Annotated in this window: 46 protein-coding genes, 2 tRNA genes and 1 pseudogene (1 of these 49 running past the window's edge); 29 read left to right on the top strand and 20 right to left on the bottom strand. The window is 72.4% G+C overall.

Annotated elements, in window-relative coordinates; genetic code table 11:
- Both A3IG_RS0112160 and A3IG_RS29480 read right to left on the bottom strand, forming a co-directional pair.
- Positions 1–842, bottom strand: the 5' portion of a protein-coding gene (locus tag A3IG_RS0112160; RefSeq protein ID WP_018383841.1) for a phosphotransferase enzyme family protein. 217 nt of this gene lie to the left of the window's left edge; only the first 842 of its 1,059 coding nucleotides appear in the window; it begins with the start codon at positions 840–842; its stop codon lies off the left edge, out of view.
- Between the two features lie 134 nt (positions 843–976).
- Positions 977–1,672 (bottom strand): LuxR C-terminal-related transcriptional regulator, encoded by a 696-nt coding sequence (locus tag A3IG_RS29480; RefSeq protein WP_078500358.1) that lies wholly within the window; start codon positions 1,670–1,672, stop codon positions 977–979.
- 335 nt (positions 1,673–2,007) lie between these two features.
- Between A3IG_RS29480 and pdhA the strand changes: the two genes are divergently transcribed.
- From pdhA to A3IG_RS0112130, 5 genes are all read left to right on the top strand, one after another.
- Positions 2,008–3,210, top strand: coding sequence for a pyruvate dehydrogenase (acetyl-transferring) E1 component subunit alpha (pdhA, locus tag A3IG_RS0112150; RefSeq protein WP_018383839.1), 1,203 nt, complete (start codon positions 2,008–2,010; stop codon positions 3,208–3,210).
- 2 nt (positions 3,211–3,212) lie between these two features.
- On the top strand, positions 3,213–4,187 hold the full coding sequence (locus tag A3IG_RS0112145) for an alpha-ketoacid dehydrogenase subunit beta (protein WP_018383838.1): 975 nt from the start codon (positions 3,213–3,215) through the stop codon (positions 4,185–4,187).
- A 19-nt stretch (positions 4,188–4,206) separates the two neighbouring features.
- On the top strand, positions 4,207–5,724 hold the full coding sequence (locus A3IG_RS0112140; RefSeq protein ID WP_018383837.1) for a dihydrolipoamide acetyltransferase family protein: 1,518 nt from the start codon (positions 4,207–4,209) through the stop codon (positions 5,722–5,724).
- Positions 5,725–5,881: 157 nt separating this feature from the next.
- Complete coding sequence (locus A3IG_RS0112135; RefSeq protein ID WP_078500352.1) at positions 5,882–6,571, top strand: GntR family transcriptional regulator; 690 nt, start codon at positions 5,882–5,884, stop codon at positions 6,569–6,571.
- The gene (locus A3IG_RS0112130; RefSeq protein WP_051087467.1) at positions 6,568–7,932 is read left to right on the top strand and encodes an MFS transporter; all 1,365 of its coding nucleotides are present in this window, start codon (positions 6,568–6,570) and stop codon (positions 7,930–7,932) included. The genes A3IG_RS0112135 and A3IG_RS0112130 overlap by 4 nt, the downstream gene beginning before the upstream one ends.
- A 350-nt stretch (positions 7,933–8,282) precedes the next feature.
- Here the strand turns inward: A3IG_RS0112130 and A3IG_RS0112125 are convergent, their stop codons facing one another.
- Positions 8,283–9,101, bottom strand: coding sequence for a maleylpyruvate isomerase family mycothiol-dependent enzyme (locus tag A3IG_RS0112125; protein ID WP_026220185.1), 819 nt, complete (start codon positions 9,099–9,101; stop codon positions 8,283–8,285).
- Positions 9,102–9,232: 131 nt separating this feature from the next.
- Between A3IG_RS0112125 and A3IG_RS0112120 the strand changes: the two genes are divergently transcribed.
- Positions 9,233–10,051: a carbon-nitrogen family hydrolase gene (locus A3IG_RS0112120; protein ID WP_018383833.1), complete on the top strand. Its 819-nt coding sequence runs from the start codon at positions 9,233–9,235 to the stop codon at positions 10,049–10,051.
- 22 nt (positions 10,052–10,073) lie between these two features.
- Here the strand turns inward: A3IG_RS0112120 and A3IG_RS0112115 are convergent, their stop codons facing one another.
- Positions 10,074–11,354: a M18 family aminopeptidase gene (locus A3IG_RS0112115; RefSeq protein WP_018383832.1), complete on the bottom strand. Its 1,281-nt coding sequence runs from the start codon at positions 11,352–11,354 to the stop codon at positions 10,074–10,076.
- 182 nt (positions 11,355–11,536) lie between these two features.
- Positions 11,537–13,363 carry an acyl-CoA dehydrogenase gene (locus A3IG_RS0112110; protein ID WP_018383831.1) on the bottom strand — a complete coding sequence of 609 codons (1,827 nt, stop codon included), beginning with the start codon at positions 13,361–13,363 and terminating at the stop codon, positions 11,537–11,539.
- A 162-nt stretch (positions 13,364–13,525) separates the two neighbouring features.
- Between A3IG_RS0112110 and A3IG_RS0112105 the strand changes: the two genes are divergently transcribed.
- The 3 genes from A3IG_RS0112105 to A3IG_RS0112095 all read left to right on the top strand — a co-directional run bounded on the left by A3IG_RS0112105 (position 13,526) and on the right by A3IG_RS0112095 (position 15,793).
- Positions 13,526–13,990: an SseB family protein gene (locus tag A3IG_RS0112105; RefSeq protein WP_018383830.1), complete on the top strand. Its 465-nt coding sequence runs from the start codon at positions 13,526–13,528 to the stop codon at positions 13,988–13,990.
- A gap of 110 nt (positions 13,991–14,100) precedes the next feature.
- Positions 14,101–15,066: a pirin family protein gene (locus A3IG_RS0112100; protein WP_018383829.1), complete on the top strand. Its 966-nt coding sequence runs from the start codon at positions 14,101–14,103 to the stop codon at positions 15,064–15,066.
- Between the two features lie 490 nt (positions 15,067–15,556).
- On the top strand, positions 15,557–15,793 hold the full coding sequence (locus A3IG_RS0112095) for a DUF397 domain-containing protein (protein WP_018383828.1): 237 nt from the start codon (positions 15,557–15,559) through the stop codon (positions 15,791–15,793).
- A gap of 496 nt (positions 15,794–16,289) precedes the next feature.
- On the opposite strand, the gene A3IG_RS29475 is transcribed toward A3IG_RS0112095, so the two are convergent.
- Positions 16,290–16,808 carry an ATP-binding protein gene (locus A3IG_RS29475; protein ID WP_018383827.1) on the bottom strand — a complete coding sequence of 173 codons (519 nt, stop codon included), beginning with the start codon at positions 16,806–16,808 and terminating at the stop codon, positions 16,290–16,292.
- Positions 16,809–17,039: 231 nt separating this feature from the next.
- Here A3IG_RS29475 and A3IG_RS0112085 point away from each other — a divergent pair, with 231 nt between their 5' ends.
- The 7 genes from A3IG_RS0112085 (at position 17,040) to fxsT (ending at position 29,369) form a co-directional block, all read left to right on the top strand.
- A complete protein-coding gene (locus tag A3IG_RS0112085) occupies positions 17,040–17,906 on the top strand; it encodes a helix-turn-helix domain-containing protein (RefSeq protein ID WP_018383826.1) in 867 nt (288 codons plus the stop codon).
- A gap of 207 nt (positions 17,907–18,113) precedes the next feature.
- Entirely contained in the window at positions 18,114–18,980 is an 867-nt protein-coding gene (locus A3IG_RS0112080; RefSeq protein WP_040911309.1) for a helix-turn-helix domain-containing protein, read from the top strand.
- 166 nt (positions 18,981–19,146) lie between these two features.
- Positions 19,147–20,604, top strand: coding sequence for an aldehyde dehydrogenase family protein (locus tag A3IG_RS0112075; RefSeq protein ID WP_026220184.1), 1,458 nt, complete (start codon positions 19,147–19,149; stop codon positions 20,602–20,604).
- 13 nt (positions 20,605–20,617) lie between these two features.
- Complete coding sequence (locus A3IG_RS0112070) at positions 20,618–21,952, top strand: alpha/beta fold hydrolase (RefSeq protein WP_018383823.1); 1,335 nt, start codon at positions 20,618–20,620, stop codon at positions 21,950–21,952.
- 195 nt (positions 21,953–22,147) lie between these two features.
- A complete protein-coding gene (locus A3IG_RS0112065; RefSeq protein WP_236719254.1) occupies positions 22,148–23,632 on the top strand; it encodes a VMAP-C domain-containing protein in 1,485 nt (494 codons plus the stop codon).
- Positions 23,629–24,792 (top strand): AAA family ATPase, encoded by a 1,164-nt coding sequence (locus A3IG_RS0112060; protein WP_018383821.1) that lies wholly within the window; start codon positions 23,629–23,631, stop codon positions 24,790–24,792. The genes A3IG_RS0112065 and A3IG_RS0112060 overlap by 4 nt, the downstream gene beginning before the upstream one ends.
- The gene (gene fxsT, locus A3IG_RS0112055) at positions 24,789–29,369 is read left to right on the top strand and encodes an FxSxx-COOH system tetratricopeptide repeat protein (RefSeq protein ID WP_018383820.1); all 4,581 of its coding nucleotides are present in this window, start codon (positions 24,789–24,791) and stop codon (positions 29,367–29,369) included. The genes A3IG_RS0112060 and fxsT overlap by 4 nt, the downstream gene beginning before the upstream one ends.
- Before the next feature lie 102 nt (positions 29,370–29,471).
- Here the strand turns inward: fxsT and A3IG_RS29470 are convergent, their stop codons facing one another.
- The gene (locus A3IG_RS29470; protein ID WP_158676909.1) at positions 29,472–31,343 is read right to left on the bottom strand and encodes an HEXXH motif domain-containing protein; all 1,872 of its coding nucleotides are present in this window, start codon (positions 31,341–31,343) and stop codon (positions 29,472–29,474) included.
- A gap of 380 nt (positions 31,344–31,723) precedes the next feature.
- Complete coding sequence (locus A3IG_RS34200; protein ID WP_018383818.1) at positions 31,724–32,845, bottom strand: effector-associated domain 2-containing protein; 1,122 nt, start codon at positions 32,843–32,845, stop codon at positions 31,724–31,726.
- Positions 32,846–32,926: 81 nt separating this feature from the next.
- Here A3IG_RS34200 and A3IG_RS34195 point away from each other — a divergent pair, with 81 nt between their 5' ends.
- From A3IG_RS34195 to A3IG_RS0112010, 5 genes and pseudogenes are all read left to right on the top strand, one after another.
- Entirely contained in the window at positions 32,927–34,966 is a 2,040-nt protein-coding gene (locus A3IG_RS34195) for a hypothetical protein (RefSeq protein ID WP_158676908.1), read from the top strand.
- Between the two features lie 30 nt (positions 34,967–34,996).
- Entirely contained in the window at positions 34,997–35,920 is a 924-nt protein-coding gene (locus tag A3IG_RS0112025; RefSeq protein ID WP_026220183.1) for a ribokinase, read from the top strand.
- Positions 35,921–36,073: 153 nt separating this feature from the next.
- Complete coding sequence (locus tag A3IG_RS0112020) at positions 36,074–36,910, top strand: DUF1906 domain-containing protein (protein WP_040911308.1); 837 nt, start codon at positions 36,074–36,076, stop codon at positions 36,908–36,910.
- Between the two features lie 146 nt (positions 36,911–37,056).
- Positions 37,057–37,584, top strand: a pseudogene (locus A3IG_RS0112015) (SigE family RNA polymerase sigma factor); the annotation flags it as partial.
- A gap of 346 nt (positions 37,585–37,930) precedes the next feature.
- Positions 37,931–39,637, top strand: a complete 1,707-nt coding sequence (locus A3IG_RS0112010) for a long-chain fatty acid--CoA ligase (protein ID WP_018383813.1) — start codon at positions 37,931–37,933, stop codon at positions 39,635–39,637.
- Between the two features lie 60 nt (positions 39,638–39,697).
- Here A3IG_RS0112010 and A3IG_RS0112005 read toward each other — a convergent pair whose 3' ends face one another.
- On the bottom strand, positions 39,698–43,078 hold the full coding sequence (locus A3IG_RS0112005; protein ID WP_018383812.1) for a response regulator: 3,381 nt from the start codon (positions 43,076–43,078) through the stop codon (positions 39,698–39,700).
- Positions 43,079–43,334: 256 nt separating this feature from the next.
- Here A3IG_RS0112005 and A3IG_RS0112000 point away from each other — a divergent pair.
- The 3 genes from A3IG_RS0112000 (at position 43,335) to A3IG_RS31865 (ending at position 44,282) form a co-directional block, all read left to right on the top strand.
- Positions 43,335–43,425 (top strand) — tRNA-Ser (locus A3IG_RS0112000).
- 239 nt (positions 43,426–43,664) lie between these two features.
- Positions 43,665–43,737, top strand: a tRNA-Arg gene (locus tag A3IG_RS0111995).
- 164 nt (positions 43,738–43,901) lie between these two features.
- Positions 43,902–44,282: a GntR family transcriptional regulator gene (locus A3IG_RS31865; RefSeq protein WP_018383811.1), complete on the top strand. Its 381-nt coding sequence runs from the start codon at positions 43,902–43,904 to the stop codon at positions 44,280–44,282.
- A gap of 51 nt (positions 44,283–44,333) precedes the next feature.
- Here A3IG_RS31865 and A3IG_RS34190 read toward each other — a convergent pair whose 3' ends face one another.
- Both A3IG_RS34190 and A3IG_RS0111980 read right to left on the bottom strand, forming a co-directional pair.
- The gene (locus A3IG_RS34190; protein WP_026220181.1) at positions 44,334–45,146 is read right to left on the bottom strand and encodes a hypothetical protein; all 813 of its coding nucleotides are present in this window, start codon (positions 45,144–45,146) and stop codon (positions 44,334–44,336) included.
- Between the two features lie 327 nt (positions 45,147–45,473).
- Positions 45,474–46,109 (bottom strand): RNA polymerase sigma factor, encoded by a 636-nt coding sequence (locus A3IG_RS0111980; RefSeq protein WP_018383810.1) that lies wholly within the window; start codon positions 46,107–46,109, stop codon positions 45,474–45,476.
- A 253-nt stretch (positions 46,110–46,362) separates the two neighbouring features.
- On the opposite strand from A3IG_RS0111980, the gene A3IG_RS0111975 reads away from it, so the two are divergent.
- Entirely contained in the window at positions 46,363–47,115 is a 753-nt protein-coding gene (locus A3IG_RS0111975) for a TetR/AcrR family transcriptional regulator C-terminal domain-containing protein (protein WP_026220180.1), read from the top strand.
- A gap of 84 nt (positions 47,116–47,199) precedes the next feature.
- On the opposite strand, the gene A3IG_RS0111970 is transcribed toward A3IG_RS0111975, so the two are convergent.
- The 3 genes from A3IG_RS0111970 to A3IG_RS0111960 form a co-directional block, all read right to left on the bottom strand.
- Positions 47,200–47,676 (bottom strand): PPOX class F420-dependent oxidoreductase, encoded by a 477-nt coding sequence (locus tag A3IG_RS0111970; protein WP_018383808.1) that lies wholly within the window; start codon positions 47,674–47,676, stop codon positions 47,200–47,202.
- A gap of 5 nt (positions 47,677–47,681) precedes the next feature.
- A complete protein-coding gene (locus tag A3IG_RS0111965) occupies positions 47,682–49,403 on the bottom strand; it encodes an MDR family MFS transporter (protein WP_018383807.1) in 1,722 nt (573 codons plus the stop codon).
- A gap of 461 nt (positions 49,404–49,864) precedes the next feature.
- A complete protein-coding gene (locus A3IG_RS0111960) occupies positions 49,865–50,800 on the bottom strand; it encodes an aldo/keto reductase (RefSeq protein ID WP_018383806.1) in 936 nt (311 codons plus the stop codon).
- A 68-nt stretch (positions 50,801–50,868) separates the two neighbouring features.
- Here A3IG_RS0111960 and A3IG_RS34550 point away from each other — a divergent pair, with 68 nt between their 5' ends.
- Positions 50,869–51,045 carry a hypothetical protein gene (locus A3IG_RS34550; RefSeq protein WP_018383805.1) on the top strand — a complete coding sequence of 59 codons (177 nt, stop codon included), beginning with the start codon at positions 50,869–50,871 and terminating at the stop codon, positions 51,043–51,045.
- Between the two features lie 224 nt (positions 51,046–51,269).
- On the opposite strand, the gene A3IG_RS0111950 is transcribed toward A3IG_RS34550, so the two are convergent.
- The 4 genes from A3IG_RS0111950 to A3IG_RS0111935 form a co-directional block, all read right to left on the bottom strand.
- On the bottom strand, positions 51,270–52,097 hold the full coding sequence (locus tag A3IG_RS0111950; protein ID WP_018383804.1) for an RNA polymerase sigma factor SigF: 828 nt from the start codon (positions 52,095–52,097) through the stop codon (positions 51,270–51,272).
- Positions 52,098–52,268: 171 nt separating this feature from the next.
- Positions 52,269–53,291, bottom strand: a complete 1,023-nt coding sequence (locus tag A3IG_RS29450) for an RNA polymerase sigma factor SigF (RefSeq protein WP_018383803.1) — start codon at positions 53,289–53,291, stop codon at positions 52,269–52,271.
- A 265-nt stretch (positions 53,292–53,556) separates the two neighbouring features.
- On the bottom strand, positions 53,557–53,721 hold the full coding sequence (locus tag A3IG_RS34545; protein WP_018383802.1) for a hypothetical protein: 165 nt from the start codon (positions 53,719–53,721) through the stop codon (positions 53,557–53,559).
- Between the two features lie 346 nt (positions 53,722–54,067).
- Positions 54,068–54,271, bottom strand: coding sequence for a hypothetical protein (locus A3IG_RS0111935; protein WP_018383801.1), 204 nt, complete (start codon positions 54,269–54,271; stop codon positions 54,068–54,070).
- Between the two features lie 197 nt (positions 54,272–54,468).
- Between A3IG_RS0111935 and A3IG_RS0111930 the strand changes: the two genes are divergently transcribed.
- Positions 54,469–54,732, top strand: a complete 264-nt coding sequence (locus A3IG_RS0111930) for a GntR family transcriptional regulator (RefSeq protein ID WP_407701022.1) — start codon at positions 54,469–54,471, stop codon at positions 54,730–54,732.
- 149 nt (positions 54,733–54,881) lie between these two features.
- Here A3IG_RS0111930 and A3IG_RS0111925 read toward each other — a convergent pair whose 3' ends face one another.
- Together A3IG_RS0111925 and A3IG_RS0111920 are read right to left on the bottom strand one after the other, a co-directional pair.
- Positions 54,882–55,595 carry an HAD family hydrolase gene (locus A3IG_RS0111925; protein WP_026220179.1) on the bottom strand — a complete coding sequence of 238 codons (714 nt, stop codon included), beginning with the start codon at positions 55,593–55,595 and terminating at the stop codon, positions 54,882–54,884.
- Positions 55,592–56,434, bottom strand: coding sequence for a GntR family transcriptional regulator (locus tag A3IG_RS0111920; protein ID WP_018383798.1), 843 nt, complete (start codon positions 56,432–56,434; stop codon positions 55,592–55,594). The genes A3IG_RS0111925 and A3IG_RS0111920 overlap by 4 nt, the downstream gene beginning before the upstream one ends.
- Before the next feature lie 605 nt (positions 56,435–57,039).
- On the opposite strand from A3IG_RS0111920, the gene A3IG_RS35710 reads away from it, so the two are divergent.
- Both A3IG_RS35710 and A3IG_RS34185 read left to right on the top strand, forming a co-directional pair.
- The gene (locus tag A3IG_RS35710) at positions 57,040–57,165 is read left to right on the top strand and encodes a hypothetical protein (protein ID WP_018383797.1); all 126 of its coding nucleotides are present in this window, start codon (positions 57,040–57,042) and stop codon (positions 57,163–57,165) included.
- Between the two features lie 104 nt (positions 57,166–57,269).
- On the top strand, positions 57,270–57,671 hold a 402-nt coding region (locus A3IG_RS34185), incomplete at its 3' end, for a hypothetical protein (RefSeq protein ID WP_158676907.1).

Below are 57,671 nucleotides of genomic sequence, written 5' to 3'. Positions count from 1 at the left end.
TAACGGCGCACCTTGGCCAGGTCGAGTTCGCCCTCGCTGGGTTCTGACTCCAGGAAGAAGATGGCCGCGGCGCGCACCGCCTCCTCGGCCCGCGGCTGCTCGGCGAGCCGGTCCCAGTCCAGGATCGCCACCGGCTCCGAGCCGCGGTAGAGCAGGTTCAGGGGGTGGAAGTCGCCGTGCACCCAGCCCACCTCCGGCTGGGAGCCGTCCCTGGGGCGTCGGTGCGCCAGTCGGTCGAGCAGCGCCCTGCGCTCCAGCAGCCTCCGCTCGGCGAGGTCGTCGAAGGCGTCCCGGGGGGACTGCCTGCGGACCAGTTCGAGCAGCTCGCCGATGAGGGCGTCGGTGTCGTCGGGGTCCGCGGCGGCGTACCTGGAGGTCCGGGGCCGGCCCGGCACGGGCGGTTCGGGGTCACTCGTTCCGGTGTCCTGGACCTCGGCGAGCGAGGTGTGCACCAGGCCGAGCAGGGCTCCGAGCCGGGCGGCCTGGTCCGCGCTGAGCTCCGTGCCGTTCCGGTGGCGCCCGTGCACCCACGGGTAGAGGCCGAAGCGGCGCTCCTCGAAGACCGCGACGGTGCGTCCCCGCTCGTCGGCGAGCGGGGGGGCGACGGGCACGCCGAGCTCGTCCAGCCGGACGGTGGCCTGGTGCTGGTGGGCGATGGATGCCTCGTCGGCGTCCAGGTAGTGCTTGAGGAAGAACTCGCCGCTGGTCGTGCACAGCCGGTAACCCCGGTTCAGCAGACCCTCGGCCACCGGTTGGCAGGAGAGCGGGGCGCCGGCGCCGTACCGACGCAGCAGGGCGTCGAGCAGACTCCGTGTCGGCGCCGTTGCCTGACAGTGAGTCACGGGCAGATGCTAGTTCACGCGGGGGCGCACAACCGGCGCACTCTGCCATGGAGGAGTGCGCCCCGTCCGGCTCCCCCACCGGTCCCGGTGTCCGTGCCCGCCCGGGCCGCCCGGCAAGGGGGCGCCAGCGGAGGTCAGGGCACGTCGGACCCGTCGGTGGGGGAGTGCGGGAGATTCATCCGGGCGGCATAGACCGCGGCCTGGGTGCGCCGGGCCATCCCCAGCTTGGCGAGGAGCCCGGACACGTAGTTCTTCACCGTCTTCTCGGCCAGGCCGAGACGCTCGCCGATCTCCCGGTTGGACAGGCCGTCGCCGAGCAGGACCAGGATGCGGCGCTCACGTTCGGTCAACCCCGGCGGTCGTCCCCCGCCGTCCCCGGCCGGCGCCCCGGAGTCCCGCGGGCACAGCCGCCGGACGGCGTGCGCGGTCCACGCCGCGTCCAGCAGCCACTCCCCCGCCGCCACCCGGCGCACCGCGTCCAGCAGGTCCGCGTCCCGGATTCCCCGGAGCACACAGCCGACCGCCCCCGCCCGGATCGCCTCCAGCAGGGCCTCGTCGTCGAGGTAGGGAGCGAGCACCAGACAGGCCACCTCCGGCCGGGCGAGCCGGACCCCGCGGCAGACCTCGGCCCCGCTGACGTCCGGCGGGGACATGGTGAGGACGGCGACGTCCGGGCGGACCAGGGGGATGCGGGCCAGGGCCGCGGACCCGGTGGTGGCCTCGCCGACGACCTCGATCCCCGCCGCACCGGCGAACAGCCGGTGGAGGCCCCGGCGTACCACTTCTTGATCTTCTAGTAGGAAAACAGTGATGCGCCCGTTTTCTCCCACCGGCACAGAATCGCACACGATCGCCGGTCGAAGGCTCTTACGCAGGTCGGCCGCTCGGGATACCGTGCCGTTGTCCCGGTGGCCGCACCACGGCGACACATCCTCGGATTCCCTAGTAAACGGGGGTGAACGGAGCCCTTCGCGCCTCTGCGCGCCCCATGGGTAACGTTCGTCGTGCAGGCTCGTCACCGGGACGCGCTGTCACACCCGGAGCCTCCCTCCGCCAGCCATCAGGTGGAGGGGTCAGCCGCACCCACCCCGTGCGGACTCGGCGGCACCGGGCGAACCGGCAGGCCGTCGGAGACCCCGGGGGCCGGACAGACCGAGGAGTGAACGTGACCGTCGAAAGCACGGCGGGGGCCCGTAAGGCGCCAGGTGCCGCCAAGAAGGCCGCCGCCCGCGGCAGCACCAAGACCAGCGGCAGCACCAAGACCAGGGGAGCGCGCGCTGCCCGCAACGCTCCGGCGAAGCCGGAGATCGTCCAGTTGCTGACGCCCGAGGGCAAGCGCGTCTCGCACCCGGAGTACTCGATCGACCTGACCTCCGACGAGCTGCGCGGACTGTACCGGGACATGGTCCTGACCAGGCGTTTCGACGGTGAGGCCGCGGCCCTGCAACGCCAGGGCGAGCTGGGCCTGTGGGCGTCCCTGCTCGGCCAGGAGGCCGCACAGATCGGGTCGGGTCGAGCGCTGCGCGACGACGACTACGTGTTCCCGACGTACCGGGAGCACGGGGTGGCCTGGTGCCGCGGTGTCGACCCGCTGAACCTGTGCGGGATGTTCCGGGGGGTGAACCACGGCGGCTGGGACCCCAACCAGAACAACTTCCACCTCTACACCATCGTCATCGGCTCCCAGACCCTGCACGCCACCGGCTACGCCATGGGGGTGCAGAAGGACGGAGCGGACTCCGCGGTCATCGCCTATTTCGGTGACGGCGCCTCCAGCCAGGGAGACGTCAACGAGGCGTTCACCTTCGCCGCCGTCTACAACGCGCCGGTGATCTTCTTCTGCCAGAACAACCAGTGGGCGATCTCCGAGCCGACCGACCGGCAGACCAGGGTCCCGCTGTACCAGCGGGCCGGCGGCTTCGGCTTCCCCGGGGTGCGGGTGGACGGCAACGACGTGCTCGCCGTGATGGCCGTCACCCGTGCGGCCCTGGAGCACGTGCGCTCCGGCAACGGCCCGATGCTGATCGAGGCGTTCACCTACCGGATGGGCGCCCACACCACCTCGGACGACCCCACCCGCTACCGCCACGACAGTGACCTGGCGGCCTGGCGGCTCAAGGACCCGATCACCCGGTTGCGTACCCACCTCACCGATCTCGACGCGGCCGACCAGGCGTTCTTCGACGCCGTGGAGAAGGAGAGCGACGCCTTGGCCAAGCGCGTCAGGGAGGGCGTGCGCAGCATGCCGGACCCGGGCGCCATGGAGATGTTCGAGCACATCTACGCCGACGGCCATGCGCTCGTCGACGAGGAGCGTGCCGCGTTCGCCGAGTACCAGTCCTCGTTCGTCGACTCCGAGGGGCACTGACCATGACCGCCATGCCCATTGTCAAGGCCATCAACGCCTCGCTGCGCACCGCCCTGGAGAACGACCCCAAGGTCGTGATCATGGGTGAGGACGTCGGCAAGCTCGGCGGGGTCTTCCGGGTCACCGACGGTTTGCAGAAGGACTTCGGGGACGACCGGGTGATCGACACCCCGCTCGCCGAGTCCGGGATCATCGGCACCGCCATCGGCCTCGCGCTGCGCGGCTACCGCCCGGTCGCCGAGATCCAGTTCGACGGCTTCATCTTCCCCGCCTTCGACCAGATCGTCACCCAGCTCGCCAAGATGCACGCCCGTTCCCTGGGCAAGGTGAAGCTGCCCGTGGTGGTGCGGGTTCCCTACGGCGGCGGCATCGGCGCCGTCGAACACCACAGCGAGTCCCCCGAGGCGTACTTCGCCCACACCGCGGGACTGAAGGTGGTCACCCCGGCCAACTCCGCGGACGCCTACTGGATGCTCCAGCAGGCGATCCAGAGCGACGACCCGGTGCTCTTCTTCGAGCCCAAGGCCAGGTACTACGACAAGGGTGAGGTCAACGCCGACGCCATCCCGGACCCGCTGCACGCGGCCCGGGTGGTGGCCGAGGGCAGTGACCTGACCATCGCCACCTACGGGCCGCTGGTCAAGGTGGCGCTGGAGGCGGCGACCGCCGCGGCCGAGGACGGGCACAGCGTCGAGGTCGTTGACCTGCGCTCGCTGTCCCCGCTCGACTTCGACACCCTCCAGGCGTCGGTGGAGCGGACCGGGCGCCTGGTGGTGGCGCACGAGGCTCCGGTGTTCCTCGGCCTCGGTGCCGAGATCGCGGCCCGGATCACCGAGCGCTGCTTCTACCACCTCCAGTCACCGGTGCTCCGGGTGGGCGGTTTCCACGCGCCCTACCCGCCGTCCCGGCTGGAGGACGAGTACCTGCCCGACCTGGACCGGGTACTGGACGCCGTCGACCGCGCGTTGGCGTACTGATCGTGGATCGAGGAGAGTTGTGACCGTGACCGCACAGCGCTTCCGCGAGTTCAAGATGCCCGATGTGGGAGAAGGACTCACCGAGGCCGAGATCCTCAAGTGGTACGTCGCCCCGGGCGACACCGTGACCGACGGACAGGTCGTCTGCGAGGTGGAGACGGCCAAGGCCGCCGTCGAGCTGCCGATCCCGTTCGACGGGGTGGTGCACGAGGTGCGCTTCCCCGAGGGGACGACGGTGGACGTCGGCCAGGTGATCATCGCCGTGGACACCATGCCGGGCTCCGGCGGGGCGGACCAGCCCCCCGCGGCCGAGCCCGCCCCCGCGTCCGCGGGGCAGGTGGAGCCGGCCGCTGAGGCGGAGCCGGAGCAGCGCCCGCAGCGGCAGGCGGTGCTGGTCGGCTACGGCCCCAGGACCGGGACCGCCAAGCGCCGCCAGCGCAAGCCCCAGGTACCGTCGGCCGCCCCGTCCGCCAACGGTGCGTCGGCCTCCGTGCCGGCCCCAGCCCCGGCAGCCGTGCCGGCCCCGGCCCCCGCCCCGGCGTCCGTGCCCGCCCCGGCGTCCGGGCCCGCCCCGGCGTCCGCGCCGGGCCCCAAGCCGCTGGCCAAGCCGCCGGTGCGCAAGCTGGCCAAGGACCTCGGGGTGGACCTCGCGACGGTCCGCCCGACCGGCCCCGGTGGCATCGTCACCCGGGAGGACGTGCACGCCGCCGTGGCGGCGACCGCCGAACCCGCCGCCGGGGCGGTGACCCCGGCCGCGACCGCCCCGACGGACGTGGCCCCGACCGGTGCCACCCCGACCGGCCCGGAGACGGCCGCCGGCGCACCGGGGTGGGCGGCCAGGGAGACCCGGGTGCCGATCAAGGGCGTGCGCAAGGCCACGGCCCAGGCGATGGTCGCCAGCGCCTTCACCGCGCCGCACGTCACCGAGTTCGTCACGGTGGACGTCACCCGCACCATGAAGCTGGTCCGCGAGCTCAAGGAGGACCCGGACCTGTCGGGTCTGCGGATCAACCCGCTGCTGCTGGTGGCCAAGGCCTTCCTGATCGCCATCCGGCGTCATCCGGAGGTCAACGCGGCCTGGGACGAGGCGGCACAGGAGATCGTGCACAAGTCCTACGTCAACCTGGGCATCGCCGCGGCCACCCCGCGCGGACTGATCGTGCCCAACATCAAGGACGCCGGGGCCAAGACGCTGCCGGAGCTGGCGTCGGCACTGGCCGAGCTGGTCAGCACCGCGCGGGACGGTCGGACCGCCCCCGCGGACATGCAGGGCGGAACGGTGACCATCACCAACGTCGGCGTCTTCGGGGTGGACACCGGCACGCCCATCCTCAACCCCGGCGAGTCGGCGATCCTGGCGTTCGGTCAGATCCGGAAGCAGCCGTGGGTGCACAAGGGCAAGGTGGTTCCGCGTGACGTGACCACACTGGCGCTCTCCTTCGACCACCGCCTGGTGGACGGGGAACTGGGTTCCAAGGTCCTCGCGGACGTGGCCGCGGTCCTGGAGCGGCCCAGGCGCCTCACCACCTGGGGCTGACCCCCACTCAGGACGACCCCGTGCGGAACCCTCCGCGCGGGGTCGTTCGGCGTTCCGGCGCCGGCACGGCCGCCCGGAAGCGGCCCGCGGACCGCACCCGTCCGGGATGCGGACGGCGGTGGGCAGGCGCCCCTGTTGTATCTATGATGCATCCATCATGACGACCCCCGCCGCCTCCCGCACCGCTACCCAACCGTTGACCCCCGCGGTGGCCAGGCCCAAGGCCCCCGCCGCTGAACGCGTCTACCTCCACGTCAAGAAGGCCGTGCTCGACCGCACCTACGAGGGCGGCACCCTGCTCACCGAGGGGGACCTGGCCGAGGCGGTCGGCGTCTCCAGGACACCGGTCCGCGAGGCGCTGCTGCGGCTGGAGGCGGAGGGGCTGCTCAAGCTCTACCCGAAGAAGGGCGCCCTGGTCACGACCGTCTCCGCCCAGGAGATCGCCGATGTGGTGGAGACCAGACTGCTCGTCGAGGAACACGCGGTGCGCAAGGTCGTGCCCGCGCCCGCCCGGCTCCTGGACCGTCTGGAGGGACTGCTCCACGAACAGCGGGACCGGGCCGGGGCCGGGGACCTCGCCGGGTTCGCCGTGGCCGACCGGGCGTTCCACGCGGCCATCGTGCGGGCCGCGGGCAACCGCATCCTGGAGCAGCTCTACGACCAGTTGCGGGACCGTCAGCTCCGGATGGGCGTCGCGGTGATGCACGCCGAACCGGACCGGGTGAGCCGCAGCCTGGAGGAGCACACCGAGATCCTGGGCTCGCTGCGGGACGGGGACGCCGTGACCGCGGCCGAGCAGGTGCGCCGGCACGTGAGCCGGGTGCGGACCCTGGTGGCCCGACCATGAGCGGCTCAGCCGCGCGGGGCTCGGCGGTGGGCGGTCACCTGGCCCCCGGCGAGCCACCGGGCGGGCGGCAGGCCACGGTCATGTGGGGCATCGGCGTCATGGTCTACGTCATCGCCGTGGTGCACCGCAGCAGTCTGGGCATCGCCGGGATGGACGCCGCCGAGCGGTTCGGGGTCGGCGCCTCGGCGCTGTCCACGTTCTCCATCCTGCAGGTGCTGGTCTACGCGGCGATGCAGATACCCGTCGGGCTCCTGGTGGACCGGTTCGGTGCCAAGCGGATGCTCAGCCTGGGGATCGTGCTGTTCACCGCGGGGCAGCTCGGGTTCGCCCTGTCCACCGGGTACGGGCCCGCGCTGGCCTCCCGGGCGGTGCTGGGCTGCGGTGACGCCATGACCTTCGTCAGCGTGCTGCGGCTCGGCGCGCTGTGGTTCCCCGCGCGCAGGGGCCCGCTGATAGCCCAGTTCGCCGCGCTCTTCGGCATGGCCGGCAACCTGGTCAGCACCCTGCTGCTCACCCGGCTGCTGGACTCGGCCGGCTGGACCCGCACCTTCGTGGGCACCGCGCTCGGCGGCGCGGTGGCGCTGGTGCTGGTGCTGGCCCTGCTCCGGGACCGGCCCCACGGCTCGGGGGCCAGACCCGCCCACGGCCGCGGTGCCGGCGCCCTGCGACAGCAGATCGCCGCCGCCTGGCGGGAGCCGGGCACCAGGCTCGGGATGTGGACGCACTTCACCACGCAGTTCCCGGCGATGGTCTTCCTGCTGCTGTGGGGGATGCCCTTCCTGGTGGAGGCCCAGGGTCTCGGGCGGGACACGGCGGGTGCCCTGCTGACCCTGCTGGTCATCTCCAACATGGTGCTGGGCATGGTCTTCGGCCAGGTGATCGCCCGGCACCACCGGGCAAGACTGCCGCTGGTCCTGGGGGTGATCGCGGCCACCGCGCTGGCCTGGGCCGCGGTGCTGGCCTGGCCCGCGGACCACGTTCCCATGTGGCTGTTGGTGGTGCACGCCGTGGTGCTCGGCGCCTGCGGGCCGGCCTCCCTGGTGGGCTTCGACTTCGCCCGCCCGGCCAATCCCCCGCAGCGGCTGGGCACCGCCTCCGGGATCGTCAACATGGGCGGCTTCGTCGCGACCATGCTCGCGCTGCTGACCGTGGGGCTGCTGCTCGACGTGGTGGACGGCGGCTCCGCCGGCGGTGCGCACTCGGCCCACGGGTACCGGATCGCGTTCTGCTCGCTGTTCGTCCTCCAGGCACTGGGAGCCAGCCAGATCCTGCGGCTGCGCGGTCGCGCGGCCCGGCTGGAACGGGAACGGATAGCCGCGAGCCGGGTCGAGGTCGTCCATGTCCCGGCCGCGGCCAACTGAGCCGCTCCGTACGCTCCCCGGCGTGCCCGGGGGCCGTCCCCCCGCGGGACACCGCTGTCGTCGGCGGGCCGGGAACCGCGCCGGGCGCCGGTGACGTCCCACCAGTGTGTCGCACACCCCTGTTCACCAGGACCGCACGTCCGTCGCGGGCCCGCGTGCGCCACGCGTCCACCGTGCCCGCGGCAGAGGGTGACGCGGGCTGGTCGCAGGTGGCCCTCCGGGGTCGCCGTGCCGAGGGCCCGTGGGCAACGACCGCTGGGAACGAGGGGGCGCCGACACCCGGGGCGGACCCGGCCAGCGGAAGCCGCGGCGCGCCCGGCGCCGGGCGTCCCGCGGCCACCACGTCCCGCTCAGGGGGTGACCGCCATCGCCGCCATGATCGCCTGGCCGAGCTGTTGGTCGCCCTCCACCTTCACCTGCGCCGCCCCGGGGCGGACCCGCCCGCACTGGAGCTGGAAGTACGTCTCCCAGTCCATGCTCAGGGTCACCGCCGGACCGAGCGAGACCCGGCCGTCCACCGAGCCCCAGCCCTTGGCGTCCACCCGGACCGTGCGCATGAACTCGATCGCCCCGTGGACGTCGAAGACGACCGCGGAGTTCGGGGCCGCGCCCGCGTCCTTCGCCACCACCTTGGGCAGCGTGGTCACCAGCCACTCCCGGGTGATCTGCCCGCCGGGGGAGTCCAGGTTGCCGGGCCGTCCCAGAGCGCGGCGCACGTCCTGCTCGTGCACCCACACGTCGATCGCCCGCAGCGTCAGCAACCGCTCCAGGGTGACCTCCCGGCCCATGGGCCCCCGGACCGTCGCCTCGGGACCGCGCGTCTCGTTCCTGAGCTGGCGGCTGCGCCGGATGATGGTGTACTCCAGTTCGGCTGTCATCTCCGGCCCGGTGTGGCAACGGCGTACGTCCACCGGGACCTCCGTGTACCGCGACCGCTCGTCCACCACATGGCGCAGGTCACGGGGGAGGGTGTGGATGGGGCGGGGGTCACCGAGCAGCTCACACTCGACGCCGATCACATGCGAGACGATGTCACGCACCGACCAGCCGGGGCACGAGGTGGCACGGTTCCACTCCCCCTCCGACAGGGGGGCGCACAGCTCGGATATCGCTTCGATGGAGTGGGTCCAGGCATCGACATAGGGCTGAAGATTCTGATGGACGGTCACGTGACCCCTCGGACGGTTCGGAGCGCGCTGGTGTCTGGCTTAAGTTACGCTGCCCCCGAGTACGGTGGCAGTGCTTTCGAGTGACGATCGTAGGGCCGAACGCGGGGCCCGGACTCCTGGGTGGTGGTACCGTGCGCGCCTCACTGTTGCAGATCGCCGTGGAACCGGACGAGTCGGTGGAAGACCGGCGGGAGCGGGCCGCAGCCCTGGTGCGTGCCGAGTCCGACGCGGACCTGGTGGTGCTGCCCGAGCTGTGGACGGCGGGCGCGTTCGCCTACTCCGCGTGGTCCGACGCGGCGGAGCCGGTGGACGGTCCCACGGCCGGGGCGATGGCCGCGGCGGCCCGGGACGCCGGGGTGTGGTTGCACGCGGGCAGCATCGTGGAGCGCGCGCCGGCGGGCAGTGACCCCCTGGAGGGGGAGGGCCGGCTCTACAACACCTCACTTCTCTTCGACCCCAGCGGCACCCTGCGCCACACCTACCGCAAGATCCACCGCTTTGGCTTCGACACCGGTGAGGCGGTGGCCATGGGCGCGGGCCAGCGGATCGTCGCCGCGGACACCCCGCTGGGCACCCTGGGCCTGGCCACCTGCTACGACCTGCGCTTCCCCGAGCAGTTCCGGTTGCTGGTGGACGCCGGCGCCGAGGTGCTCGTGGTGCCCGCGGGATGGCCGGCCGGGCGCAGGGAGCACTGGCGGCTGCTGGTCAGGGCCCGCGCCGTGGAGTGCCAGGCATACGTCCTGGCCTGCTGCGACGCCGGTGAGAACGGGGGAGTTGAGCAGGCCGGGCACAGCATGGTGGTCGATCCCTGGGGCGAGGTGCTGGCGGAGGCCGGCGCGGGCGAGGAGGTCCTGCGGGTGGAGGTGGACCCGACCCGGGTGGCGCGGGTGCGGGCCGACTTCCCGGTGCTGCGGGACCGGGTGCTCGGGCTTCCGGAGCCCCGGCGGTAGCCGCCGGGGCGTCCGGGCGACCTCACCCCTGGAGGAACGCCAGGATGGTGCTCGCCATGAGGAACGGGTCGTCAGCCCCGCACAGCTCCCGGGTGGAGTGCATCGACAGCGCGGCCACCCCCACGTCCACCGTGCCGATGCCCAGCCGGGCCGAGGTGATCGGCCCGATGGTGGTGCCGCAGGGCACCGTGTTGTTGGAGACGAACGACTGCCAGGGCACCCCGGCCCGCTCGCAGGCGTCCACGAACACCGCCCGGCCGGCGGCGTCGGTGGCGTAGCGCTGGTTGACGTTGACCTTCAGCATCGGTCCGCCGTTGGCGATCGGGTGGTGGCCCGGCTCGTGGCGTTCCGCGTAGTTGGGGTGGACCGAGTGACCCATGTCGCAGGACATGCAGAACGACCCGGCCAGGGCACGGGCCCGGTCCTCCAGCGAGCCGCCGCGCGCCGCCACCGAGCGTTCCAACACCGTGCCGAGCAGGGGTCCCTGGGCGCCGGTGTCCGACTGGCTGCCGTTCTCCTCGTGGTCGAACGCGGCCAGGACCGGCACGTACCGCGGGTCGGTTCCGGCCACCCGGGCCAGCGCGGCGGCGCCGGCGTGCACCGAGAGCAGGTTGTCCAGGCGGGGCGCGGCCAACAGTTCGCCGTCCCGGCCCAGGTAGGCGGGTGGCTGCACGTCGTGCAGCATCAGGTCCCAGCCGACGACCCGGTCGGCAGGGACCCCGGCCTCCGCGGCGACGAAGTCGATCAGGGCGCCCTCCCGCACCGGGCCCAGGCCCCAGACCGGGGTGAGGTGGCGCTGCTTGTCCAGTGTCAGGGCCTCGTTGACGCCGCGGTCGAGGTGGATGGCGAGCTGGGGAACCCGCAGCAGCGGGCGGTTGACCAGCACGTCCCGGGTCTCACCGCCGCGCAGCACGAGCCGTCCGGAAAGCCCGAGGTCACGGTCGAGCCAGGTGTTGAGGAGCGGACCGCCGTAGATCTCCACGGCCACCTGCCGCCAGCCCGCGGACCCGGTGTCGGGCAGCGGCTTGACCCGCAGGTTGGGGGAGTCGGTGTGCGCGCCGACCACCCGGAACGGGGTGGCGGGCGCGGCGCCGTCCGGCACGTACCAGGCGATCAGCGCCCCCCGGCGCAGCACGTAGCGCCCCCCGGCACCGCCGTCCCAGGCGTCCGTCTCCTCGACCCGCCGGAATCCCGCCTCCTCCAGCCGGGCGGCGGCGTTCGCCACCGCGTGGTACGGGGAGGGGCTCGCCTCGACGAAGGCGATCAGGTCGTCGGTGTGTCGGCGGTCGAATGCCGTGGGCATGGCTGCTCCTGCTCCCCGTGGGCGGGCCGGTCGTGAATGGCTGGAAACCAATCTAGGGGCCGGCTTCCCACGGGTGTGCCCCAACAGCGCGGGTCCCCGCACCGGAGGCAGCGGTGCGGGGACCCGTGGGCCCTGGTCGTGGCCAGGGCACCCGCCCGGGATCGTCCCGGCCGGGTGTTCGGTCAGAACGCCTCTTCCGGCAGCTCCATCAGGGAGTTGTCCACCGCTTCGGCCATGGCGCGCTGGGTGCTGACCAGGGGCAGCACGTTGCGGGCGAAGAACTGGGCGGCGGCGACCTTGCCGGTGTAGAAGGCCTTGTCCCTGCCCGAGGCCGTGGGCAGTTTCTCCAGCGCGACGGCCGCCTGGCGCAGCAGCAGGTAGCCGACGACCACGTCACCACTGGTCATCAGCAGGCGGGTGGTGTTCTGCCCCACGCGGTAGATGTTCGTCACGTCCTGCTCGGTGGCGGTGAGGTGGTTGATCATGACGCCGACCATCGCCTCGAGGTCCACCGCGGCCTGGGCGAGCAGGCCCCGTTCCGCGGCGATCTCTTCTCCGCCCGCGGCGTCGCCGAGGAACGCCTTGATCTCGTCGGAGAGCGCGGTGAGCGCCTGGCCCTGGTCCCGGACGATCTTCCGGAAGAAGAAGTCCTGTCCCTGGATCGCCGTGGTGCCCTCGTAGAGGGTGTCGATCTTGGCGTCCCGGATGTACTGCTCGATCGGGTACTCCTGCAGGTACCCGGAGCCGCCGAGGGTCTGCAACGACTGGGCGAGCAACTCGTAGGACCGCTCCGAGCCGTAGCCCTTGACGATCGGCAGCAGCAGGTCGTTGAGGCGCCGCGGGGCGGAGGCGTCCTCGCCCGCGGCCTCCTTGACCTGGATCTCGTCCTGCACCGAGGCGGTGTAGAGGACCAGCGCCCGCATGCCCTCGGCGTAGGCCTTCTGAGCCATCAGTGAACGGCGGACGTCGGGGTGGTGGGTGATGGTGACCCGCGGGGCGTTCTTGTCGCCGAACTGCGCCAGGTCCGCGCCCTGCACCCGCTCCTTGGCGTAGGCGAGGGCGTTGAGGTAACCGGTGGACAGGGTGGCGATGGCCTTGGTGCCCACCATCATCCGGGCGTACTCGATGACCTTGAACATCTGGCGGATGCCGTCGTGCTTCTCGCCCAGCAGCCAGCCCTTGGCCGGGTGGTTGGCGCCGAAGGTCAGCTCACAGGTGTTGGAGACCTTCAGGCCCATCTTCTTCTCGATGTTGGTGGCGTGGACCCCGTTGCGCTCGCCGAGCTCGCCGGTGTCCCAGTCGAAGTCGTACTTGGGCACCACGAACAGGGAGAGCCCCTTGGTGCCGGGGCCGTGTCCCTCGGGGCGGGCCAGCACGAAGTGGATGATGTTCTCCGCGAGGTCGTGCTCACCGGAGGTGATGAAGCGCTTGACGCCCTCGATGTGCCAGGTGCCGTCGTCCTGGAGGGTGGCCCTGGCGCGTCCGGCGCCCACGTCCGACCCGGCGTCGGGTTCGGTCAGCACCATGGTGGAGCCCCACCGCTTGTCCACCATCCGCTGGGCGATCTTGATCTGCTCCTCGGTGCCCTCCTCGGTGAGGATGGCGGCGAACGCGGGCCCCGAGGCGTACATGTACAGGGCGGGGTTGGCACCCAGGACCATCTCCGCGTTGGCCCACTTCAACGAGTTGGGAACCGCGGTGCCCCCCAGCTCCTCGGGGATGCCCAGGCGCCACCACTCGGCGTCCATGTAGGCGTGGTACGTCTTCTTGAAGGTCTCGGGCAGCGAGGCGGTACCGGTCTGCGGGTCGAACACCGGGGGGTTGCGGTCGGCGTCGGTGAACGACTCGGCGAGCTCGTTGGTGGCCAGGCGCTCGACCTCGCCGAGGATGGTCCGCGCCGTTTCCACGTCCATCTCGGCGAACGGACCGGTGCCGTAGAGCTTCTCGCGGCCCAGCACCTCGAAGAGGTTGAACTCCAGGTCGCGGAGATGTGACTTGTAGTGGCCCATAACAACGACTCTCCGTTTCCCAGGGCGGTCATCACGACGGTGCAGTCGGTATCAGCAATGATGCTACCCGCGAGTAACCAAAACAACCAGTCGCCACCGGTCCATGACGGAGCTCACCCGCACGGTCACCGCCCCGTTCGCCGACTCGTTACGCTGTACCGCGTGTACGGCTACGAGCAGAACGCCAGCGGCGGCGGGAACGCGGACTACCAGTCGGCGCCCGCGGCCCAGGGCGCCTATCCGGACCAGCCCCTGTACCCGGAGCCGTCCAGCCCGTCGCTCGCGGACGCGGTGCGCGCCTTCACCACCGGGTCGATGTCGGCCGAGGACTTCCAGTCGATCTTCGCTTCGTCCCGGGTGTACTGCCCGCGCGGCGAGCGCCCCGGCTTCCTGGCCCTGCACAACACCCAGCAACCGGTGATCCCGATGTTCAGCACGCTCAAGGAGCTGCGCAGGTACGCGGGCAAGGAGTCCAAGTACTTCGTGATCACGGGCGCCGAGGTGCTCGACCTGCTGCCCACCGGATACGGCTTCGTGCTGGACCTGGAGGGCGACCACCGGATGGTCTTCGACGCCAAGGCCGTGGAGCAGATGGTGGACTTCACCATGCGCCGGATGTACGGCTGACCGACCCGGGAATGAACCCCTCCCTCCCAGTGTTCTGCCATACAAGTTGAACATTGAACTAGCCCGGGATGTGCGAGCGCACAGCGCGGGTGGGACACGAGGAGGCTGGCATGCCCGCCGTGACTGTGGAGAACGTGTTGAGCCTGCCCCGGGTGGGCGGCGTTCCGGCTGGCGCTGCGCGCCCGGTGCTCGGGGTGCGGACCGCGCCCAGCGCCCTGGAGGGAGAGGGGTTCCCGGTGCGTCGCGCCTTCTACGGCATCGACTACCGGCACCTGGACCCGTTCATCATGATGGACCAGATGGGCGAGGTGGAGTACGCCCCGGGCGAGCCGGTCGGGACGCCGTGGCACCCGCACCGCGGCTTCGAGACGGTGACCTACCTCCTGGACGGGGAGATGGAGCACCGCGACTCCACCGGCGGCGGCGGACTGCTCGGCGGTGGTGACACCCAGTGGATGACCGCGGGCGGTGGCATCCTGCACATCGAGACCCCGCCGGAGGCGCTGGTGATGAGCGGTGGCCTCTTCCACGGCATCCAGCTCTGGGTCAACCTGCCCAGCGAGCAGAAGATGATCGCCCCCCGGTACCAGGACATCGCCGGCGGGCAGGTGACGCTGCTCACCACCCAGGACGGAGGTGCCCTGCTGCGGGTGATCGCCGGCGAACTGGACGGGCACCGCGGTCCCGGGTCCACCCAGACCCCGATCACGTTGATCCACGCCACGGTCAGCCCGGGTGCCCGGATCACCCTTCCCTGGCGGGAGGACTTCAACGCCCTGGGCTACGCGCTCGCCGGGAGCGGTACCGCGGGCGCGGAGGGCAGGCCGTTCCGGATGGGGCAGTCCGTGGTCTTCGGTGCGGGAGGGGCGCTCACCATCCAGGCCGACCAGCAGCAGGAGTCGCGCACCCGGGACTTCGAGGTGCTGCTGCTCGGCGGGCGGCCGATCCGGGAGCCGATGGCCCAGTACGGACCGTTCGTCATGAACACCCACGCCGAACTCGCGCAGGCCTTCGAGGATTTCCGAGCGGGCCGGCTGGGGCAGATCCCGGCTGAACATATCCAGCCCAACGAGTAAATTCGGCCAAACTTGCCGTTCTGTGTCGCCGCCGCCCGGTTCACCGCCGGGCGGCGGCGCTGTTTTTCGGCTCTTCTCGGGTGCTGATTTCCCCCCGGTTGGGTGGGGGGTCCGTGATTCACGGGTGAGACATCCCGGTTTGCCGGTTCCTGTGACGGGTGGTTACCCAGGGCGCCGGCGGTTGAACGGTCGGCGATGACCATGGCGGGATCGTTGCTGTTCATGTTCGTGACTGGCCGTCCAGCCAGCCGTCCGCGAGTCGGGCGGCCCCCCGCTCCACCTGTTGTGGCGGCGACCGTTTGTGACGGCTGCTGTTGAGTGAGGTGATCGCTCGTTATCAGACGTGGGCAATCGGGATTTTCATCGAAAATTCGATTACTCCAGGTGAAGAGCTGTGCACGCGTGGATGCACATGCGCATGCACGTGCACGTGGGTATCATCGGCCGTGGTGATGCAGAAACACCACCGCACTGGCCCAGGAGAGATTTCATGCGCCACACGTACAACGGCATGGCCGCCACGGAACTCAGGGGGGCCGTCTGGCAGAAGAGCCTCAGGAGCAACTCGCAGGGAAATTGTGTGGAGTTGGCAAAGCTTCCTGGGGGTGATGTGGCGGTACGCAATTCCCGCCACCCTGACGGACCGGCCCTCATCTACACCCGTGCCGAGATCGAGGCACTGATTCTCGGAGTGAAGGACGGCGAGTTCGACGGCCTCATCCAGTAGCAGTACTGGACTCTGGTTTCCCGCGGCGGACCAGGCGCAGGCCAGGGACGTCGTGTGGACCACGGGCGCGGCCAGTGCCGCGCCCGACCCGTGTCCGGTCGCCCCATCCGGCCGGTGTCCTGGCCACCGGCCGAGCGCGTGCCGGGCACCGTGGTGAAAGTCAGTTCGTGACGACGGGCGTTTGCCGGGCGCATGGTGCGGACCGGCGGGGCCGGTGAGTGCCGGCTTTTGCCAGTGGCCCCGCGGGGGGCCTTTGTTGCCGACGGGATTCTCGGGCCGTCCGGGCGGTGGCCGGGGCACCGGTCACGTCCCGGGGCGGGGCCACCGCGGCAGCAGGGTGGGCAAAGGGCTCCCTGACGGTCGGGGAAGCTGGCATTGCTTCCCCGGGCGGACGCGAAAGTGGGGCGCCGGTCGGGAACGCGCGGTCGGCGGCGCGGAGAAACGCGTCCCCCGGGTCCTGGCGGGGGCCCGGGGGACGGGTGGCCACTCCCCCGTCTCACATGGCGATCGGCCGGCGCGCCGCGGAGTAGCCCTCGTTCGGCGACTGGAACAGAGCCCAGACGATCTTTCCGGTTCCGGCGAGCGGGTGCCAGCCCCAGGTGTCGCTGAACGAGTCCACCAGGTGCAGCCCGCGACCCGACTCGGAGACGAAGTCAGGCTCCTTCGACACCGGTCCCTCACTGCTGGGATCGCGCACCACACACAGCACCCGCGAGGCGCGGCGCACCAGACAGAGCTGTATCGGGAAGTCCCAGTGGAAGGAGTCCGCCGATGACAGCCCGTGCCGCAGGGCGTTGGTGACGAGCTCCGACGCCACCAGTGCCACCGAGTCGAACAGCTCGGCGAGGTTCCACCGGCGCAGCGTGGTGAGCGCGAAGTCGCGAGCGTCCTTGACTGCTTCGAACCGGGGAGGGAGCGGGTACTCGCACGAGACCGCACGGGATGTCGTGAGCTCCTCGGACGCGAGCAGCTCTTCCCATAAGGGCTCGAGTACGACTGAGCCACTAGTCCCCATGTGCGGCACCCCGTGTGATCGCAAGTGATCGTGCAAGTGCACGTGCACCATCCTCCACAATGCCTCCTGCCGATGCAAGGGCGGATTCCCGTGCAGGTTCGCATTGGCATATGCACGTGCAAAATCCTGTGCAACCGCACTCCGAAAACGCCCCGTCGCGTACTCCTCGCAGCCTTGGGGTGGCAGACTGTGCGTGGTCACACCGGTAGGAGAGGGAGGAGGAGGACCAGGATGAGTGCGATCCAGCCGGGCGGGGGCTCCATGGTGCGCCGCATCCTTCTCGGCTCTCAACTGCGCAGACTCCGTGAATCCAAGGGCATCACCCGCGAGGACGCGGGCTACTCCATCCGCGGGTCCGAGTCGAAGATCAGTCGGATGGAGCTCGGTCGAGTCAGCTTCAAGGAGCGCGATGTCGCCGATCTGCTCACGCTCTACGGCGTCACCGACGAGACCGAGCGCGCGGCCCTGCTGGGACTGGCCCGCGAGGCCAACGCCGCCGGGTGGTGGCACTCCTACAGCGACCTGCTGCCGAGCTGGTTCCAGACCTACGTCGGTCTCGAGGAGGCCGCCTCCCTCATCCGCACCTACGAGGTGCAGTTCGTGCCCGGCCTGCTGCAGACCGAGGACTACGCGCGGACGGTCATCCAGTTCGGCCAGCCGTCAACCCCGCCGGAAGTGGTGGAGCGCCGGGTGGCACTGCGGATGCAGCGGCAGAAGCTGTTGGTGTCCGAGCGCGCCCCCAAGCTCTGGGCGGTGATCGACGAGGCCGCGCTGCGCCGCACCTTCGGTGGGCGCGAGGTGATGCGCGGACAGATCGAGCGGCTGATCGAGGCCGCGGACCAACCCGGAGTCACCATCCAGGTGATGCCGTTCCACTTCGGGGGCCACTCCGCCGAGGGAGGCGCGTTCAGCATCCTGCGCTTCCCCGAGCAGGACCTGCCCGACGTCGTCTACCTCGAGCAACTGACCAGTGCGCTGTACCTGGACAAGCGGGAGGACGTGGACCAGTACAGCCAGGCCATGGAACGGCTGTGCGTGGACAGCCTCCAGCCCGACCACGCCGTCAAGCTCCTCCACAGGATCGCCAAGGAACTGTAGGTCGAGCGCCGTTCCACCGGAGGGTGCGGTCATCACCGTGCGCCCCCGTGGTCCACCGCCGCACACCCACCACTCCCATGACCCGGTCCGGCCGTGTTCCCCTCGGGACGCGTGCCGGGCACCAACCGTTTTTCCCCTCGCACACCCTGTGCACAGATTGCGGGAACAAGTGGCAGACTTCGCAACGGCAATCGGCGGAGGTCCACGATGAGCGCATGGCAGCCAAGCCGCAGCTCCACGGTGCGCCGCATCATGCTGGGCTCCCAACTGCGCAGACTCCGTGAGTCCCACGGCATCACCCGTGAGGCGGCCGGCTACTTCATCCGGGCCTCCGAGTCGAAGATCAGCCGCATGGAGCTGGGGCGGGTGAGCTTCAAGGAGCGGGACGTCTCCGACCTGCTGACCCTCTACGGGGTCACCGACGAGACCGAGCGCGCGGCCCTGTTGCGGCTGGCCCGCGACGCCAGCTCCGCCGGGTGGTGGCACTCCTACGCCGACGTGCTGCCGGTGTGGTTCCAGACGTACGTCGGGCTGGAAGAGGCCACCTCACAGATCCGGACCTATGAGCTGCAGTACGTGCCCGGCCTGCTCCAGTGCGAGGAGTACGCCCGCGCGGTGGTCTCCCTCGGGCAGCCGACCGCGCCGGAACAGGAGGTGGAGCGCCGGGTCGCGCTGCGGATGAAGCGGCAGGAACTGCTGGTCTGCGAGGGCGCCCCGCGGTACCTCGCCGTGCTGGACGAGGCCGCGCTGCGCCGCCCGTTCGGCGGGGTCGAGGTGATGCGGGCCCAGTTCGCCCGTCTGCTCGAGCTCGCCGAGCGGCCCAACGTGACCATTCAGGTCATGCCGTTCGCGTTCGGGGGTCACGCCGGGGAGAGCGGGGCCTTCACCATCCTCGGCTTCGCCGAACCGGACCTGCCGGACGTGGTCTACCTCGAGCAGCTCACCGGGGCGCTCTACCTGGACAAGCCCGAGGAGGTCGGCCAGTACGCGCGGGCCATGGACCGGCTGGTCGCGGACAGCGAGCCCCCGGAGCGGAGCGTCGCCCTCCTGCGCACTATGCTCGAACGGACCTGATCCACAAGTAGCCTGAGACCACGTCAGGTCGATCCTCCGGATTCAGCGGATCGCTGGGGCGGCAGACCCGCCTCGGCCGACCGCCGCCGGCGGGTCCGGACTGCACCACCGCTCATGCACCACGTGTCATGTGTCCGCGCGGGGGACTGACGGGAAGGTTACTCCCATGCCCAACTTGTCGGAATTAGCCTGCCAGTACATCGACGGTCAGTGGCGAGCCGGTAGCGGGTCGTGGGACATCGTGGACTTCAACCCGTACAACGGGGCGAAGCTCGCCGAGATCCGGGTGGCCACCGTGCAGGACGTGGACCAGGCGTACCGCGCGGCGGAACGCGCCCAGCGCGCCTGGGCCCGGACCAGCCCCTACACCCGCCGCCTGGTCTTCGAGCGGGCCCTGGCCCTCCTGGCCGAACGGGAACAGGAGATCACCGGGACCATCATCGACGAGCTCGGCGGCACCCACGTCAAGGCGGCGTTCGAGATCTCCCTCACCAAGGACGTGCTGCGGGAGGCGATGCAGGTCGCGCTGCACGCCGAGGGGCGCATCCTGCCCTCGCCGGTGGACGGCAAGGAGAACCGCCTGTACCGGCTGCCGGTGGGCGTCGTCGGGGTGATCAGCCCGTTCAACTTCCCGCTGCTGCTGTCGATGAAGTCGGTCGCCCCGGCACTGGCGCTCGGCAACGGCGTGGTGCTCAAGCCGCACCAGGACACGCCCATCGTCGGCGGCACCCTCATCGCGCGGCTGCTCACCGACGCCGGGCTGCCTCCCGGTCTGCTCAACGTCGTCGTCACCGACATCGCCGAGATCGACGACGCCCTGCTGGAACACCCCGTCCCCGAGGTCATCTCGTTCACCGGCTCCGACCGGGTGGGCCGGCACGTGGCCCAGGTCGTCGCGGCGCACCTCAAACGCTCGGTGCTCGAGCTCGGCGGCAACAGCGCGCTGGTCGTGCTGGACGACGCCGACCTCGACTACGCCGTGGACGCAGCCGTGTTCAGCCGTTTCGCGCACTCCGGCCAGGTCTGCATGGCCGCCAACCGGCTGCTGGTGGACCGCTCGGTGCGGCAGGAGTTCACCGAGCGGTTCGTGGCCAGGGTCCGGACGCTGCGGGTCGGGGACCCCCGGGACCCCGGGACCCACCTGGGCCCCCTGATCAACGCCATCCAGGCCGAGCGGATCACCGCGGAGGTGGACCAGGCGGTGGCGATGGGCGCCACGGTGCTGCTGCGCGGCAGGACGGAGGGCACCATGGTGGACCCCGTCGTGCTCACCGACGTCCCGGCCGGTGCCCCGCTCCTACGCCGGGAGGTCTTCGGGCCGGTGGCCGTGATCATCCCGTTCGACGGGGAGGACGAGGCGGTGGAACTCGCCAACGACACCCCGTTCGGACTCAGCGGAGCGGTGCACACCCGGGACGTCGAGCGCGGGGTGCGGGTGGCCCAGCGGATCGAGACCGGGATGGTCCACGTCAACGACGCCACCATCCACGACGAGCCGATCGTGCCGTTCGGAGGGGAGAAGTCCTCCGGTGTCGGCCGGCTGAACGGCGAGTCTACCGTGGAGGCCTTCACCACGCTGAAATGGATATCCGTCCAGCACGGTCGCAGCGTCTTCCCGTTCTGAGCCGGGACCAGCCATGGCTGCGACTGGGGCGACGATCCTGCTGGTGCACGGAACCGGCGTGCGCGAACCCGGGTACACCGCGACGCTGGGCGCGGTGCGGTCCGGGTTCGCCGCGGTCCGTCCCGACGTCCGCGTCGAACCCTGCGCGTGGGGCGAGGTCCTCGGCTCGCACCTGCGGGCGGCCGGGGCCTCGATACCGGGGCTCCCGCCCGGTGCGCCGTCGGGTCCGGCGCGCTGGCCGCGCCGGGAGCGGGACGACGAGAGGGCCCGCTGGGCACTGCTGTACGCAGACCCCTGGGCCGAACTGGACCTGTTCGTGCTGTCGGCACGGCCGGACCGGGCGTCGGGTCCGGCCCGGGCCGGTGAGGCGCTGCGGGCCCGCGCCGCCGCCCTCGGGCGGGACATCGCGGTCCGCGCGGCCTGGGCGGCGGCCGGGTTGAACGAGGTCCTGCTCGCCGGGCCGGCCGGCCCGCCGCAGGGCGCGGCAGGCGAGCCGTGCGGCGGGTCGAGCGGCGGGGCCGGGGGGCTGGACTCCGCCGTGGCCGCCCTGCTCGACTCCGAGGCGTTCTCCCGGGCGCTGGGGGCCGCGAACGTGGCGGCGGCGGACGGGCTGCCCCGACTGGTGGCCCGGGCGCTGACCGCCTGGGGCCTGGCCCGGGTCCCCGGCGGGCCCGACACGGTCCCCCGGGAGACCCGGGAGGCCGTGGTGGACGCGTTGGTGGACGGCCTCGGCGGCGAACCCCGGGGTCTGGGCGGCGCGGTGTCCGCGGCGCTGAGCCTGTCCTCCCGCATCCGGGACCGCCGTCTGGCGTCGCGTCTTGTGACCGCCCGCCGGGGCGCCCTGACCGGACTCACCCTGGGGTTCGCCGGGGACGTGCTCAGCTACCTGGTGCGCGGCCGGGCGGTGCGCGCCTACGTCGCCGACCGGCTGCGGGAACTCCCCCGCCCGGTGGTGCTGCTCGGCCACAGCCTCGGCGGAGTCGTCGCGTTCGACCTGCTGGCGTCCGGGGTACTCGGGCCGGATGGCGGACCGGACGGTTCCGCGCCCTCCGTACCCCCGGTGGACCTGCTGGTGACCGTCGGCTCCCAGGCGCCGCTGCTGTACGAGCTCGACGCCCTGCCCTCGCGCCCGTTCGGCGCCGGGCTGCCCGCCGGGTTCCCCCCGTGGATCAACATCTACGACCCCCGTGACCTGCTGTCCTTCCTGGCCTCCGGGGTCTTCGGGGACCAGGTCAGGGACATCGCGGTGGACAACGGCCATCCGGTCTGGGCGGCCCACACGTCGTACTTCGCCAACCCCGAGGTGTACCGACTGCTGGCGCGAGCCATTCCCGAGTACCGCACGTGATAAAGACCTGATACGAAGACCCTGTAACGGTGCTGTTCGACAAGGGAGTTGGGCACTTACGCTGATCACTCCCGAGCGGATCGGCGCCACCGCGTACCCGTCGCGACCCGGTGGTCCGACGTACGCGGTGCAAGGGGGCGAAGGCATGTGCCAAGGCGGTTCTTAGACCCTGCTCGGCGAAGGGTCCTGGGGGACATGGTGGGGGTACTGGAGGAGTCGATGGCGCTGGCCGACCCACGGGGTCGGCAGCAGTGGCGCGGTGAGCTCGTTGACGCCGTGGACGGCCTGGAGCTCGTCGAACTCCCCACGGCACGGCAGGAGTTCCACCAGGCCGTGCGGCGGTGCGCCGACCTCGACCAGGGCCTGGCCACCCTGGTGGAGATCACCGAGTTCCTCGCGGAGGCGGTGGCCCACCGACTGCGTCCTTTGCTGGACACCTGGGAGGCCCTCGAGCTGTACGGAGGGCGGGACTGGACGGCGTTGCACCGCGCCCTCGACTTCCACCTGCCCGGGCTGTCCGTGCTCGTCGCCGACGTCACCCTCGGCCGGGTGCGGCTGCCCGCGTCGTCCGTCACCGCCTGGGACGCCTTCGTCCACCTGTCGGTGCACAACGCCCCGCCGGGTGGCCTGCCCCCCGGCATGGCGTTCCTCGAGCACCTGCTCCACCAGCCCGAGGCCGCCTCCGCGGTGGGCGAGATCCGAGCCTGGAACGACCACTTCGCGCAGCAGTGGCGGCTCACCGCCGAGGTGGCCGGGCTCCGCGGCCACCTCGCCGAGCGGCGCGGCCCCGGCGGGTGGGACCCCGGTGGGGACCTCCAGGCGGCGGTGATCCGGTCGTACATCAAGGTCGCGCCCGACCTCGCCCCCAGCGACCCGCCGGGCCGCGGGCCGGGCGACCGGTCCCGGTACTGGCTCTCCTCCTGCGTGCGCTACACCGAGTCCGCCGAACTCCACCCCCAGCCCGGGGTGCCCGACACCCCGGTGGCCCGCGGCGAGCTGCCGCACGCGGTGGCCCGGCTGCTCAGGACGATGGCGGAGGAGTGGCAGTCCCGGGCCGACGAGGTGGTGCTGGAGTTCTTCCTCCCGGTGGAGCTCCTCGACGAGCCGGTCGAGTGGTGGGACCTCAACCCGAACGAGGGATTCCCCACGCCCATGATCCACCGGTATCCCGACATACGGATACACAGCCTCGAACGGGTGCAGCGGCGCCAGCACCACCACGCCTGGCGCCGCCGCTGGCGCAGGTGGAGCGACGTACCGGCGAACGCGGCACTGCACTGGTGCACCCCGGGCGGACGGCCGGACGACGAACACCTCGGCGAGGTCTACGGGGAGATCGGCAGGCAGGACGAGATCATGGGAATGGTGCTGAGCGCGGCGCCGCGCGGCCCGAGGGGGCGGGGGTCGCGGGAGGTGCTGCTCGGGCTCGAACACGGGGTGCCGCTGCTGGTGTACCACCGCGAGGACAGCGGCTCCGAGGCGTTCCACAGCATGGTCAAGGAAGCGATGTCGGAAGGCGGTCTGGCCAACCTTCCCGAGCGTACGCGACAGTGGAAGCGCGACGTTTCCGTCAAGGAGAACCCGGTCATCAAGAACCTCACCGTGATCTTCGATGATCCCGAGCAGCTCCTGGACGGCGGCCCGAGCGCTCCCGCCACTTTCCTAGGGGGGATCGAGTGAACGCGCCGGACGACAACGGAGCGCCGCGGAACGCCGACGGGCGCCCCCCGGGCGGCGGCGGCAACGGCCCCGCGGCCGGCGGCCCGGGGACCCCGGGGCTGCCCTACCGGGGGACCGGCGAGGCGTTCCCGCCCACCCCCCACGACCAACGCACCTGGCCGGAGGGGCCGCGGTGGCGTACCTTCCGCGGGGGCCCCTGCCTGCCCCAGCCACCCGACGACGACGAGGCGGACCGGCGGCTCGGCCCGCCGGGAGCCACCGTGCGCCGCCCGCCGGAGGACGAGGTCCGCCTGGTGAACGCGGCGATCCTGCTGCGCCGCCCGCTGCTGGTCACCGGCCGGCCGGGGGTCGGGAAGTCGGCGCTGGCCTTCCGGATCGCCCGGGAGCTCGGCCTGGGTCGGGTCCTCCAGTGGCCGGTGACCAGCAGGACCACCCTCGCCTCCGGCCTCTTCGAGTACGACGTGATCGGCCGGGCGCAGGCAGGTCAGGCCTGGTACGCCGCCCAGCAGCGGGCCGACGGTGCTCCGGGCGCCGACGACGCGCGGGAGTTCGGGGCGGACATCGGGGACTTCGTGCAGCTCGGCCCGTTGGGCACCGCGCTGCTGCCCCACAGGCTGCCCAGGGTCCTGCTGATCGACGAGATCGACAAGAGCGACGCCGACCTGCCCAACGACCTGTTGACGCTCTTCGAGGACGGCTGGTTCGAGGTGCCGCCGCTGGTGCGCGTCAAGCACCGGTCCCCCGAGGTGGTCGTGCACACCGCCGACCCGGGCGGCACCGCCCCGGTCCGCGACGGGGTGGTGCGCACCCACACCTTCCCGGTGGTGGTTCTGACGTCCAACGGCGAACGGGAGTTCCCCGAGGCCTTCCTGCGCCGCTGCCTGCGCCTGGACATGCCCGACCCGGGGCCCGAGGCGCTGGGCGAGCTGGTCGCGGCGCACTTCTCCAACCGGCTCGGGGACTTCAGGGAGCAACTGGTCAGCGAGTTCGTGCTGCGCAGCGAACAGGCCGGCGGGCTGGCCGCCGACCAGTTACTGAACGCCGCCCACCTCGCCACCTCCGGTGCCTACCGCTACCAGGACGGCGACGACGCCGAGTGGCAGGCCGTGCTGCGCTCGATCTGGCACCCGCTGAGCACCGAGGGGGCGGATCCGGCGTGACCCGGCGGCCGTCGGCGTCCGAGGGACCGGGGTCGGGGCGCGGGGCACAGGCCCCGGGTTCCGACCGGGTCCCCGGGCGCCTGCCGGTCGCCGCGCTGTGCTGGTGGGAGGTGGCCGACGCGCTGTGGCTCGCCGAGCACCACCCCGGCCTCGCCGAGCCCACCGTCACCTCCGTCCGTCCCCGCGACCCCGACGCCTCACCGGACGGGAAGGAAGCGGAGCCCACCAGGGTGGACGACGCCCCAGAGGACACCGCCGCGCCCCACGGCGCCACCCGGCCCACCAGCACGGACGCCCCGACCGGCGCCCCGGACCCCGGAACCCCGGACCCTGACGGTGTTGACCCCGGCGGTGCCGGTCCCGGCGGGGCGTCCGAAGATGAGCCGGGCGGTCGGGCCGGACCCGCCGACCCGTCCCCCGGGGGCTGGACGTCACGCGCCCCCAACGCCCTGGTCGGGGTCGTCTCCACGGGCAGCGGGGAGCGCGGTGCGGCCCCGCACCGCCGGGCGTTCCCGGTGCCCCCCAGGACCGAGCGGGGGGTGGACGCGGCGGCGCTCGGCCGAGCCCTGCGGTCGCTGCGCGAACGCGTCGGCTCCGGGCGGACCCTGGAGGTGGACGAGGACCTCACGGCCGAGCGCCTGGCGACCTCCACCTGGCTGCCCCCGGTGCTGCGCCCGGCCGCCGAGGCCCGGTGGGACGCCGTGCTCGTGGTGGACGGCGGCCCGCGGATGGCCGTGTGGCGGGCCACCGCGCGGCACCTGGCACGGGTGCTGCACCGTTACGGGGGCTTCCGCCACGTCGCGCTGCGCCGGCTGGACAGCGACGCCGCGGCCCCGGACGGGGTGCAGCTGCGCGGGGCCTCGCCAGGGGCGCCGGCGCAGCCCTGGCGGAGCCTGGTCGATCCGCACGGACGCCGGATGGTCCTGGTGCTCACCGACGGCCTCTCCCGGGGGTGGCGGACCGGGGCGGTGTTGAGCCTGCTGCGCGACTGGGGCCGGCACCAGCCCCTGGCGCTGCTGCACGCCCTCCCCCAACGACTGTGGCACCGCACCGGCCTGTTCCCGGAGCGGGTCCGGCTGCACGCGTCCGGACCGAGGTCCGGCAACGGGCAGGTGGAGTGGGAGTTCGCGGAGCCGCCGCTGCCTTGGGCGTCGCTGGGCGAGGCGGAGCGCCGCCGGCTGGTTCCCGTGCCGGTGCTGGAGGTCGCCGGTTCCTGGCTGGCCCCGTGGGCGCGCTTCGTGGCCGGTAACGGACCCCGGTGGACGGAGGTCGCCGCCGTGCTCGCCGGCCCGTGGCAGGGACCGGGGGCGGACGACGCGGAGCCGGCCGCGGCACGGCCGATGAGTCCGGCGGAGCGGGTCGCCCGGTTCCGGGTGTGGGCCTCCCCGCAGGCGTTCGCCCTGGCGACCCGGTTGGCCGCGGTGCAGCTGGACCTGCCGATCATGTCCGTGGTGCAGCGGCACACCCTGCCCGCCTCGGGCCCCGCCCATCTGGCCGAGTTCCTGATGAGCGGCCTCGTCGACGCCTGGTCCTTCGGCGGGGAGGGGTCCTTCCTGTTCCACCGGGGCGTACGTGAGGAGCTGCTCGCCGCGGGCACCAGGAGGGCCACAGAAAAGGCGTTGCGGAAAGCAGCGGAATTCATGGCGCCGCGCAACCAGGCGGCCCAGGAACTGCTGTTCCATCTGGACGGAGTCCAGCATTCCCGAGATCCTGAGGTCACCGGGGAGAACCTGCGTTTTCTGCTGGCGGAACACGCCGTGCTGGAGGCGCTTTCCGGTCCGCATCTGCATCGCGCTCGCCGACTGCGTGGCCTGATAGAAGCTCATATCTCGTCCACCGACGATCCGATAGACATATCGACGCAGACGTATATCCCCGGCGATGCCGTCCCACTCATTGGCAAAGGTTCTGGCACAGTGACTTACCCAGGAACGCCCGACATGCGGAACAATCCCGGCCCGGTGCCCGTTCCCTCGCCCCGAGGCGACGACAGTCCCAGCAAACCCGGAGGAGGCACCACGATGGCGACACCGGCGGCCCAGGGCGTACCACTTGCCCACCCGGGTCGGGACATCGCGGTGCGCCCCGCCGTCATGGGCAACATGCCCCCGCGGAACATGGTGTTCACCGGCCGCGAGGAGCTGCTGGACCAGCTCGAGAGCGGGCTTCGGGAGGGACCCACCGCCGTGCTGCCGCACGCCCTGCACGGCATGGGCGGCGTGGGGAAGTCACAACTCGCCCTGGAGTACGTGTACCGCCACGCCACCGAATACGACATCGTCTGGTGGATTCCGGCGGAGCGGCCCACCCAGATCGCCCAGGCCCTGGTGGAACTCGCCCAGCGGCTGCGCCTTCCGGTCACCGGTGAGGCCCTCACCGCGGTGCCGGCCGTTCTCGAGGCCCTGCGGACCGGAAATCCCTATGGTCGCTGGCTGCTCGTTTTCGACAACGCGGAAAGCCCGGAAGCCGTTCGGGAGTACTTTCCCACCGCGCCCGGGAGCGGACCGATCGGCTCCATTCTCGTGACCTCACGCAATCCCCAGTGGAACACCCTGGCCCATCCGCTCGAGGTCGACGTCTTCGAACGGGAGGAGAGCATCCACCTCCTCCAGCGCCGCAATCCCGACCTCCCCACCGAGGAGGCGAACCAACTCGCCGAGATCCTCGGCGACCTGCCGCTCGCGGTGGAGCAGGCGTCCGCCTGGCGGGCCGAGACGGGTATGCCCGCGGCCGAGTACCTGCGGCTGTTCGAGGAGAAGCGGGCCGAGCTGATGACCGTCTCCCCGCCCACCCACTACGAGGAGACCGTCGCCACGGCCTGGAACGTCTCCCTTGACCACCTCGAGCGGAAGAACGCCGCCGCGCTGCAACTCCTCCAGGTCTGCGCGTACTTCGCCCCCGAGCCCATCTCCCGCACGCTCTTCTCCGGAGCCGCGGTGGAACCCATCGCCCCCGACCTCGACCGGGCGCTGACCGACCCGCTGCGCCTCGGCCGGGCCATCCGGGAGATCAACCGCTACTCCCTCGCCAAGATCGACCACCGGACCAACTCCATCGAGATGCACCGGCTGGTCCAGGCCGTGCTGATCGCCCGGATGTCCGAGGAACAGCGCGCCAGGATGCGCCGCGGCGCCCACCTGCTGCTCGCCGCCAGCACCCCGCGCGACCCCCAGGACCCCGAGCACTGGCCCCGGTTCAAGGAGCTGTACCCGCACGTGGTGGTCTCCGAGGCGATGCGGTCGGAATCCCCGGTCGTCCGCCAGGCGGTCTACAGCGTCGCCGAGTACCTGTACTACTGGGGCGAGCACGAGAGCGCCCGGGAGTTCGCCCAGCGGGCCTACGACATCTGGCGGGACGCCTTCGGCGAGGCCGACCGGCAGGGCCTGATGATGGGGCGGCAACTGCGGTTCGTGCTGTGGGGGATGGGGCGCTACTCCCAGGCCGCCGCGGTGGGCGAGGCCATGCTGGACGTGCTCCAGCGGGAGGCGGTCAGCGACACCGACGAGGAACTGCTCCGCGTCATGGGGCAGGTGGCCGTCGACCGCAGGGCCCAGGGCGACTACCGGGCGGCCCTGGCACTGGACCAGGAGGTCTACGACCGGGCGCTGCGGGCCTTCGGCGAGGACGACCCGGAGACCCTGCTGCACGCCCACAACCTCGGGGTCTGCCTGCGGGTCAACGGCGAGTTCCGGCGGGCCCTGGAACTCGACCAGTTGACCTGGCAGCGCAAGGCGCAGATGTACGGCGAGGAGTCGCTGAGCGGACTGCTCACCGAGACCTCCGTCGCCCTGGACCGGCGCAACCTCGGCGAGTACGCGATGGCCGCGCAGCTCTTCGAGGGGATCGTGGACAAGTACCGCAGGGCGGTCGGCGAGGAGAACCTCGCCACCCTGCGCGCCACGGCCAGACTCGGGGTGTCGCTGCGCAAGGCCGGCTACCACGACCGTGCGTCGGAGCTGACCGAGGCGGTCCGCAGGGCCCTGACCAAGCGCTACGGACACCGTCACCCGGACGCGCTGGTCGCCTCGCTCAACGCGTCGGTGGACCTGCGGCAGCTCGGTGACCTCAACGAGGCGCTGCACCTGGGACAGCGGACCCGTGACCTGTACGCCGAGGTGTTCGGACCGGACCACCCCAACACGCTCTCGGCGGACATGGACCTCGCGGTCACCTACCGGTTGCTGAACCGGGTGGACGCCGCCCGCCGGCTCAACGAGTCGGTACTCGACCGCTGTGTGGAGCGGCTCGGCGAGCACCACCCGGACGCCCTGGTGTGCCGCACCAACCTCGCCAGCGACATGTTCGCGCAGGGGGAGGTCGCCGCGGCGGCGGAACTCGACCGCTGGACCCTGGAGGCGAGCATCACGGTCCTGAACGAGGAGCACCCCTCGGTGCTGGCGCTGAAGAGCAACCTGGCGCAGGACCTGAAGGCGCTCGGCCACACCGAGGAGGCCCAGGCGTTGCACGAGCAGGCGGTGGAGGGCATCCGCCGTCACCTCGGCGAGCACCACCCCGCCCTCGCCGACGCGATCGCCTGGCGGCGGTCCAACTGCGACGCGGACCCGTTGCCGCTGTGATCCGCTCCTCCCCGCCGGGGGACGCGGCACGGGGTGACCGCCGCCCCAGCGGCGGGCGTGGTGCCGGGGCCGGGGGAACGGTGGCGGTCCGGGGCGTGGGCGTCAACCGCCCCCGCCGGTGACCCGCCCGCCGAGCGGGCCGTGGAGCCAACCGGCGAGCCGCAGCGGGTCCGGTGCCCGTCCGGCCCGCCGCCAGGCGGCGCGGTACACCGCCCGCACCACCTCCGGCCCGGTCAGCAGGGCCTGTGCCGCCTCCCGCTGACCGGCCCGACGCGCGGCCAGGGCGAGCCCCGCCCAGGCCGCCGCGGCGCCGGCGGCGGACCCCGCCCCGTCCGGGTCCTCGCCCGTGGCGATCAGCCGGGTGTACTGGGGCGCCGCGGTGGCCGCGTCGCCGGACGCCAGGTGCAGGTCGGCGGGGACGGCGCCGCGGACCACGGTCGCCACTTCCTCGGGTGAGGCGACCAGCTTGTCGAAGAGCAGCGGTTCGCCCAGCCTCAGCCGCAGCAGGGCGGCCCGCCGGTCCAGCAGGGACGCCCCGGGGTCGGGCCGCAGGCGGGAGTCCCGGTGGCCCAAGGGCGCCTCGGGAACGGCGGTGCCGTCGCACCAGGCGTCGGCCAGGGCGGCCACCAGGTCGGGGTCCGGGACCAGGTGGTACAGCCGCCAGGTCGTGGCGTGGTCGTCCGCCGCGTCACGGGCCAGGGCCAGGACCGGTGCCGGGACCGGGTCGTCGCCCCAACGGCTGACGGTGGCGGTGAGCCGTTCCACCAGCCGGCGGCCGAGCGGCGTCAGCTCGGGGTCGTTCCGCAGCGAGGGGAGCACCCGCAGCAACTGCCGCCGCCACAGGGCGAACTCGAACCAGGCGAGCGCGTCCTTCGCCTCGGGCTCCCGGCCGGAGCCCGCCCAGCCGCGCCAGAACCTGGTCACCCCGGTGAACGCGTACACCCCCTGCAACATGCCGCGCAGCGGGCGCGGATCGTTCCGCCAGGGGGCGTAGAGCCGGGGTTCGGCCTCCGGGCCGTGCAGGGCGTAGAGGTGCATCAGCACATTGAGCTTGCTGTGCTGCACCTCGTGCACCAGCACCGCGGCGAGCTGGGCCGGCGTGTCCGGCTGCGTGGTGGCGAGCCTTCCCACGGCGTCCCCGGAGGAGGCGCTCCGGGTGCTGTGGTCGTCCTCACTGGGGACCGGCTCGACGGAGCGCAGCACCTCGGCCACGTCGAGGGCGGACTGCGGGTCCGCGTCGGCCAGCAGCCGCCAAGCGGCCCGCAGTGCCTCGGCCCAGTGCGCGGCGGTTCGGTCCGGCAGCCGCTTCAGCGGCGGTGACGCCTGCGTCGAGGAGACCCGGTGGAAGCTGATGTCGTCCAGGAACACCCTGCTGCCCGGGCCGTCCGGATCGAGGGTCAGCAGCCGGGGCGGTTGCCAGCCGTCGGCCGGCCGGTCCAGGGCGCCGGACACGACGACCTGTCCGGTGCGCGCCGACACGCGGAGCCGCCCCGTCGCCGTGTGCGTCACCTGCGCGGTGTCCCACCGGGGCAGCCCGGGCAGCACCGCGCGCCCGAGGCCGGGCAGCCAGACCGTGCCGGAGCGCGCAGGAACGGACAACGAGAAGTCGAGGCCGGCCCGGACGGCGACCGCGGCGGCCATGACGTGCAACTGTCCGACGTCCGCCCAGAGCGGGACGGCACCGGCCGGCGCCCCCCTGAGCCGGCGCAGCACCCGGGCCAGCCACAGGCCCGTCTCCGGGAACAACAGCGTCTCCTCCACCGCTGCGCCGTCCCGTCGCTGCGCCGCCACCAGGAGTTGCCAGGCCGATTCGGCCGGCGCCAGCGGACCCGTCGCCGTGGGCTCACGGGCCTGGACGTCCATGAGCAGATCGAGGAGGAGGAGACGGTGGCTGCGTTCCGCGGCCCACAACTGGCGGAGTGTGGCGGCGTCTCCCGCGCCACCGGCGAGGGCGTCGAAGGCGGACTCGGACAACCGGTGCCAGGAATGGTGGATCACACGGGCCGAAGGCGCGTCATTGTGCACGAGCTGGCCTTCCCGGGTAGGCACGGCCGGGCCATTTTGCTGTTCGCGCTATCCCCAAGGCTGGTGTCGAGGTGGTTGAGCCGTTGCAACAGCCGCTGCTTGTTTCTCTCCCGTTCGGGGTCGTCCAGCGCACGTAGCTGCTCAAGCGTTACTCCCCCGAGATCGAGAAGTTCTGACTCGATGGCGGTCCTGGACTGATGCATCGTGCCGCTGCCCTCCCAGCATGCGGGTCGTCACCGACCCGCTCTTCCATGATGTCCTTCCGCCATCAGGCCGGAAACCCTGCGTCTCGGACATCCTTGTCCATGCATTCCTCCGGTCGGACCGCGTTATTCGAGGTCATCGACCTGCTCCGGGGCGAAACTGGGAAACTCCCCGAGCACCTCACGCAACGCGCGGAACGCGGATGTGCCGGGGTCCACCATGCCGATCGCCGTCCAGAGGTGCACTAGGCCGTCGGGGAACGCGAGACAGGTGTCGAGCAGGCCCAGCAGGTCGAGCCGGGTGACGTTGGACCTCGGCAGGCTGCCGCGGATGGACCGGGGGAGCTGCTGGAGCACCACCTCGCGGGACGCCGGTTCGGCGACCGCGGGCACCGCCTCGAGCGCCTCGAGCAGTCGTCTGCGCTGGTTCAGCCCGGGGCGAGGGGAGCGGCGGGGCGGTGGTCCTGGTTGCGGTGGGGGCGGGACGGTGGCCACGGGCGGCGCCGGGCGGCTCGGCCCGTGGCGCCAGAAGTAACCGCGGGGCCGCGGGTCCCCCGGGGCCCCGGGGGACAGGCGCTCCCCGAGCGCGGTGAGCAGCCGATCGGTGTCCGGTGGCCAGGTGAGCAGGCTCAGCGCCTGCGCGGTCAGTGCTCCCTGGCGGGTGACCACCCCGTTGCGCGGCGAACCGTCGGGGGCGCAGGCGAACGCCGCGCACTGCCCGGGCCGCGGGGTGGCCCGCCCCGCGGGGACCGGGTCCGGGCGCAGGGCCCCCGGGTCGGCGTCCACCGCGCACGCGTCGGCCAGCCACACCTGCTCGGGGAACCCCGGCACCAGCGCCGAGCGGTAGGCGGTCAGGGCGGCGTCCAGGTCCAGGGCCCGCACGTCGTCCGGCGCGGCGTCCGCGTACAGGAGCCGGTGGCGGCGGTCCGAGCTCACCAGGCCGTGCCCGCACCAGGCCACGAACAGCAGGTCTCCTCCCGCGGCCGGCAGTTCGCGGAACAGTGCCTGGTGGACGGTCTCCCGGTCCGCGGGCCGGTGCGCCACCGGCGCGCGTTCGGCGTGCCGGGTGTTGCGTTCCAGCGGGGAGAGCAGCAGGGTGACCCGGTCTGGCGGGACTCCCGCGGTGAGCAGCCAACGTGCCCAGGTCAGGGCGTCGTTGACCGGGCCGTCGAGCTGCCAGCCGGGCTCGCCCCCGTAGCTCTCGACACCCACCACCAGGGCCCTGGTGCGCGACGGGTCTGTGGACATCCGTTTCCCCCTGTCTCCCACGGTGGCGCGTCAACCACGGTAGTCCGGCGGCCGACCCCACCAGCGGATACCGTGCTGCTTATGGGGATGAGCAGGGTGACGGGAGAAGGCGGCGGACGCGGTTGCGCGCTGCTGATATCCGTGATGCCGCCGGGTCGGCGGAAGAGGACCCCCGAACGGACGGAGTCCCTGGCGGGACTGGCCGCCGTGCCTCCCTCGCTGCTGGTGGGCACCAGCGCCCCGGTGGACGTGATACGGGTGGTGGACCCGGCCCAGCCGCAGGCCCTGCTCACCCATGTGCGGACCGCCGCGGGCACACCCGGCCCGCTGCTGGTGTACGTCGCCGGGCGGCTCACCGTGGACCGCAAACAGCGGCGCCCCCACCTGGCGTTGGCGCAGACGTCCGCCCTGACGGTGCGGTACACGGCCTTCCCCTGGGAGTGGCTCTCGAACGAACTGCGCGGACGCAGGCCCGGCAGCACCACGGTCATCGCCGACCTGGTCGCGGACAAGGAGGCGTGGTCCCGCATCGATCCGGTGGAGCTCGCGCACGACCTGCCGGTCTGGGGTGCCGTGGTCCCGCCCGGGGGCCGGGGGGAGGGCGACGCCCCCGGCTACACCGGGGCCCTCGCCGCGATGCTCAGGGAACGCGGGACCCGGCCCCCGCTCGCCGACCTGCACGCCGCCGGGCGGACCGGCCTCGGCACCTCCACGGTGCTGCTGCTGGAACCAGGGACCGGCACCCCGGGCACGCCCACCCCGTCGCCGGGCGGGGTCCCGGCGGCGCCCGCGGGGACCCTCGCGCAGGGGCCGGGGGAGCCTGGGGCGTCGGCCACCGCCACCGCACCGGCGTGGTCCTCCGCGCCCGCGTCGGACCTCTTCGGGGGCCCGTGGGTACGGCCCGCCCCGGTTGGCCCACCCCGTCCCACGTCACACCTGGCTGGTTCTGAGCTTGACTGGTGGCCGCACGGCGGTGTCGGTCAGGACGCCGACGGTGGTCCGGTCCCGGGAGCGTCCCCGGGAGGGGGCCTGCCGACGGACGCGGGCCCGAACCCGGACCTGAGCCCGGGCCTGGACCCGGGCGACGGCCTGGACCTGGACGATCTTCCGACGCTGCGCGACGATCCCACCCCGGGACCGTATTCGGACGAACCACTCACCCACGGTGGGTCCACCACGGACCCGGAGCCGGGAGACCCGCACCACCACTACCCAACTGACGGGGGACCAGCTATGTCCGACACCTCGACCCCAGAGCACGGCGACTTCTCCCCCGTGACCGCGGACCACACGGGAACGGCCGCGTCCGATCCCGCTCCCGCCGACCCGGAGCCCCTCCCCGCTCGGCCCGCCGACACCGCGTTCCCCGGCGCACCGCTGACCGACGCCGAATCGGTCCGTGACGTCGAACCGGCCCCGCAGCAGTCCCCGCCCCCCGCTCCCGAGCCCACCCCCCGGCACCCGACCGCCCTGCCCCCCGGCTTCGCGCCCGCCGGCCCCCCGCACGCCTCCCTCCCACCGCTTCCTCCCATGCCCCCGGCTCCGCCCGCCGTCGCCGCACCGCCCTCGCCCCCGGTGCCCTCGGCCCCGGCGCCCGCCCTGGCCGAGCCCGATGCGCCGCCCGCCCCGAGCGAGCGCGCCCCCCGGCCCCCCGCCGCCCCGCCGGCGGTCCCCCCGCAGCCGGCGCACGACCCGCGCGCCGCCATCGGGCAGGCCCTGCGGGCCAGGCGGTTCAGCGAGGCCGCGGCGCTCGCCGCCGGGTGGGAGCAGTACGCCCTGCGGACCTACGGTCCCGACTCGATGGAGCTGGTGTACGTCATCGAGGCCCAGGCCCAGATCGCCTACGAGTCGGGGGAGCTGGTGCGCGCCGCCGAGCGGTGGATCACCGCGGCCCAGGGACGACTCACCTGGCAGAGCGCCGACCACCCCGACGCCGTGAACGCGGTCAACAACGCGCACCACGTGTGGCAGCGGGTGGACGACGTGGCGGCGGCGCTGCGGATCGGCCCGCAACTGGTGGCGTTGCGGCTCGCCGTCCCCGACGCGACCGGAGGCGCCCTGCGCGCCGTGCGGCGCCGGCTGGAACAACTCAGCAGGGGCAAGTACTCCAATGCGGGCTGACCGGCCCTGGGCTGACGAGGAGGGCACGCGGTGGACCCCGTGACGACAGGTGTGCTGGTGGTGGGGTCGGCCAACGCCGACCTCGTGGTGCAGGTGGACCGCCACCCCGCCCCCGGTGAGACGGTCCTCGGTTCGGACCTGCGGGTACACCCCGGCGGCAAGGGCGCCAACCAGGCGGTTGCCGCCGCCCGGCTGGGCGCCCGGGTGGGGTTGGTCGGCCGGATCGGCACCGACGCCCACGGGGACCTCCTGGTCGGGAGCCTGGTCCGGGAAGGCGTGGACACCTCCACGGTGCTGCGCGACGACGCCCCCACCGGGGTGGCGCTGATCGCCGTGGGCTCCACCGGGGAGAACTCGATCGTGGTGTCGCCGGGCGCCAACGCGCGGGTCACCGACGCCGACGTGAAGGACGCGGTGCGCGGGGCCTCCGGCTGGGCGCGGGTGGTGTCCGCGCAACTGGAGATCCCCAGGGCCGCGGTGGTGGCCGCCGCCGCCGTCGCCGAGGAACAGGGGATGCGGTTCGTGCTGAACCCCTCGCCGCCGGACCCGTTGCTCGACCCCGACTTCGCCGGCCCGGTGCTGCCCCGGTGCGATCCGCTGGTGGTGAACGAACACGAGGCGAGGATGCTGCTGGGCGCCGCGTCCGCCGATGACCCCGCCCCGCTCGCTGACGGGCTGTTGCGCACGGGCGTCCGGTCCGCGGTGGTGACCCTGGGCGCCAGGGGCGCCGTGGTGGCGCAACGCGCGGGCGGGACCAGGCACGTCCCGGGCGTCCCCGTGGAGGCGGTGGACACCACCGGTGCGGGTGACGCCTTCACCGGGGCGCTGGCCTGGCGGCTCTCCCAGGACCCGGACCTGGTCGCGGCCGTCCAGTGGGCGGTGCGGGTGGGCGCCGCCGCGGTGCGCGGCCTCGGCGCGCAGAGCGCCTACCCGCGCCCGGAGGACCTGCCCTGACGGGGCCTTCCCGAGCGGGCGCCCGTCCGCCGCGGGTGCGCGCCGTCCGCCCGGGGCGTCCGGGCCCGGGGCCCGCTGCGCCGGCGGAGGGGTCCTCGGCGGGCTCCGGCGCGTCGCCCGGGACCGTGGAACCGAGATGATTACTGTCCGGTTATGCGTGTATTGCGGCGACTGACGGCGAACCTTGCGGTGGTGCTGGCGCTGACCGCCGGTCCGCTGGCCACCGCGGCCCCGGCGGACACGACCGGTCCTTCCACGGCTCCGGCCGGGCCCCGGGTGTTCCGCGGTTGGGCGTTGGACACCTGCACCGCCCCGGCCCTCGACACGTTGGCCGCCTGGTACGACACCACCCACTACCGCGCCCTGGGCATCTACGTCGGCGGACACGCCCGGGCCTGTGCCCAACCCCGGCTCGACCGGTCCTGGGTGGCCGGTGCGGACCGTGCCGGCTGGGGGCTGCTACCGCTGTACGTGGGTTCCCAGCCGCCCTGCGTCACCGCGGACACCAAGCAGGAGTACCTGATCGACAGCGAGGACCCGCGGGCACAGGCCAGGCACGAGGCCGCGGACGCGGTGCGCAAGGCCCGCGCCCTGGGCATCGCCCAGGGCAGCCCCCTCTACCTGGACATGGAGCACTACGACTCCACGGACAGCGAGTGCGTGCACACGGTGCTGGAGTTCACCAGGCAGTGGACCAGGAGCGTGCACGCGGCCGGCTACCTGTCCGGGTTCTACAGCAGCGCCGACTCCGGCATCAGGAGCCTGGCCGCCGCCCGACGCCAGGGGCAGGGGGACCTGCCGGACGTGGTGTGGTTCGCCCGGTGGAACGGCGAACGGACCCTGGACGAGCCGCTGCTGCGACCCGACGAGTGGCACCCGCACCGCAGGATTCACCAGTACGCGGGCGACATCCGGGAGACCCACGGCGGCCACACGCTCCTCATCGACCGCAACATGGTGGACGCCCCGGTGGCCGTGGTCGGGAGTTGAACCCCTAGGGGTGGTGCGAGGGCCCCGCCGGCCGCCCTCCTCCCCCGGGATGTGGGTCATCACCACGGGCTACGACCTGAGGGGGACCACCGGCCGCGACCTTTGGCCGATCCACTCCGCCGGACAGCCGTCCTACCGTGAGGTGCATGCAGACCGCTCCCCGCGCCAGCGCCTCCCCGACCTCCTCCCCGGTCGCGGAGACCGCCGCGTTCAGCGAGTACGTGCAGGCGAGGGGAACGGTGCTGTTGCGCGCGGCGCGTTCGCTCACCCCGAACCCGGCCGACGCCGAGGACCTTTTGCAGACCGCCCTGGCCAAGACGTACCAGGCGTGGGACCGCATCGACGACAAGCAGGCCGTCGAGGGGTACGTGCGCCGGGTCCTGGTGAACACCCGCACCTCGGAGTGGCGCCGCCGCCGGGTGGACGAGTACGCCACCGACGAACTGCCCGAACTGCCCAACCCGGCGCCCGACCCCGCCGACCAGCAGGCGCTGCGGGACGTGGTGTGGCGCGCCGTCCGCCGCCTCCCGCCGCGTCAGCAGGCCATGGTGGTGCTGCGCTACTACGAGGACCTCAGCGAGTCCCAGACCGCCGAGGTGATGGGCACCACCGTGGGCACGGTGAAGAGCGCGGTGTCCCGCGCGTTGGCCAAGATGCGCTGTGACCCCACGCTCCGCGTCGGCGCCCGCGTCGGCGCCCGCGCCGGCGTCGGGAGCGGCCGTCCGGACGTGGGACGCCTCCCCGACCGGCAGCGTCCCGCGGTGCGGGCCCCACTGCCCCAGGCCCGACGTCCGGCCTGCTGAGCGGCGGAAGTGGAAACGCGGTCGACCCAAAACTCATTCGCCGTATAGCTCCGGTACGCCACGGCTCAGGGACAGACACGGTAAGAGTGTGGATTCACCCAGTCTCGAAGCCCGACCCGTGGTGTTCGTCGGAGCCTGCGGAGGGCTAGCGGTACCACACGGTCTGCATCGAGAATCACCGCACCACGCCCGTCCGTAGATCGGGGAGGAACCGCCGGTGCAGAGCACGATGCAGGACGTACCGCTTCTCGTCAGCCGCATCCTGCGGCACGGATCGACGATCCACGGTCGGGCCCGGGTCACCACCTGGACCGGCGAGGACGAGCCGCACCGGCGGAGCTTCGCCGACGTCGGGGCGCGCTCCGCCCAACTCGCGCACGCCCTGCGGGAGCTGGGGACCGGTGAGGGCGACGTGGTCGCCACCCTGATGTGGAACAACGCCGAGCACCTCGAGACGTACCTGGCCGTGCCGTCGATGGGCGCCGTCCTGCACACCCTGAACCTGCGGCTGCCCACGTCCCAGATCTCGTGGATCATCAACCACGCCCCGGACCGGGTCATCCTGGTCAACGGCACCCTGCTGCCGCTGCTCGCCGCGGTGCTCCCGGCCTGCGACACCGTGGAACACGTGGTGGTGGTCGGGCCGGGTGACCGAACGGTGCTGGACGGCTGCCGTCCCGCCGTCCACGACTACGAGGAGCTCATCGCCGGCCGACCCACCGGCTACGACTGGCCGGAGCTCGACGAGCGCCGGCCCGCGGCGCTGTGCTACACCTCCGGCACCACCGGCGACCCCAAGGGCGTCGTCTACAGCCACCGCTCGGTGTACCTGCACTCGATGCAGGTCAACACCAGGGAGTCGTTCGGCCTGAGCTGGCAGGACACGGTGATGCCGGTGGTGCCGATGTTCCACGTCAACGCCTGGGGCCTGCCCCACGCGGCGTTCATGTCCGGCGCCTCCATGCTGATGCCCGACCGGTTCCTCCAGCCCGCGCCGCTCGCCCAGATGATCGAGAGCGAACGGCCCACGGTGGCCGGCGCCGTTCCGTCGATCTGGTCCGGGCTGCTCGCCGAGATCGACGCCAACCCACGCGACGTCAGTTCCATGGCACAGGTCATCATCGGCGGCTCCGCCTGCCCACCGGTGCTCATGCAGGCGTTCCAGGAACGGCACCGGGTGCGGGTGGTGCACGCCTGGGGCATGACCGAGATGTCCCCCCTGGGCTGCGTCTCCCACCCGCCCGGTGGTCTCGACGAGGACGCCGAGTGGGCGTACCGGGAGAAGCAGGGCCGTTTCCCGGCCGGCGTGGAGGCGAGACTGATTGGCCCGGACGGCGAGGAGATGCCACACGACGGCGTCGCCGCCGGGGAGCTCGAGGTCCGGGGCCCGTGGGTGGCGTCCGCCTACCACGGGGGCCGGGACGGGGAGCCGAGCAGGCCCGAAGACAAGTTCCGCGACGGTTGGCTGCGCACCGGGGACATCGGCACCATCAGCCCCGACGGCTACCTCGTCCTGACCGACCGGGCGAAGGACGTGATCAAGTCCGGCGGTGAGTGGATCTCCTCGGTGGAGCTGGAGAACCTCCTGATGGCCCACCCGGACGTGGTGGAGGCCGCGGTGGTCGCGGTGCCCGACGACAGGTGGGGAGAGCGACCGCTGGCCACCGTGGTGCTCAGGGAGGGCGCCGCGCCGGACTTCGCGGCGCTCCGGCTGTTCCTCGCCGAACGGCTCCCCAGGTGGCAGCTCCCCGAGCGGTGGGTGGCGGTGGACGCCGTGCCCAAGACCTCCGTCGGGAAGTTCGACAAGAAGGTGATCAGGCGCAGCCACGCCAACGGCGAGCTCGACGTGGTCACCCTCGGCCGCCTCGCTCCCCCCGTGGCCGAGCCGACCCGTCCTGAGCCCTCCCCGGCCGAAGCGGGCTGACCGCAGGAGGGGGCTGACCGGCGGAGGGGGCGCTGCCGTGCCGGGCCCGGCCCGGTGGCGTCAGCGCCCCGGAGCCCGCGTCCCGATCTTCCCGAGCAGGTCAACGATGCGCTGTTGGACATCGGTGCTGGTGGAACGTTCGGCGAGGAACAACACGGTCTCACCGGACCGCAGCCGCGGCAGCTCGTTGGGGTCGATGTCCACGGAGGTGTAGACGACCAACGGCGTGCGGTTGAGCTGCCCGCTGCCCCGCAGCCAGTCCACGATGCCCGCCCGGCGGCGCCGGATCAACATCAGGTCCATCACCACCAGGTTCGGCGGCACCTGCTCGGCCGCCGGCACCGCGTCAGCGTCCGACGGGGCGTGCGTCACCTGCATCCCGCGGCGCTCCAGGGTGGCGGTGAACGCCGCCGCGATGTCCTGGTGGCTCTCGACCAGCAGCACCCGCGGGGGGTATTGCTCGCTGTCCCGCGGGGCCAGCGCCTTGAGCAGCACGGCCGGGTCCGCCCCGTACGCCGCCTCCCGCGTCGCCTGCCCCAGACCCGCGGTGACCAGCACCGGCACCTCGGCCGCCACCGCCGCGGTGCGCAGCGACTGGAGCGCGGTCCGGGTGATCGGCCCGGTCAACGGATCGACGAACAACGCCGCGGGGAACTCCGCGACCTGTGCGTCCACCTCCTCGCGGGAACGCACGATCACCGGGTGGTAGCCGCGTTCGGTCAGCGCCTGCCGGGTGGAGGCGTCCGGCTCCGGCCAGACCAGGAGCCGACGCGGGTGGTTCCGGTCCGGTCCCTCGGGCTCGGCCACCGAGGTGACCTCGTCCAGGTGCTCGGGCCCCTCCGCGCCCTCGGCGGGGGCACCAATCGTGAACTCCCGCCCGTTGCCGACCACCGCCCGTTCGACGAAACCCCGGGGGTTCGCTGCCTGCGCGCCGGCCGCCCGTGGCACGGCGCCACCCGGACCGCCCTGCGTGTCGTCGCCCGTCGCCAGCGCCAGGGCCCCCCCCGGGGCCGGGAAGCCCTGGGTGTCGCCGTCGGCGCCGCCGGGCGCGGGGAGTCCGGCGGCCGGGCCCGCGACGGGCGCCTCCGCCGAACCCGTGCCGTTGACCCGGGGACGGGCGTGGCTGCCCCGCCCAGCCTCCGGAGCCGCGGCGACGGAGGGCTCCGGGCCGAGGGCGATGGCACGGCCGTGCGTGCCGCTCCCGGCGTGCACCCCACCGGTGGCCTGGCCGTCCCCGGCGGCCGCGATGGCCCGGGCGTCGCCCTGACCCGGCTGCGCGGAGGGCCGCGCACCGTTGCGCTGCGCCGCCGGGGCCGCCTTGCCCCGCGGTGCCTGGGCCTGCTCCGCCGCGGGGGCGGGCCGTTGCTCCGGCGCCGCCAGCTTGCGGCGCCGACCCGAGCCCGAGGGGGCGGGGACCAGCACGTCCTGTCCGCCCGACGAGCCCTCACCCGCCTGCTGGGCCAGCGGCACACCCTGTCCCAGGGTGCGCACGCGCACCTGCTGGCCGGGCGCCTGCGCGGGAACGGTGAACTGCTCCGCCGGCGTCGGGGCCTGGGGGAGCGCCCGCCGGGCCCGGCGTCCTGTCCCACCGCCCGCCCCACCGCGACCAGCGCCGTCCGTGTCCGGGGCCCCGCTGGCGACCGGAGCCGCGCCGTTCGCCACGACCGCGCTCGGCTCGGGGACCGGCCCCGCGCCGCCGGGGAGCGCCGCCACCGCCCTCGGCTCGCCGCGCAACGCACGCCGCCTGCCGGTGGGCTGCTCGGGAACGGCCGGCAGCGCGGGGGCCGCCACGGGGGTGAGGCCCCCGGGGGCCGCGGGGGGGAGGGCGAGCGCTGAGTCCGGGGGCGCCTGCCGCTGCCTGGGCGGCCGGTTCGGCCTGCCTTCGTGGCCCGGCCCGCCGGAGGTGCGGGGGCCGGGCGCCGGGGCCGGCCGTTCGACCGTCCCGGTGCCCGAGGTCTGACCGTCGGCGCCGGCACCCGGTCCGGCCTTCTGGCCGCCCCTGGCGGCGCCGGGGGTCAGCGGCACCTCCACCACGTAGGCACTGCCCTGCCCGGGCACCTCGTGCACCTGGAGGACCCCGCCGTGCCGGTCCACCACGCTGCGCGCCAGCGGGAGGTGCACCGGGTGTCCGCCGCCGTGCGGCCCGCGGACCTCGATCCGCGCCACCTCGCCGCGTTGCGCCGCCGCGACGACCACCGTGGAGTCCCCGGTGCCGCTGAGCCCGGTCGCGTCCACCCCGACCGTGTCCGCGATCAGGTGCGCCAGGGCCTGCGCCATCCGTTCCCCGTCCAGGGTCACCTCCACCGGCGGGGCGTGCACCGCGTACTGCGCCCGGCCGGGGCCGATCAGCTCGATCGCGCCCTCGACGCCGGCCGCGACCACCTCGTCGAGACCCACCGGCTGCCGGTCGAGCTGCTCCTCCCCGCTCTCCAGCCGCTGGAACGCCAGGACGTTGTCCACCAGGGTGGTCATCCGCCCGTAGCCGGCCGCGAGGTGGTGCAGGATCTGGTTGGCCTCCGGCCACAACTGGCCCGCGGGATCGGCCGCGAGCTGCGTCAACTGCTGGCGCAGCTCGTTCAGGGGACCGCGCAGGGAGGACTCCAGGACGGCCTTGAGCTGTTCGTTGCGCGTGTTGACCGCGTCGAAGCGGGTCCGGTCGGTGAAGGTCATGACGGCCCCGACGAGCTGGTCGCCGTCCCGCACCGGGGCGGTGGTGAGGTCCACCGGGACCGCCTTGCCGTCCTTGCGCCACAGCACCACCCCGCGGACCCGGTGCTTGCGGCCCGAGCGCAGGGTGTCGCTCAGCGGCGACTCCTCCGCGGGCAGGGGACTGCCGTCCGCCCGCGAGTGGTGGATCAGTGGGTGCAGCTCCTGGCCGCCGAGGTCGCTCGCCCGGTACCCGAGGATCTGGGCCGCTGACGGGTTGACCAGCACCACCTTGCCCTCGACGTCCACCCCGACCACGCCCTCGGCCGCGGCCCGCAGGATCATCTCGGTCTGCCGCTGCTGGCGGGCCAGCTCGGCCTCGGTGTCCAACGTGCCGGTGAGGTCGCGGACCACGAGCATCAGCAGCTCGTCACCGGTGTAGTGGTCGGGCTGGGCGTACGGGGTGCGCGGGTCCTCCAGGTTGGCGCTGGTCACCTCGACCGGGAACTCCACGCCGTCGGTCCGCCGCGCCACCATCCTGGTCGGCCTGGTGCGTTCGGCGAACTGCTGGTCGGCCCGCCGCATCGACCCGGGGATGCGCTTGCTGTCGAACGTCGGCAGCAGGTCCAGCAGGCCCCGCCCGACCAGGGCGGTCCCGGGGGTCTCGAAGGTCTCGAGCGCTATGGCGTTGGCGTTGACGACCGTGCCGTTGCAGTTGACCAGCAGCAGCGCGTCGGGGAGGGCGTCGAGTATGGCTGCGAGGCGAGCAGCGCCTCGGGATGGCCTGCTGCTCACGACGACGCGTCCTCCCTAGCTGTGACCACTGCGCCGACGGCTCATCTTGCCGTCCCCCCGAGGCATATCACTAGGGGAGTGTACGGCCGAAGCGCCCACGCCCTGGCCGCCAACCGCCGGCAGCGCGCGGGGTCTTTCGATCCTGGGTTTTTGCCGAGCCGAGGACCGGCCGAGTAGCGTAGTCTTCTGGTTGGTGGCTGGCCGGTGGGCTGTGCCATCATCTATCACGCGCTGGACGCACGAGCGGCGGCGTGTGGGAGGCTTCGCCTAGTCTGGTCTATGGCGCCGCACTGCTAATGCGGTTGGGGGCTTCAACCCCCTCCCGGGTTCAAATCCCGGAGCCTCCGCTCACTCCCAGCCCCGTCGGCCATGCCGCCGGGGCTGTGGCATGTCGGCGTCCCCGTCCGCGCGTGTTCGCTCACAGCGAAATCCGGTCTGTCGTGCCCGGCGCGTCGCCTCCCGTCCCCCTCCTCCCTGCCGGTGCCCCTACCGGGAAACTCGATTTCATGTCCGGGGCCGCCTCATGTAATGTTGTCCCCGCGCAGCCGGAAAGACCGCCACCGCGGGAACCACCGCGGAGGACCGGGCGCTCGTAGCTCAACGGATAGAGCATCTGACTACGGATCAGAAGGTTGCAGGTTCGAATCCTGCCGAGCGCGCAACACGTCAGGGCCCCTTGGGATCATCTCCCGAGGGGCTTCTTGGTGTCACCGGGTTGCGCCGGGGCGCCCCGTGGTCGGCAGGGCACGGAAGGCGGCGGGACACGCGCGCCTTTGTGCTGCCACTGCTGCCTCAGTCGGAACAAGATGGTTACCATCGGTGGATGACGCCCATCGCGGACGAGACCCGCACCGTGTACGAGAAGATCGCCGTTGACCTGCGCAGACAGATCGCGGCGGGGACGCTGAGGCCGGGCGACCGGCTGGACTCGGTTCGGAAGATCGCCGAGCAGTTCGACGCCTCACCGGGGACGGCCAAGCAGGCGTTGCACCTGCTGAGGTCGTGGGGGCTGGTCTACGCCGACTCCACCCGTGGCTACTTCGTGAGCAGCGAACCCGTCCCGCAGGACGAAACGGGGCCAGGGCCGGAACTCGAGGCGGTGATGCGGGAGATCCGGGCGGTCCGCGACGAGGTACGGGGCCTGGGTGAGCGCCTGCAACGCCTCGAGGAGCTGGTCCAGGGTGCGGAACGGCCCGCGCCGTGAGGTCGTCGCCGCGTTCTGCGGGGAGCCCGGGCCGCGGCGCCGGCGGTACGGTCAGCCCTCCCCGGTGAGGTGGCGGCAGTAGCGGGTGATCCGGGCGCGCTGCGCCGCCGGGGGACCGGAGGGGGCGCGGGCCGCGGCAGCCAGACGGCCGGTCTGCTCCGGGGTGAGGGAGCCCGGGGACGACAGGTGGCGGTGGCACAGGGCGATGAGGGGCTCCGCGGTGGTGGTCGGCGGGTCGCTGACGACCGGCGGGGAGGAGGTGCCCTGGGACGGGCTGCCGGGGCTACCGGGGCTACCGGGGTTGCTCGGGTTGCTCGGGCTGCTGAGGGTGGCGGGAGGCAACACGGTCCCTGGGGCAGCGGAGGGACCGGAGGGCGGGGCGGAGGACGGAGTGGTGGACCTGTCCGGCGGGGCGGCCAGGGTGCCCGGGAGGCCCGAGGGGGCGGCTGCGGGGGGCCGGGGGGAGCCGGCCGGCCGTTCAGGTGCGGGGGCGGGGGACCAGGGCGCGGCCTGGGAGCGACGGGACGTTTCTGCGTGCCCGGTCGTGTGCGGGCCCGGCAGGGAGCCGCCGCCCGTGACGAGGGCCAGCGCCGTCAGCAACGCGGCGGCCGAGCCGATCACCGCGGCACCACGGGACCGCGTCACCAGGTGTCGCCGGACCGGGGACAGCCCGGTGCCCGCCTCGCGGAACGCGGCAACTGCCGCGTCCTCACCGGCCAGTTCGCCCTCGCGGCCGGGAGCGGTGGCCGCGGCGAGGAGGGCGGTGAGGGCGTCCGTGCCAGCCTGGTCGTCGAGCCCGGCCTCGTGCAACAACTCCCGCGCGGCGGCGTCGTGCTCGGTCCGCCGGTGGCGGTGTGCGCTCATCGAGGACTCCTTGCGTGGAGACCCCCAGCCATCGCCGGGGGAGGGAACGCATCCTGGACGCGGAGCCGCGCGGCGGTGGAGCACGCCGCGCACCGGCGACAACAGTCTCCGGCAACGAGGGAGCCGACGGTACGTGAGCTGGGACACGGCGGGGCCGTGACCGAGGATGCCACCGTTGGCGCCAGGGTCAAGGGCCACACGCTGGCGCGGGTGGGGCTGGTGTGAGACCTCAACGGGGGTCCTCCCGCGCGGGGCGGTCAGCGACGGAGCAGGAAACCCAGCAGGCGACCACGGGAACCCCGACCTGCGGGCGGAGAGCAAGTCGACTCATTCGTTCAGCGTCCTGGCCGTGGCTCCCGTCACGACCTCGGCGGAACTCGGGGTTCTCGCCGTCAGCATCCTGGCCAGCCGCCGCAACCCCCGGTGGGCGGCCGAACGCACCGCGCCGGAGCGCTTGCCCAGGATGCGGGCGGTGGTCTCCACGTCGAGGTCGAGCACGATCCGCAGCACCAGCGCCTCGGCCTGGTCGCGCGGTAGCTGGCCGAGCAGGGCCACGGCCTCGTCGGTGCTGATGGCGGTCAGGGCGGCCTCGGCGGTGTTCTCCGGGGCGGGCCGGGAGACGACCAGGTCCTCGACCGGGGCGTCGGCGACCGGGCGGCGCTGCACCCGGCGCAGGTGGTCGATGGCGCGGTTGCGGGCGATGGTGGTCGTCCAGGCCCGGAAGTCGTCGGCGTCCCCGTGGAACGAGCCGAGTCCCCGCACGATCTGCACCCAGGAGTCGGCGGCCACGTCCTCGGCCTCCTCGCCGACCAGGGTGCGCAGGTAACGCAGGAGGCCCGGTTGTAAGGCCCGGTAGACGAGCCGGAAGCCGTCCTCCGAGCCGTGGCGCGCGGCGGTGACCGCGGCGGCGAGTGTGTCGTCGTCGCCCACGGTGCCGTCGCGTGATTCGTACACCCAGCTCATGATGGTCCATTCGCTGAGCTGGGCGAAAGCCCAACGACTGACTGTGGACCCCGGGCTGTTACGGACTCATGTGTGAATGCCCGAGGTCCTCCCCGGGAGTCGATTTCGCGCTCCGTGCCCGGCGCCGCCGGGCACGGAGGGGCGGACGGGAGGGCCTGTTCGGGTCCCGCTCGGCGGTGCCCGGGTGCCGGCGCACCCCATAAGCTCGTTGCTGCTCCGCGGCGGCGGAGCTCGTGACGAGGGAGTGAGTGACGTGGCCCGCAGTCGTGCTGGTCACCCGCTGGCCAGTGTGTGGCTGGCCGAGCGTGCCAAGCCGTCGCGCCGGGCGGCGCCGGAGGGGCTCGACCGGGAGCGGATCGTGGCGGCGGTGACGCGACTGCTGGACGCCGAGGGCCTGTCCGGCTTCTCCATGCGCCGGCTCGTCGCCGAACTCGGCGTCAGCGCCATGTCGGTCTACTGGTACGTCGACACCAAGGACGACCTGCTGGAGATGGCGCTCGACGCGGTCAGCGGCGAGGTGCGGCTGCCCGACCCCGCGGCGGAACGTCCCTGGCAGGAGGACCTGCGCCAGCTCGCCTCCGAGCTGCGCAGTGCCCTGGTCGCCCATCCCTGGGCGTCCCGGCTCATCGGCGAGTACCTCAATGTCGGCCCGAACTCCCTGGCCATGACCGTCACCGCGCTGCGGGTCCTGGACAAGGCGGGCGTCCACCGGAGCGCTGCCCCAGGAGCGCTCTCCGCGCTCTACCAGTTCGTCTACGGCTACGCCACCGTGGAGGGCCGCTGGGTGGAACGCTGCCAGGCCGCGGGGGTGGACCAGGACGCGGTCCTGCGCGACGTCTTCCAGGCGCTGATGGCGATGCCCGGCCTCGCCGAGCAGGTGCCGATCCTCCAGGAACGGATAGAGGCGCCGTTCGAGCAGACCCGGGAGCGGGACTTCCGGATCGCCCTCGACACCGTCGTGGCCGGCCTGGAGGTCATGGCCGGGCGCCACCGGGACGGTGCCTAGGCGCCTGCCGGCAGCCGGACGGAGGTTCCGCGGGCGGCCCCGCGCGGCGTCGCCGGGTGGGGGAGCGCCCGCGCGGAACGCCGCTCAGTGCCCCTCGGCCACCACCCGGGCCGGGAAGCCGCCGGTCGCGACCGGTCCCCACCGGCGGGGGACGATCCGCAGCAGGGACTTGCCCTGGCGGAGCATGGCCGCCCGGTACTCGTCCCAGTCCGGGTGCTCACCCGCGATGGCGCGGTAGTACTCGACCAGCGGCTCCACCGACGCGGGTGGGTCGATGACCTCGCCGTCACCGTCGATCTGCACCCAGGGCCCGTCCCAGTCGTCGGACAGCACGACGACGCTCACCGTGGGGTCGCGCCGGACGTTGCGGGTCTTGGCCCGCTCCGGGTACGTCGAGACCACGATCCGGCCGGACCCGTCCACGCCGCAGGTCACCGGGGAGCCCTGGGGCCTGCCGTCGCCGCGGGTGGTCAACAGGATCGCGCGGTGCCGTGGACGGACGAACTCCAGTAGCTCCGGGAGGCTGACCGGCCGGGACGTCGCGATGTTCGGAGGCGCCATGTCGGTCAGCGTACGCCGGGCGGCGCGGGACGGCCGGCCGACGGGTCCGTGACGCTCGGGTCGATGACGCTCGTCCCGGCGGTGGTCGCCTCGGTGACGGTCGGGTCCGTGACGGTCGTCCCGGCGGTGGTCGCCGCCCGCGCGGGGCCGGCGCCACGGGCCCGGTCCGCCACGCCACCCCCGGTGCGCAGCGGCACCTCCTTGATGAACAGCATGACCACCAGGGCCAGCGCCGCGAACGGCGCCATGTACAGGAAGACGTCGCCGAGCCCGTGCCCGTACGCGTCCTCGACCACCGCGCGGACGGGGCCGGGGAGCTTGTCCAGGTCGGGAATGGTGCTGCCGCCGCCGGAGGGCACCTGAAGGTGCTCGCGGGCGAACCCGCTGCGGGTGTAGTCGGCGACCCTGCTCCCCAGCACGGCGCCGAGCGCCGACACCCCGACGGCCCCGCCGAGGGAGCGGAAGAACGTCACCAGCGAACTGGCCGCGCCCAGTTCGTGCGGGGCCACCTGGTTCTGCACGGACAGCACCAGGTTCTGCATGGTCAGGCCGAGCCCCAGGCCGCCGACGAACATCGCGAGGGCGACCAGCGGGTAGTCGCTGTCCGCGCGCACGCCGCCGAGCGAGCCGTAGCCCACCGCGGTCAGCACCCCACCGGCGACCAGGAACCCCTTCCAGCGTCCGGTCCTGGTGATGATCCGCCCGGAGACCGCGGAGCTCAGGGACAGGCCGAGGATCAGCGGCGTGGTCAGCACCCCGGCCATGGTCGGCGACTCGCCCTTGGCGAGTTGGAAGTACTGGCTGAGGAAGACCGTGGAACCGATCATGACCAGGCCGATGAGCAGGCTGGCGACGGTCGCCAGGGTCACCGTGCGGTTGCGGAACAGCCGCAGCGGGACGACCGGTTCACTGGCCGTGGACTCCACCAGCAGGAAGGCCAGCGCGAGGACCACGGCGCCGCCGGTCATCGCCCACGTCTGCCAGGAGACCCAGGGGTAGCGGTCCCCGGCGAGGGAGACCCAGATCAGCAGCAGCGACACCGAGGAGGTGATCAGGGTGGCCCCGGCCCAGTCCACCTTCACCTGGCGCCTGACCACCGGCAGGTTCAGGGTCTTCTGCAGCGCCAGCAGGGCGACGACGGCGAACGGTACGCCGGCGTAGAAGCACCAGCGCCAGCCCAGCCACGGGGTGTCCACGATGACGCCGCCGATCAGCGGACCGCATATGGTGCCGAGCGCGTAGACCGCGCCGAGGTAGCCGCTGTACCGTCCCCGCTCCCGGGGAGCGATCATCGCCGCCATGATCACTTGGACCAGGGCACTCAGCCCGCCGACGCCGATCCCCTGGACCACCCGGGCGCTGATCAGCATGCCGGTGTTCTGGGAGAGCCCGGCGACCGCGGACCCGCAGACGTAGATCACCAGAGCCGTCTGCACCAGCACCTTCTTGCTGGTGAGGTCGGCCATCTTGCCCCACAGCGGGGTGGACGCGGTCATCGCGAGCAGGGTGGCGGTGACCACCCAGGTGTAGGAGGTCTGGCTGCCGTGCAGGTCATGGATGATCGTCGGCAGGGCGTTGGAGACGATCGTGGACGACAGGATCGCCACGAACAGTCCGAGCAGCAGCCCGGAGAGCGCCTCCATGATCTGCCGGTGGGTCATCGGCGGAAGCGCGTCGTCCGTGGCCGTGCTGCCTTCCGGCGCGTCTCCCGTTGCGGTCGAGGTCATGCTGTCTCTCCATCGAGGCGGGTCCGGTCGCGCTCGGCCGGAGCCTTCCGGGTCGGGGGCCCGGCGGCGCACGTTCCGGGCCGGCGCCCGTCCGGGTCGGGTGGTTCGGTCGGCACGCGAACCGGACCGCCCGTCAGGCGGGCCGCCGGGTCGCCACCTGGGTCCCCTCCGGCTCCTGCGGGTGCGCTCCCGCGTCCCGCGGGCGGTGGACCGGGTCCTTCGGGGCGGTGGAACCCCGTGCCCCGGAAATGGTTGCCTCGAGCAACGGTAAGTTGATTAGTTGCAACAAGCAAATGAAATGAGGGGGCCTGCCAGCAAAGAAACGGAAAAGCCTCCGGGCCCCCGGTGCGGCAGGACCTGGCTGCCGTGCCCGGGGGGCCGGAGCAGCCCCAGCGGCTCGCCGTGCCGCCACCGGTCGGGACGTTGGGGCGGCCGGCGGCGCGGGCGTCGCGGCCCGGGGCTCAGGCCGAGGCGTCGCCCAGCAGCGAGAGGTCGTCCTGGGTCAGCCGCAGCTCGGCGGACGCCAGCAGCGGCGCGAGCTGTTCCGGGGTGCGGGCGCTGGCGATGGGTGCCACCACGGTCGGCTGTGCCGCCAGCCAGGCCAACGCCACCGTGGCGACCTCGGCCTCGTGCCGGGCGGCCACCTCGTCGAGCGCGGCCAGCACCCGCGGTCCGCGGGGCGACGCCAGGTACTCCGCCGCCCGGGCCGCACGGGGGCTCTCCACGGCGGAGCCCGGCCGGTACTTGCCGGTGAGGAACCCGGAGGCCAGGGCGTAGTAGGGAAGCGTGCCGAGGCCGTTCGCCTCGACCACGGCGCGCTCGCCCTGCTCGTACTCCTCGCGGAAGACCAGGTTGTAGTGCGGCTGGACGGCGACGTACCGGGGCAGGCCTTCCCGGTCGGCGACGGCCAGGGCCTCGGCCAGCCGGGCACCGGTGAAGTTGGAGGCCGCGACGTGCCGGACCTTGCCCTCCTGGATCAGCTCGCCGAACGCGGAGAGCGTCTCCTCCACCGGGGTGTCCGGGTCGTCGTAGTGCGCGTAGTAGAGGTCGATGCGGTCCGTGCCGAGGCGGCGCAGCGACTCCTCCGCCGCGCGCTTGACCGTTGCCGCGGACAGGCCCCGCAGGCCCGGGAAGGCACCGAGCTTGGTGGCCACCACGACCGAGTCACGGTTGCCGCGGGAGGCCAGCCACCGTCCGATGATCTGCTCTGACTCACCGCCGGAGTTGCCCTCCACCCAGGCGGAGTACACGTCCGCGGTGTCGATCAGGTTCCCGCCCGCGTCGGTGTAGGCGTCGAGGACGGCGAAGGACTGCCGTTCGTCCGCGGTCCAGCCGAAGACGTTGCCGCCCAGGGCGAGGGGGTAGACGTTGAGATCCGAAGTGCCGAGCTGTCTCATGTCCGGGGCAACGAGACGGGGGAGTTCGATGTTCCGTGGTCCGCGCGCATTCGTTAGAGTCCCGTCCCATGGCTGACAACGAACACGACCCCGCCGGCAGCACCCAGATGTTCCGGGCGTTCGTCGACGAAGGGGCCAACACCCCGGAGCCCGCGGGCACCAACAACCGCACCACACTGATCGCCGTCGTGGCGGTGATCGCCGTGGTGGCGGTCGCCGCTCTGGCGTGGATGGCGCTGAAGTAGCCGGTCCGGGCGGCACCCGAATGGCTCCGCCCGGTGCCGCGCCGGGTTCCGGCTCCGTCCGGTGGCGGCGCGGCCCCGGGCCGGTTCTAAGGCCGGCGCGCCGGTACGCGGCGCAGGCACCTGACACGGCGAAGGGGCGCCAGCGCGCTGACGCCCCGTGAGCCGGTGGGCGACCACCGGCCCCCGTCGGGGGAGCCGGGACGACGCCGCCCTGCGGGGCCGGGTCAGGACTCGGCGATGAGGCCCTCGCGCAACTGGGCCAGGGTCCGGGTCAGCAGGCGGGAGACGTGCATCTGCGAGATGCCGACCTCCTCACCGATCTGGGACTGCGTCATGTTGCTGAAGAACCGCAGCATGATGATCCGGCGCTCCCGCGGGGGCAGGCTGGCCAGCAGGGGCTTGAGCGACTCGCGGTACTCCACGCCCTCGAGCGCGGAGTCCTCGTAGCCGAGCCGGTCGGCGAGCGAGCCCTCGCCGTCCTCCTCGGGCGGGGGCGAGTCCAGGGAGCTGGCGGTGTACGCGTTGCCCACCGCCAGGCCGTCCACCACGTCCTCCTCGGAGACCCCGAGGCACTGGGCGAGCTCCGCGACCGTGGGCGAACGGTCGAGCTGCTGGGACAGCTCGTCGCTGGCCCGGGTCAGGGCGAGCCGCAGCTCCTGGAGCCGCCGGGGCACCCGCACCGACCAACTGGTGTCCCGGAAGAACCGCTTGATCTCGCCGACCACCGTGGGCATGGCGAACGTCGGGAACTCCACGCCGCGGCCGGCGTCGAACCGGTCGATCGCTTTGATCAGGCCGATGGTGCCCACCTGGATGATGTCTTCCATGGGCTCGTTGCGGCTGCGGAAGCGTGCCGCCGCGTACCGGACCAGCGGCAGGTTCAGCTCGATCAGCGTGTCGCGCACGTAGGTGCGCTCCGCGCAGTCCTCCGTGAGTTCGGCGAGCCGCAGGAACAGGGACCGGGACAGGGTACGGGTGTCGATGGAGTCACTGTTGTAGGACGGCGCTGGCCGACTGGCGGGAATCGTCGAGCTGCCCAGTTGTGCGGACATGCCACCCCCTCCTGAGGTCGCTTCTCGATCACGGTAGTGCGATCGAGCTGCCTCAACCTGAATACCGGAGCCTGAGCCCCGTCAAACGCGGTTCGTGCGTCATGTCATAGGGCAACAACGCTGCGTAACGCCAAATCGACAAATATCGGACTCCGAATTCACCCTGTTTGCTTAGGGTTCGATGGGATTTGCGGAGCGCAGCCGCGCAAAACTGCGCGAGAGTAGGCGAGAGACGTGCATCTGTGAGACCCCTAGCTCCGCACTGATCTGGGACTGGGTCAGGTTCCCGAAGTAGCGCAGCAGCAGAATCCTTCGTTCCCTTTCCGGGAGTTGGACCAGCAGGTGCCGGACGAGGTCCCGGTGTTCGACACCGGCCAGCGCCGGGTCCTCGTAGCCGAGCCGGTCCAGCAGCGCCTGGGACCCCTCGCCCTCCTGGGCGGCCTCCAGCGACGTGGCGTGGTAGGCCCGTCCCGCTTCCAGGCAGGAGAGCACCTCCTCCTCCCCGATCTTCAGCCGGTCGGCGATCTCCCCGGTCGTCGGCGAGCGTCCGTGGGCCACCGTGAGGTCCTCGATGGCGCCGCTCACCTGGACCCAGAGTTCGTGCAGCCGGCGGGGCACGTGCACGGTGCGGACGTTGTCCCGGAAGTACCGCTTGATCTCGCCCACCACGGTGGGCATGGCGAACGTGGGGAACTGCACCCCGCGCGACGGGTCGAACCGGTCGATGGCGTTGATCAGGCCGATCGTGCCGACCTGGACGACGTCCTCCATGGGCTCGTTGCGGCTGCGGAAGCGTGCCGCCGCGTACCGGACCAGTGGCAGGTTGACCTCGATGAGCGCGTCGCGCACCCGGGCGTGCTCCGGGGTCCCCGGGGTGAGCCCGCTCAGCTTCTCGAACAGGACCCGGGTCAGTGCCCGGGCGTCCACGGTGCTGCTCTTGGGCGGGCGGCGCCGGCGGGGGCCGGGGGCGGCGCCGGCGGGCGCGGCCGGGACGTCCGGGGCGGCGCCGGGATCGGGAGGGGCACACGGCCCGGCGGGGGTGGGGGCGCGCGGGGGCGCTCCCCGGACCGGTGCGGTGGTCGGGTGCGCGTCGGTGACGGGATCGGTGCGGGCGTGGGTGACCGCCTCCCGGGGGCGGGCCTGGACGGTGGCAGCCCCGGGGTCGATCGGTGCGGTACTCGCCGATACGGACATGCCACCTCTCGTCAGACAACGCCATGTGACCGGCACATCAGGCAAAACCGGTCATAGCATCACAAGACATGTGACTGTGTGCAAGCACCGTTATGGCGACGTGTTGTTGACGGGAGTCGAGGACCGGCTCGGGAAGGGAGGGGCGTCGGGAAGGCGGCGGCCGGGTCGGGGAGAGGAGGGGAGACCGGACCCGGGTGTGGCCGTCAGGGACGGACCGTCCTCACCGGCCCCGCGCTCCGCGACGGGCCGGGATCAGTGGCGCGACTCAGTTGACGAGCTCGGTCATGAACTCGCCGATCTGCCCGGCGGCCTTGGAGATGCCCTCGAAGCCGATCTGAACCAGTTCGGCTGAACGCTCCGGTGAGCTGATGATCGTGTAGAGGACGAACACGATCAGGATGTAGAGGGTGACCTTCTTCGCCTGTGCCATGCGCTGCCTCCCCGCTCCCCGGTGCGGTGAGTCTATCTGTCCATAGGCTGAAGGAGGGACCCAATTCGCCCGTCAGTCGAGCCAACGCCAAGACCCCCGCAGGGCGCCTGCCCTGCGGGGTGCTGACATGAGAAGCGGTAGCGGTGGGATTTGAACCCACGGAGGAGTTGCCCCCTCACACGCTTTCGAGGTCTGTGAGCGAGTGTACAGCCCGGTTCACGGCCGGTGCGGCACCGGCTTGATCGGCTCGTCTGGACGACTGTGAACGGCCGCGACCGTCGATGAATGAGACCAGAACTGAGACCAGGGCATCCTGGTCGGCGTCGGGCAGAACGGCCGGCGTCGTCTACCCGGCTTGGTCGCGCGTGACTGGCTCCAGGTCGTCAGCCTGCGTCACCCACTCCGCGCCCCCTTGAGGCGGACGGAGCCACACCTTGGTCGGGGGCTCGAGCTGCCGGTCTCCGGAGTACAGGCCGACGGACATCACCACCCCGGTCTGGCCGGTGACGGTGTCCAGCACGGTGGCACCGCACCGCAGCCAGTCCTCCATCCTCGGTTGCTTCCCTCGATCGGGTGTGCGTCCGGCAGACTTCCCCATGCTCATCAGCTCCCTGACTGGACAACCCTCGGGCCGGATGTGTGGCCCCCGAGGGGTTCTCGTCAAATTACCGCTATAGGCCGCTGCATGGGGCTGTATGGAGCTACCTGCCGATGCCGACCGCAGACCATCGCCCTACGGTCCCGATCGTGAGCGATGAGATCGGGTACGTGTACGTGCGCGTGGCCGACGCGGTCGAAGCCGAGATCAGGGCGGGGCGTCTGCCCTACGGCGCGCGGTTGCCGAACGAGCGGGACATGGGTACGCAGTACGGCGTTGCCCCGGGCACCGCGCGGCGGGCAGTCCAGGAACTACGGGATCGCGGGCTGGTGGTCACGCTGCCCAACAAGGGCACGTTCGTCACCGTGCGGCAGGGCGGAGAGTCCGGGGAACTTCCGGGCGCCGACTCGTAGGGAACAGGCCGCCGGCTGAGTTCCGCCCCCCCGGCGGTGAGCGAATCGGTACTGCCGACGGCCGACGTCCTCTTCTCTCGGTCGGAACGGTGTACGTTACCGGGGCTCGGGGCCGCGGAGTCCATCGTCGTCGCTGCCAATGACTGTCGTTAGGGCAGAGAGGCGAAGGACTCCGAGCTCCCCCCTCCTGTCGCCCGGGCCAGCTCGCCCATCGAGGTGACCACTGCTGCAGCTCCAGCCCTGGTCAGTGCCGCGTCCTTGCCCGGCTTGTTCGCGTACCCGATCGCATCCATGCCAGCGGCGTGGGCAGCCTCGATGTCTCGCACCGCATCGCCGACGAAGATGCAGTCGCCCGGTCTTGCCCCGGCTGCCGCCATCGCAGCGAACAGGAGCTCCGGGGATGGCTTCATGGATCTCGGATGACCGCTCACCCGGCCGAACTGGCCGGCGATGAGTCGGCCGAGTCCATGGGTGTCCACGTAGCGTGCGATGGCCACCGTCGCGTTGTTGCTGACCATCCAGACCACACGCCCGCTCGCTGCACACGCCTCAAGGAAGGCCACCCCGCCCGGTGTCGGCTGGGCCCGATCAACGGCCTCCATCTCCAGCCGTGCCAGCGTTTCGTCAGCCAGTGGCACTAGGTCGTCCCGCTCGTCAGCGATCCGCCGAAGCATTGCCAGCGGGTCGGACTCCTCGTGCCCGGGAGGCGGACCGTCGGGACCCGACAACTGTTCGGCCAGGCGCCGCGCGACTTCGGGTGCCGGAACCCCCGCGAAGACCGAGCAGACAGGACCGTCGAAGTCGAGGAGTACGTGCCGTACAGGAGCAAGGACGGAGGCCAGTCCCTCCGAGGGCATGCTCATGACTCACGCTCGTACGCGATGGTGTTCCAGATACTCTCGAACCACCTGGTGGCCTGCTGGACGTACTGCGACCCCATGGACTCGCTGTCGGAGCCCGCTGCGTGGTGGAAGAGGGTGGCGTCCTTGCCGGTGACGTCGAAGAAGGTGCGCGACTCGCTCGCCACCTCCATCGTGCGTTCGCGCAGCGGGTAGAAGCCGAAGAACACGTCGCGGTGGTTGAGGACGTAGAGCTTGAACAGCGATGTCGCTCGGTAGACCTTCACATTCACCGATGCCTTCTCGACCAGTCCGAGCTCGGCCAGCACCTCGACTGAGTGCCGGATGCCAGCGGCAGCCGTCAGCGCGATGTCCCGGGCTCGGTCGCGGAGCGCAGGGTCGTCTTTGAGCCCGTCCACTAGCGTCGGCACCGCCATCGGCGCCGTGGTGTCCGGCAGGAGCAGCCGGACCTCGATCGACTCGGGGCGGAGTCGGCCAGCGCGAATCTTGTCGAGCGGTTCCTGCATCGCGCTGTGCAGCGTCTCGCTGCTGAACCCGGCGAAGTCGACCGTGACGTGGGGATCGGCGAACGCCATCTCCAGGTGAGGCCGCAGACCCACCGGTCGTTCAGTCCGCTCACGGACGAAGGAGCCGGACCCCTTGCGGGTCACGATCAGCCCTTCGTCCCTGAGCATGTCGAGGGCCCGGGTCACCGTCCCCCGGGCAACCTGGAACCGCTTCGCCAGCTCGGGTCCGGACGGCAACTGCTTCCCGGGCTCGAACTTTCTCGTGAGGATTTCGGCGCGCAGCACGCTGCTGACCTGCAAGTACGGCGGGCGCTCATCGTTCGGGTCAAGGCTCATACCGCCATGCTACCCACTTGCTCAACCTGCGCGACCTCCCCAACCTTCTTGACCTGCTTAAGCAGGTTGCCTATGTTGAGCATGTCGCCACCGGGAGAACGCGGAGGCGGCGTGAAGGCCCTTCTTTGGGCTGCACGTGTACAGGGCGGGGACGCTGCAATCCCGCTAAAGGCCAGGCAGAACAGGGTTTCGGCCCGTACTGGCGAGGTGGCCCGGCGACCGCGAGCAACGGCCGGAGAGTGGGGGCGAGGCCCCCCTTGCAGTGCGACATCCCGTAGGCCAACACGAGAGGAGATCCGAATGCGTCAGCGACGAACGCTCTGGGCGCCGCCCGTGCTGGACCGGCACAGCGGCAACGCCCTTCGCGTCACCCCTCCGCCTACAGCCGCCCTGCCGGGACGAGATCCCCGCCAGGACGGCTGACCGCGGAAAGCTTCCCGCCGCGCAGAGCGGCGGGGCCGGCTGCCTCCTTCGCCCGTCCGGCGCCCTTGTGCGTCGTACGGGCGGGGTCGCGGGGAGCCGGATCGGCTCAGCACGAACGCGCCCCAGACAGCGATTGCCGCGCTGCCTGGGGCTTCGCACACCTACCTGATGTGGAGGAAGGCATGCGGTACGAGGGTATCCCGATCGGGGCCACGGCCCTGACGGACGAGGAGCGGGCGGAGCTCAGCAGGAAGGTGAAGGAGGCCAACAAGCGGAGCGAGGAAGGTCGCGGGGGTGGTCAGCGATGACTATGGCCGTGCGCCCGACGGGGATGAGTCGGGCTGAGTCGGGGTGGGGTACGAGCACCCGGATCACGGAGAAGCCCACGCCGGCCTGCGTCGGGAAGTGGGACTTGTACGACAAGGTCGAGCACCCGACCAGCACGGTCAGCGCCGCTGAATGGCGCCGGGCGTATGAGCGGGCCTACTGGACCTGTGTCGGGTGTCCGCTGGCCGCGTCGTGTGACCGGGCGGTTTGGCACATCGCGGACCCGGAGCCGAACGGGGGCTACCCCCTGACGCTGCCGTGGGCGCGGTACCTGACCCCTGAGGATCTGGGGGGATTCCTGGGGGAGCTGGCTGCGGCCTGCTCCGGTGGGGACAAGGCCGCGCTGGATGCGGTCCGCAAGGTGGTGGTGGAGGCGTGGCCGCCGACGCGGAGGCCGGTCCTGCCGTGGGCGTCCCGCCTCGCCCCCCGCCACATGAAGCAGTTCCTCGGCGAGCTGGCTGAGGCCGCGGCCGTCCCGCCGGACGGG

The sequence above is a fragment of the Wenjunlia vitaminophila DSM 41686 genome, from assembly GCF_000380165.1.
Taxonomy (GTDB): Bacteria; Actinomycetota; Actinomycetes; order Streptomycetales; family Streptomycetaceae; genus Wenjunlia; species Wenjunlia vitaminophila.
Note: the sequence above shows the minus strand (reverse complement) of the source record. Positions and strands in the feature narration are given on the sequence as shown.

Bases quoted from the DNA above. Each gene is read 5' to 3' on its own strand.
- A3IG_RS0112145 (WP_018383838.1), top strand. From the start codon at position 3,213: ATGACCGCCATGCCCATTGTCAAGGCCATCAACGCCTCGCTGCGCACC.
- A3IG_RS0112135 (WP_078500352.1), top strand. From the start codon at position 5,882: ATGACGACCCCCGCCGCCTCCCGCACCGCTACCCAACCGTTGACCCCC.
- A3IG_RS0112130 (WP_051087467.1), top strand. From the start codon at position 6,568: ATGAGCGGCTCAGCCGCGCGGGGCTCGGCGGTGGGCGGTCACCTGGCC.
- A3IG_RS0112115 (WP_018383832.1), bottom strand. From the start codon at position 11,354: ATGCCCACGGCATTCGACCGCCGACACACCGACGACCTGATCGCCTTC.
- A3IG_RS0112110 (WP_018383831.1), bottom strand. From the start codon at position 13,363: ATGGGCCACTACAAGTCACATCTCCGCGACCTGGAGTTCAACCTCTTC.
- A3IG_RS0112100 (WP_018383829.1), top strand. From the start codon at position 14,101: ATGCCCGCCGTGACTGTGGAGAACGTGTTGAGCCTGCCCCGGGTGGGC.
- A3IG_RS0112095 (WP_018383828.1), top strand. From the start codon at position 15,557: ATGCGCCACACGTACAACGGCATGGCCGCCACGGAACTCAGGGGGGCC.
- A3IG_RS29475 (WP_018383827.1), bottom strand. From the start codon at position 16,808: ATGGGGACTAGTGGCTCAGTCGTACTCGAGCCCTTATGGGAAGAGCTG.
- A3IG_RS0112085 (WP_018383826.1), top strand. From the start codon at position 17,040: ATGAGTGCGATCCAGCCGGGCGGGGGCTCCATGGTGCGCCGCATCCTT.
- A3IG_RS0112080 (WP_040911309.1), top strand. From the start codon at position 18,114: ATGAGCGCATGGCAGCCAAGCCGCAGCTCCACGGTGCGCCGCATCATG.
- A3IG_RS0112075 (WP_026220184.1), top strand. From the start codon at position 19,147: ATGCCCAACTTGTCGGAATTAGCCTGCCAGTACATCGACGGTCAGTGG.
- A3IG_RS0112070 (WP_018383823.1), top strand. From the start codon at position 20,618: ATGGCTGCGACTGGGGCGACGATCCTGCTGGTGCACGGAACCGGCGTG.
- A3IG_RS0112065 (WP_236719254.1), top strand. From the start codon at position 22,148: ATGGTGGGGGTACTGGAGGAGTCGATGGCGCTGGCCGACCCACGGGGT.
- A3IG_RS34200 (WP_018383818.1), bottom strand. From the start codon at position 32,845: ATGTCCACAGACCCGTCGCGCACCAGGGCCCTGGTGGTGGGTGTCGAG.
- A3IG_RS34195 (WP_158676908.1), top strand. From the start codon at position 32,927: ATGGGGATGAGCAGGGTGACGGGAGAAGGCGGCGGACGCGGTTGCGCG.
- A3IG_RS0112020 (WP_040911308.1), top strand. From the start codon at position 36,074: ATGCGTGTATTGCGGCGACTGACGGCGAACCTTGCGGTGGTGCTGGCG.
- A3IG_RS31865 (WP_018383811.1), top strand. From the start codon at position 43,902: ATGACGCCCATCGCGGACGAGACCCGCACCGTGTACGAGAAGATCGCC.
- A3IG_RS34190 (WP_026220181.1), bottom strand. From the start codon at position 45,146: ATGAGCGCACACCGCCACCGGCGGACCGAGCACGACGCCGCCGCGCGG.
- A3IG_RS0111980 (WP_018383810.1), bottom strand. From the start codon at position 46,109: ATGAGCTGGGTGTACGAATCACGCGACGGCACCGTGGGCGACGACGAC.
- A3IG_RS0111970 (WP_018383808.1), bottom strand. From the start codon at position 47,676: ATGGCGCCTCCGAACATCGCGACGTCCCGGCCGGTCAGCCTCCCGGAG.
- A3IG_RS0111965 (WP_018383807.1), bottom strand. From the start codon at position 49,403: ATGACCTCGACCGCAACGGGAGACGCGCCGGAAGGCAGCACGGCCACG.
- A3IG_RS0111960 (WP_018383806.1), bottom strand. From the start codon at position 50,800: ATGAGACAGCTCGGCACTTCGGATCTCAACGTCTACCCCCTCGCCCTG.
- A3IG_RS34550 (WP_018383805.1), top strand. From the start codon at position 50,869: ATGGCTGACAACGAACACGACCCCGCCGGCAGCACCCAGATGTTCCGG.
- A3IG_RS0111950 (WP_018383804.1), bottom strand. From the start codon at position 52,097: ATGTCCGCACAACTGGGCAGCTCGACGATTCCCGCCAGTCGGCCAGCG.
- A3IG_RS29450 (WP_018383803.1), bottom strand. From the start codon at position 53,291: ATGTCCGTATCGGCGAGTACCGCACCGATCGACCCCGGGGCTGCCACC.
- A3IG_RS34545 (WP_018383802.1), bottom strand. From the start codon at position 53,721: ATGGCACAGGCGAAGAAGGTCACCCTCTACATCCTGATCGTGTTCGTC.
- A3IG_RS0111935 (WP_018383801.1), bottom strand. From the start codon at position 54,271: ATGGAGGACTGGCTGCGGTGCGGTGCCACCGTGCTGGACACCGTCACC.
- A3IG_RS0111925 (WP_026220179.1), bottom strand. From the start codon at position 55,595: ATGAGCATGCCCTCGGAGGGACTGGCCTCCGTCCTTGCTCCTGTACGG.
- A3IG_RS0111920 (WP_018383798.1), bottom strand. From the start codon at position 56,434: ATGAGCCTTGACCCGAACGATGAGCGCCCGCCGTACTTGCAGGTCAGC.
- A3IG_RS35710 (WP_018383797.1), top strand. From the start codon at position 57,040: ATGCGGTACGAGGGTATCCCGATCGGGGCCACGGCCCTGACGGACGAG.